This is a genomic window from uncultured Gemella sp., assembly GCF_963525165.1.
In the GTDB taxonomy this organism is placed as follows: domain Bacteria; phylum Bacillota; class Bacilli; order Staphylococcales; family Gemellaceae; genus Gemella.
On the sequence record NZ_CAURJN010000012.1, the window covers coordinates 1 to 54,334 of the forward strand.

The 54,334-nt window shown below is 30.8% G+C and carries 43 protein-coding genes and 2 pseudogenes; 9 read left to right on the forward strand and 36 right to left on the reverse strand.

The features are described from left to right. Positions 1 to 739, reverse strand: a pseudogene (locus RWQ74_RS03650) (choline-binding protein); the annotation flags it as partial. Positions 740 to 894: 155 nt separating this feature from the next. Then, positions 895 to 3,234: an N-acetylmuramoyl-L-alanine amidase gene (locus RWQ74_RS03655; RefSeq protein WP_314396886.1), complete on the reverse strand. Its 2,340-nt coding sequence runs from the start codon at positions 3,232 to 3,234 to the stop codon at positions 895 to 897. Between the two features lie 216 nt (positions 3,235 to 3,450). Between RWQ74_RS03655 and galE the strand changes: the two genes are divergently transcribed. After that, on the forward strand, positions 3,451 to 4,473 hold the full coding sequence (gene galE / locus RWQ74_RS03660; protein WP_314396888.1) for a UDP-glucose 4-epimerase GalE: 1,023 nt from the start codon (positions 3,451 to 3,453) through the stop codon (positions 4,471 to 4,473). An 85-nt stretch (positions 4,474 to 4,558) separates the two neighbouring features. Here galE and RWQ74_RS03665 read toward each other — a convergent pair whose 3' ends face one another. The 7 genes from RWQ74_RS03665 to RWQ74_RS03695 all read right to left on the reverse strand — a co-directional run bounded on the left by RWQ74_RS03665 (position 4,559) and on the right by RWQ74_RS03695 (position 13,413). After that, positions 4,559 to 5,245 (reverse strand): C39 family peptidase, encoded by a 687-nt coding sequence (locus RWQ74_RS03665; RefSeq protein WP_314396890.1) that lies wholly within the window; start codon positions 5,243 to 5,245, stop codon positions 4,559 to 4,561. A gap of 230 nt (positions 5,246 to 5,475) precedes the next feature. Next, positions 5,476 to 7,251 carry a CHAP domain-containing protein gene (locus RWQ74_RS03670; protein ID WP_314396892.1) on the reverse strand — a complete coding sequence of 592 codons (1,776 nt, stop codon included), beginning with the start codon at positions 7,249 to 7,251 and terminating at the stop codon, positions 5,476 to 5,478. Between the two features lie 168 nt (positions 7,252 to 7,419). Continuing rightward, positions 7,420 to 8,421: a glycosyltransferase family 2 protein gene (locus tag RWQ74_RS03675; RefSeq protein ID WP_314396894.1), complete on the reverse strand. Its 1,002-nt coding sequence runs from the start codon at positions 8,419 to 8,421 to the stop codon at positions 7,420 to 7,422. A 58-nt stretch (positions 8,422 to 8,479) separates the two neighbouring features. Next, positions 8,480 to 10,810 carry a glucosaminidase domain-containing protein gene (locus tag RWQ74_RS03680; protein WP_314396896.1) on the reverse strand — a complete coding sequence of 777 codons (2,331 nt, stop codon included), beginning with the start codon at positions 10,808 to 10,810 and terminating at the stop codon, positions 8,480 to 8,482. 159 nt (positions 10,811 to 10,969) lie between these two features. After that, positions 10,970 to 11,665 (reverse strand): sugar phosphate nucleotidyltransferase, encoded by a 696-nt coding sequence (locus RWQ74_RS03685; RefSeq protein ID WP_314396898.1) that lies wholly within the window; start codon positions 11,663 to 11,665, stop codon positions 10,970 to 10,972. 10 nt (positions 11,666 to 11,675) lie between these two features. Continuing rightward, a complete protein-coding gene (locus tag RWQ74_RS03690; RefSeq protein ID WP_314396900.1) occupies positions 11,676 to 12,554 on the reverse strand; it encodes a DMT family transporter in 879 nt (292 codons plus the stop codon). Then, entirely contained in the window at positions 12,544 to 13,413 is an 870-nt protein-coding gene (locus RWQ74_RS03695) for a phosphotransferase family protein (protein ID WP_314396902.1), read from the reverse strand. Before RWQ74_RS03695 ends, RWQ74_RS03690 begins: the two co-directional genes overlap by 11 nt. A gap of 333 nt (positions 13,414 to 13,746) precedes the next feature. Here RWQ74_RS03695 and RWQ74_RS03700 point away from each other — a divergent pair, with 333 nt between their 5' ends. Both RWQ74_RS03700 and RWQ74_RS03705 read left to right on the forward strand, forming a co-directional pair. Continuing rightward, the gene (locus RWQ74_RS03700; RefSeq protein ID WP_314396904.1) at positions 13,747 to 14,793 is read left to right on the forward strand and encodes a hypothetical protein; all 1,047 of its coding nucleotides are present in this window, start codon (positions 13,747 to 13,749) and stop codon (positions 14,791 to 14,793) included. 227 nt (positions 14,794 to 15,020) lie between these two features. Then, on the forward strand, positions 15,021 to 16,502 hold the full coding sequence (locus tag RWQ74_RS03705; protein ID WP_314396906.1) for an oligosaccharide flippase family protein: 1,482 nt from the start codon (positions 15,021 to 15,023) through the stop codon (positions 16,500 to 16,502). A 36-nt stretch (positions 16,503 to 16,538) separates the two neighbouring features. On the opposite strand, the gene RWQ74_RS03710 is transcribed toward RWQ74_RS03705, so the two are convergent. The 14 genes from RWQ74_RS03710 to RWQ74_RS03775 all read right to left on the reverse strand — a co-directional run bounded on the left by RWQ74_RS03710 (position 16,539) and on the right by RWQ74_RS03775 (position 32,900). After that, entirely contained in the window at positions 16,539 to 17,249 is a 711-nt protein-coding gene (locus tag RWQ74_RS03710) for a LicD family protein (protein ID WP_314396907.1), read from the reverse strand. A gap of 1 nt (position 17,250) precedes the next feature. Next, positions 17,251 to 18,321 (reverse strand): O-antigen ligase family protein, encoded by a 1,071-nt coding sequence (locus tag RWQ74_RS03715; RefSeq protein ID WP_314396909.1) that lies wholly within the window; start codon positions 18,319 to 18,321, stop codon positions 17,251 to 17,253. A 436-nt stretch (positions 18,322 to 18,757) separates the two neighbouring features. Next, positions 18,758 to 20,149 carry an alginate O-acetyltransferase AlgX-related protein gene (locus RWQ74_RS03720; RefSeq protein ID WP_314396911.1) on the reverse strand — a complete coding sequence of 464 codons (1,392 nt, stop codon included), beginning with the start codon at positions 20,147 to 20,149 and terminating at the stop codon, positions 18,758 to 18,760. A 12-nt stretch (positions 20,150 to 20,161) separates the two neighbouring features. Then, positions 20,162 to 21,562: an MBOAT family O-acyltransferase gene (locus RWQ74_RS03725; RefSeq protein WP_314396913.1), complete on the reverse strand. Its 1,401-nt coding sequence runs from the start codon at positions 21,560 to 21,562 to the stop codon at positions 20,162 to 20,164. Between the two features lie 188 nt (positions 21,563 to 21,750). Further along, on the reverse strand, positions 21,751 to 22,734 hold the full coding sequence (locus RWQ74_RS03730; protein WP_314396915.1) for a glycosyltransferase: 984 nt from the start codon (positions 22,732 to 22,734) through the stop codon (positions 21,751 to 21,753). A 9-nt stretch (positions 22,735 to 22,743) separates the two neighbouring features. Further along, the gene (locus tag RWQ74_RS03735; protein ID WP_314396917.1) at positions 22,744 to 23,733 is read right to left on the reverse strand and encodes a glycosyltransferase family 2 protein; all 990 of its coding nucleotides are present in this window, start codon (positions 23,731 to 23,733) and stop codon (positions 22,744 to 22,746) included. Then, positions 23,726 to 24,943, reverse strand: coding sequence for a DegT/DnrJ/EryC1/StrS aminotransferase family protein (locus tag RWQ74_RS03740; protein ID WP_314396919.1), 1,218 nt, complete (start codon positions 24,941 to 24,943; stop codon positions 23,726 to 23,728). Before RWQ74_RS03740 ends, RWQ74_RS03735 begins: the two co-directional genes overlap by 8 nt. Positions 24,944 to 24,988: 45 nt before the next feature. Next, positions 24,989 to 25,669: a sugar transferase gene (locus RWQ74_RS03745; protein WP_314396921.1), complete on the reverse strand. Its 681-nt coding sequence runs from the start codon at positions 25,667 to 25,669 to the stop codon at positions 24,989 to 24,991. Positions 25,670 to 25,786: 117 nt separating this feature from the next. After that, on the reverse strand, positions 25,787 to 26,848 hold the full coding sequence (locus tag RWQ74_RS03750; protein WP_314396923.1) for an acyltransferase: 1,062 nt from the start codon (positions 26,846 to 26,848) through the stop codon (positions 25,787 to 25,789). Positions 26,849 to 27,138: 290 nt separating this feature from the next. Beyond that, positions 27,139 to 28,065, reverse strand: coding sequence for a helix-hairpin-helix domain-containing protein (locus RWQ74_RS03755; protein ID WP_314396925.1), 927 nt, complete (start codon positions 28,063 to 28,065; stop codon positions 27,139 to 27,141). Position 28,066: 1 nt separating this feature from the next. After that, positions 28,067 to 29,158, reverse strand: coding sequence for a hypothetical protein (locus RWQ74_RS03760; RefSeq protein ID WP_314396926.1), 1,092 nt, complete (start codon positions 29,156 to 29,158; stop codon positions 28,067 to 28,069). 192 nt (positions 29,159 to 29,350) lie between these two features. Then, complete coding sequence (locus tag RWQ74_RS03765; RefSeq protein WP_314396928.1) at positions 29,351 to 30,280, reverse strand: Rpn family recombination-promoting nuclease/putative transposase; 930 nt, start codon at positions 30,278 to 30,280, stop codon at positions 29,351 to 29,353. A 282-nt stretch (positions 30,281 to 30,562) separates the two neighbouring features. Continuing rightward, complete coding sequence (locus tag RWQ74_RS03770) at positions 30,563 to 32,617, reverse strand: heavy metal translocating P-type ATPase (RefSeq protein WP_314396930.1); 2,055 nt, start codon at positions 32,615 to 32,617, stop codon at positions 30,563 to 30,565. 1 nt (position 32,618) lies between these two features. After that, complete coding sequence (locus RWQ74_RS03775; protein ID WP_274460090.1) at positions 32,619 to 32,900, reverse strand: DUF6110 family protein; 282 nt, start codon at positions 32,898 to 32,900, stop codon at positions 32,619 to 32,621. A gap of 735 nt (positions 32,901 to 33,635) precedes the next feature. On the opposite strand from RWQ74_RS03775, the gene RWQ74_RS03780 reads away from it, so the two are divergent. From RWQ74_RS03780 to RWQ74_RS03790, 3 genes are read left to right on the forward strand one after another with little or no spacing between them, the layout of a single operon-like run. Beyond that, the gene (locus RWQ74_RS03780) at positions 33,636 to 34,565 is read left to right on the forward strand and encodes an SAM-dependent methyltransferase (RefSeq protein ID WP_314396932.1); all 930 of its coding nucleotides are present in this window, start codon (positions 33,636 to 33,638) and stop codon (positions 34,563 to 34,565) included. A gap of 21 nt (positions 34,566 to 34,586) precedes the next feature. Then, a complete protein-coding gene (locus RWQ74_RS03785; protein WP_314396935.1) occupies positions 34,587 to 35,156 on the forward strand; it encodes a class I SAM-dependent methyltransferase in 570 nt (189 codons plus the stop codon). After that, the gene (locus RWQ74_RS03790; protein ID WP_314396937.1) at positions 35,144 to 35,716 is read left to right on the forward strand and encodes a CYTH domain-containing protein; all 573 of its coding nucleotides are present in this window, start codon (positions 35,144 to 35,146) and stop codon (positions 35,714 to 35,716) included. Before RWQ74_RS03785 ends, RWQ74_RS03790 begins: the two co-directional genes overlap by 13 nt. A gap of 683 nt (positions 35,717 to 36,399) precedes the next feature. Here RWQ74_RS03790 and RWQ74_RS03795 read toward each other — a convergent pair. Beyond that, on the reverse strand, positions 36,400 to 37,431 hold the full coding sequence (locus tag RWQ74_RS03795) for a hypothetical protein (RefSeq protein WP_314396939.1): 1,032 nt from the start codon (positions 37,429 to 37,431) through the stop codon (positions 36,400 to 36,402). After that, positions 37,425 to 38,576: a hypothetical protein gene (locus RWQ74_RS03800; RefSeq protein ID WP_314396941.1), complete on the reverse strand. Its 1,152-nt coding sequence runs from the start codon at positions 38,574 to 38,576 to the stop codon at positions 37,425 to 37,427. The genes RWQ74_RS03795 and RWQ74_RS03800 overlap by 7 nt, the downstream gene beginning before the upstream one ends. 529 nt (positions 38,577 to 39,105) lie before the next feature. Between RWQ74_RS03800 and RWQ74_RS03805 the strand changes: the two genes are divergently transcribed. Continuing rightward, complete coding sequence (locus RWQ74_RS03805; RefSeq protein ID WP_314396943.1) at positions 39,106 to 39,345, forward strand: transposase; 240 nt, start codon at positions 39,106 to 39,108, stop codon at positions 39,343 to 39,345. A gap of 119 nt (positions 39,346 to 39,464) precedes the next feature. Here the strand turns inward: RWQ74_RS03805 and tnpA are convergent, their stop codons facing one another. After that, positions 39,465 to 39,932, reverse strand: a complete 468-nt coding sequence (tnpA, locus tag RWQ74_RS03810) for an IS200/IS605 family transposase (RefSeq protein ID WP_314396944.1) — start codon at positions 39,930 to 39,932, stop codon at positions 39,465 to 39,467. 188 nt (positions 39,933 to 40,120) lie between these two features. Between tnpA and RWQ74_RS03815 the strand changes: the two genes are divergently transcribed. Further along, entirely contained in the window at positions 40,121 to 41,074 is a 954-nt protein-coding gene (locus RWQ74_RS03815) for an IS256 family transposase (protein WP_399540733.1), read from the forward strand. A 1,076-nt stretch (positions 41,075 to 42,150) separates the two neighbouring features. On the opposite strand, the gene rfbC is transcribed toward RWQ74_RS03815, so the two are convergent. From rfbC to RWQ74_RS03830, 3 genes are all read right to left on the reverse strand, one after another. After that, positions 42,151 to 42,723 carry a dTDP-4-dehydrorhamnose 3,5-epimerase gene (gene rfbC / locus RWQ74_RS03820; RefSeq protein WP_314396946.1) on the reverse strand — a complete coding sequence of 191 codons (573 nt, stop codon included), beginning with the start codon at positions 42,721 to 42,723 and terminating at the stop codon, positions 42,151 to 42,153. 318 nt (positions 42,724 to 43,041) lie between these two features. Then, on the reverse strand, positions 43,042 to 45,069 hold the full coding sequence (locus RWQ74_RS03825) for an ATP-binding protein (protein ID WP_314396948.1): 2,028 nt from the start codon (positions 45,067 to 45,069) through the stop codon (positions 43,042 to 43,044). 4 nt (positions 45,070 to 45,073) lie between these two features. Continuing rightward, entirely contained in the window at positions 45,074 to 46,117 is a 1,044-nt protein-coding gene (locus tag RWQ74_RS03830; protein ID WP_314396950.1) for a DNA cytosine methyltransferase, read from the reverse strand. 598 nt (positions 46,118 to 46,715) lie between these two features. Between RWQ74_RS03830 and dgt the strand changes: the two genes are divergently transcribed. Next, the gene (dgt, locus tag RWQ74_RS03835) at positions 46,716 to 48,128 is read left to right on the forward strand and encodes a dGTPase (protein ID WP_314396952.1); all 1,413 of its coding nucleotides are present in this window, start codon (positions 46,716 to 46,718) and stop codon (positions 48,126 to 48,128) included. A gap of 234 nt (positions 48,129 to 48,362) precedes the next feature. Here dgt and RWQ74_RS03840 read toward each other — a convergent pair whose 3' ends face one another. The 7 genes and pseudogenes from RWQ74_RS03840 to glf all read right to left on the reverse strand — a co-directional run. Continuing rightward, on the reverse strand, positions 48,363 to 48,599 hold the full coding sequence (locus tag RWQ74_RS03840; protein WP_314396954.1) for a hypothetical protein: 237 nt from the start codon (positions 48,597 to 48,599) through the stop codon (positions 48,363 to 48,365). A gap of 191 nt (positions 48,600 to 48,790) precedes the next feature. After that, positions 48,791 to 49,906, reverse strand: coding sequence for a hypothetical protein (locus RWQ74_RS03845; RefSeq protein WP_314396956.1), 1,116 nt, complete (start codon positions 49,904 to 49,906; stop codon positions 48,791 to 48,793). Positions 49,907 to 49,923: 17 nt separating this feature from the next. Next, on the reverse strand, positions 49,924 to 50,103 hold the full coding sequence (locus RWQ74_RS03850; RefSeq protein WP_314396958.1) for a UDP-galactopyranose mutase: 180 nt from the start codon (positions 50,101 to 50,103) through the stop codon (positions 49,924 to 49,926). Positions 50,104 to 50,110: 7 nt separating this feature from the next. Further along, positions 50,111 to 50,590: pseudogene (locus RWQ74_RS03855) on the reverse strand (sugar phosphate nucleotidyltransferase); the annotation flags it as partial. Between the two features lie 65 nt (positions 50,591 to 50,655). Further along, positions 50,656 to 52,065, reverse strand: coding sequence for an oligosaccharide flippase family protein (locus RWQ74_RS03860; RefSeq protein WP_314396960.1), 1,410 nt, complete (start codon positions 52,063 to 52,065; stop codon positions 50,656 to 50,658). A 147-nt stretch (positions 52,066 to 52,212) separates the two neighbouring features. Next, positions 52,213 to 53,241: an acyltransferase family protein gene (locus RWQ74_RS03865; RefSeq protein WP_314396962.1), complete on the reverse strand. Its 1,029-nt coding sequence runs from the start codon at positions 53,239 to 53,241 to the stop codon at positions 52,213 to 52,215. Next, positions 53,234 to 54,334 (reverse strand): UDP-galactopyranose mutase (gene glf / locus RWQ74_RS03870; protein WP_314396964.1); only part of this gene is annotated, 1,101 nt, incomplete at its 5' end. The genes RWQ74_RS03865 and glf, both read right to left, overlap by 8 nt.

Sequence of the window (54,334 nt, forward strand, 5' to 3'; positions counted from 1 at the left end):
CTTCTTTCATCCAACCTTGTTTCTTAACTTCAGGTTTTGGCGCTTCTTGTTTCTTTGCATTTTTGTCCCATGCTCCGTTCGGTCCTACGTAGTAACGTCCGTTGTCTACCCAAGCACTTGTTGCCATTTTTCCATCGGCTCCAACCCAATATGTACTTCCAATCCATTTGCTACGAGCTAATGTTCCATTTTCATAGTAATACCAAGTGTTCCCTTCTTTCATCCAACCTTGTTTCTTAACTTCAGGTTTTGGCGCTTCTTGTTTCTTAGCATTTTTATCCCATACTCCATTTGCTCCTACGTAGTAGCGACCATTATCCACCCATGCGCTTGTTGCCATTTTTCCATCTGAACCTAGCCAATAGCTTCCTACCCAGGCATTTCTAGTAATTTGACCTTGGTAGTAGAAGTACCAGGCATTTCCTTCTTTTACCCAGCCTTGTTTTTTTACTTCTGGTTTTTTAGCATTTTTTACCCATGCTCCATTACCATCTACATAGTATCGTCCATTATCCACCCATGCGTTTGTCACCATTTTCCCGTCAGAACCTAGCCAATAGTTTCCTGCCCACGCATTTCTGGCTAATGTTCCGTTTTGATTGTAGAAGTACCAAGTATTCCCACTCTTAACCCATCCTTGAGCTGCCAAAGCATCGTTACTTACTACAGCATTAACCGCAATCGGTGTAGTCAATACCGTTAACACTCCTAATCCTAATTTTAATTTATTTTTTGTCATAATATTTTTACCTCTAAAAATCTACATACTTATAAATTGCAATACTTATTTTACACCAATTAACACCTTATTTCAAGAAATTACAGATTATTTTCTTGTTATTCTAAAAGTAAAGAAGTCGCCAATTCATCGACAACTTCTTTATAATTAATTACCTATTTATAATATTCTACAATTCCGTCAACAATACCATTTGCTAAACGTTCTTGATACTCATTTGTTTTGATTTTATTGCGTTCTTCTGGGTTGTCTATAAATCCTAATTCAACTAGAATTGATGGAATAGAAGTTTCACGAAGAACTGTGAATGAAGCACGTTTTACTCCTCTATCGTTTGCTCCAGTTTGATACAGTAGGTTTTGTTGTACTTTATTAGCTAATTTTCTACTTCTTTCTAATCTCTCAGCATTGTTATGATTTTCTTTGTTTATCTTAGGAACTCTATCTTCTTGCGACTGATAGTAGTATGTTTCGATACCACGTGCAATACCGCGTCCACCAGCGTTAAAGTGAATACTTAATAACATATCCGCATTAGCTTTATTAGCTTGATCTGCACGATCTACTAAGTCTACATCTTTATCAACACTTCTACTTGTTAACACTGTATATCCTAAAGATGCAAGTTTGCTACTTACTTTATTATACACACTAAGTGTTAAGTCTTTTTCTCTTACTCCACCGCTTACTGCACCTGAATCACTTCCTCCGTGACCTGGATCCAAGAAGATTGAGCGTTTGGTGTTTTTATCTTTGGATGCATCCTTCACCCACGCACCATTAGCATCTACGTAGTAACGTCCATTATCTACCCAGGCATTTGTCGCCATCTTTCCATCTGATTCTAACCAATAGTTTCCTACCCATTTATTTCGTGCTAATGAACCATTCTCATAGTAATACCATGTTGTTTCTTCTTTTACCCAACCTTTTTTCTCTACTGGTTTTAGAGCTTCTTCTTTCTTAGCATCTTTCATCCATGCTCCGTTTGCTCCTACGTAGTAACGTCCGTTGTCTACCCACGCATTTGTCGCCATCTTTCCATCAGCTCCTACCCAATAGGTACTACTGATCCATTTGCTACGAGCTAATGTTCCATTTTCATAGTAATACCAAGTGTTTCCTTCTTTCACCCACCCTTGTTTTTTTACTTCTGGTTTCGGTGCTTCTTCTTTCTTAGCATTTTTATCCCATACTCCATTTACTCCTACGTAGTAACGCCCATTATCTACCCAGGCATTTGTTGCCATTTTCCCGTCAGAACCTAGCCAGTAGCTTCCTACCCAGGCATTTCTAGTAATTTGACCCTGGTGGTAGAAGTACCATGCATTCCCTTCTTTTATCCAACCTTTTTTCTCTACTGGTTTTGGTGCTTCTTCTTTCTTAGCATCTTTCACCCATGCTCCGTTTGCTCCTACGTAATAACGTCCGTTGTCTACCCACGCATTTGTTTCCATTTTTCCATCGGTTCCTACCCAGTATGTACTACCGATCCATTTGTTGCGAGCTAATGTTCCATTCTCATAGTAATACCATATACTTCCTTCTTTTACCCAACCTTGTTTTTTTACTTCTGGTTTCGGCGCTTCTTGTTTCTTAGCGTTTTTATCCCATGCACCATTTGCTCCTACGTAGTAACGTCCGTTGTCTACCCATGCATTTGTTGCCATTTTTCCATCGGCTCCAACCCAATATGTACTACCAATCCATTTGTTACGAGCTAATGCTCCATTTTCATAGTAGTACCAAGTATTACTTTCTTTTACCCAACCTTGTTTCTTAACTTCAGGTTTTGGTGTTTCTTGTTTCTTAGCATTTTTATCCCATGCTCCGTTTGCTCCTACGTAGTAACGTCCGTTGTCTACCCATGCATTTGTTGCCATCTTACCATCAGTTCCTAGCCAGTAATTTCCTATCCACGCACTTCTTACTAACTGACCTTGATTATAGTAGTACCATGTTCCTGAACTTTGTACCCAACCTTGTTTTTTCACTTCTGGTTTTAGTGTTTCTTGTTTCTTAGCATTTTTATCCCATGCCCCGTTTGCTCCTACATAGTAACGTCCGTTGTCTACCCATGCATTTGTTGCCATCTTACCATCAGTTCCTAGCCAGTAATTTCCTATCCACGCACTTCTTACTAACTGACCTTGATTATAGTAGTACCATGTTCCTGAACTTTGTACCCATCCTTGTTTTTTGACTTCAACTGGTTTTTGAGCTCCTTTCACCCATGCTCCATCTTTTCCTACATAGTAACGTCCATTATCTACCCAGGCATTTGTCACCATTTTTCCATCTGCACCTAACCAATAGTTTCCAGCCCAGGCGTTTCTAGCTAATGTCCCATTTTGATTGTAGAAGTACCAAGTATTTCCACTCTTAACCCATCCTTGAGCTGCCAAAGCATCGTTACTCACTACAGCATTAACCGCAATCGGTGTAGCTAATACCGTCAACATTCCTAATCCTAGTTTTAATTTATTTTTCTTCATAAATAATTCCTCTCAAATTCTTTAAAAATAATTTCTATTTACATAAATACATATTTTACTATTTTATTATAAATTTAATATTATTTCAAAGAATTACCCTATCTGTAATATAAACTTAATATTCCTCACATATTTATTGACACTCTACCTTACTTCCGATAAAATGAATATATAAAATTATAGGAAGGACTCGTTTTAAAACGAGAAAATTACACTATGGCTGAAAAGATACTAGTAACAGGTGGAGCTGGATTTATCGGGTCTCACACTTGTATAGAATTATTAAACAATGGAAATGAAGTAGTTGTTGTTGACAACTTATATAATGCAAACAAAAAAAGTTTAGAAGTAGTAGAAAGAGTTACAGGAAAAAAAGTAACATTCTACGAAGCTGATATTCGTGATGAAGCTAAATTAGACGAAATCTTTGAAAAAGAAGGAAATATTTTTGGAGTTATTCACTTCGCCGGATTAAAAGCTGTAGGTGAATCTTGCCAATTACCTTTAAAATACTACGATAACAACGTAGCAGGAACTACAACACTATGCCGTGTTATGGAAAAACACAACTGCAAGAACATTATCTTCAGTTCTTCAGCTACAGTATACGGAGATCCTCACGCATTACCAATTAAAGAAGATTTCCCATTATCTGTAACTAACCCATACGGACGTACTAAACTGATCTTAGAAGAGATTTTAGGCGATATTTATACTGCTGATAACGAGTGGAATATTGTATTACTACGTTACTTCAATCCAATCGGAGCACACGAATGTGGAGATATCGGAGAAGATCCAACAGGAATTCCAAATAATCTACTTCCATACGTAATGCAAGTAGCTGTTGGTAAATTAGAGAAAGTTAATGTCTTCGGTGATGACTTCGATACACATGATGGTACTGGAGTACGTGACTATATTCACGTAGTAGACCTAGCTCGTGGTCACGTAGCTGCACTTAAAAAACTTGAAAAAGGTAGCGGACTAACTAAATACAACTTAGGAACAGGAGTAGGATACTCTGTACTAGATATTATTAAGAGTGCTTCAGTTGCTGTTGGCCGCGATTTACCTTACGTTATCGCGCCACGTCGTGCAGGAGATATCGCTGCATGTTACGCAGATGCTTCAAAAGCTAAAGAAGAACTTGGTTGGGAAGCACAATACGACGTAAAACGTATGTGTGAAGACTCATGGAGATGGCAAAGTAAACATCCAAACGGGTTCGCTGACTAAGAGCTATTAATAAATATTATAAAAATATTCGGAGTTGGATTTTTTCCAACTCCGAACTTATTATCTAACCTAAGTATATTAAATATTATTTATAAACTACTATAAATGCTCCCCCAGTAACATTATCTTCAGGAGCCATGCTACGTTGATTCCATATATCATTAATACTATACCATTTATTCGTTCTTTCTGGATTATCTGGATCTATCGCATGAGTCTTTCCACCCTCATAACCACTAAGAACAACCGCATGAGTAGAATAACCTTTTACAAAAATCCCGTGACCTACAGCCCCATAAACAATATTTCCTTTTTTTAAAGCCAATTCCAAACTTTCTTTAGAATTAATGGTACGATAATTCAAATTCCAGTAACTTAAAGCTATTTCCGCTCCATAACTTGATGTTCCTGAAAATGTCATGTTCATCTCCATAGAAGTATCATAAATATAGTCTGCTACTTGTACTGGTGTAACATTTTCCTTTAGACCTGATATTATCATCGATAAAGCAGTAGGTACACAACCTGTCTCTTTCATATTTGAAATGCCGTATCTCTTAAATCCCCATCTCGTATCTGCTTGATAATATTGCGGAAGTTTTACAGGTTTTACAAATTCATTTGGTTTTCCAGAATAAAAATTACTTAAACTGTCATCATTAGAAAAATATTCCCATTTACCTTGATAGTCTTTTACCCAATCTGCTTTAGCATTATTAAAACTTGTTAACAATAAACTTCCTACGAGAATCATACTTATTCTTCTTTTCATAAACCTGTCACCTCCTTAATAACTAATTAATTCACCTTAAATTATACTATCTATAAACAATAAAAACAAATAAGAGAGACTTAAAAATCATAATTTCACAAAAATAAATTTTATTAAGTTTCCCTTCATGAACTAAAGATATTCAAATCTATCTGAGAGATATACTTGAATATCTTTAATCTTCTTTATACTTTAACTTCTGAGAACTTTACATTTTTAAATACTAAATTTTAGTACGCTGGTCTTGCATAACCTTTAATGTAGCTAGAATTCCAATTATATGTTTTTCTATTTACTTTTGTTTTAGCAGTACTTCCTGCATATAACGACGAGTTACCTTCAATAGTAGTGATTACACCATTATTTACTGATTCAACGATACCGATGTGGTCTGCCCAACCTCCACCGTCCCAGTCAAATGTAACGATATCTCCTACTTTAGGTTGAGTTCTTCCTTTCCAGATACCTTTTTTCTCCATGATACCGATATGACGTTGAACACCACATTCTCTACCGATAAGATCGCTTAGACCTGCTTGTTGATATACTGTTGTAACAAAGATATCACACCAATCATCTTGATAGTTAGCTGTATATCCAACTGGTTTTGGATCTACAGAGTTATATGCATCGACAATTTTCTTGTGTTCTCTTGAACCAGTTTCAACACCTAAGTAACTACGAGCTATATCAAGAACTCTATTTAAATTAGTATTATTTGTTGGATTTTGAACCCAAGCTCCATCACTTCCAACGAAATAACGATTGTTATCTACCCATGAGTTTGTAGCCATTTTACCATCAGAGCCTAACCAATAATTACCTGCCCAAGCATTTTTCACCATCTGTCCTTGCGCATTAAAGTAGTACCATGTACTTCCACTCTTAACCCAACCAGTGTGTTTACCTGTTGGAATTGGATCTTCTTTTTTCTTATCTTTTTCCCATGCACCATTGCTTCCTACATAGTAGCGGTTATTATCTACCCAGGCATTTGTAACCATCTTACCATCAGAGCCTAGCCAGTAGTTCCCTGTCCATTTATTACGAGCTAATGTACCGTCTTCATTGTAGTAATACCAAACGTTGTTTTCTTTTTTCCAACCACGTTTTTTCTCTTCTTTTTTCTTATCTTTCTCCCAAACTCCATTAGCTCCTACGTAATAACGATCATTATCTACCCATGAGTTTGTAACCATTTTACCATCAGTGCCCAACCAGTAACTTCCTACCCAAGCATTTTTTACCATTTGTCCTTGGTGATAATAGTACCATGAGTTACCTTCTTTTTTCCAACCCTGTTTTTTCTCTTCTTGTTTCTTAGCATTCTTATCCCAAGAACCATCAGCACCTACATAGTAACGATCATTATCTACCCATGTATTTGTAGCCATCTTACCATCAGAGCCTAACCAGTAGTTTCCTTGCCAAGCATTTCTCACCATAATTCCTTGGTTATAGTAATACCAAGTATTACCTTCTTTTACCCAACCATTTTTCTTCTCAACTGGTTTTGGAGCTTCTTGTTTCTTAGCATTTTTATCCCAAACTCCATTAGCACCCACATAGTAACGTCCTCCGTCTACCCATGTGTTTGTTGCCATTTTACCATCAGAGCCTAGCCAGTAACTTCCAATCCAAGCGTTTCTAACTATATTCCCTTGGTAATAATAGTACCATACTGAACCATTTTGCACCCATCCTTGCTTCTTAACTTCAGCAGGTTTTTGAGCTCCTTTCACCCAAGCACCATTACTTCCTACATAATAGCGGCCATTGTCTACCCAAGCATCTGTCACCATCTTACCGTCAGCACCTAGCCAATAATTTCCTTCCCAGGCGTTTCTTACTAATTGCCCTTGATTATTGAAAAAGAACCATGATGAACCACTTTGCACCCATCCTTGAGCTGCGTGCACTTCAGTACCAGCTACCGTATTTACTGCGATTGGCGTAGCTAATACAGTTAGCACTCCTAATCCGAATTTTAATCTATTTTTTTTCATAATAAATTCCTGCTCCTTACTCCTATTCTTATACACTCATGCATTTTCTATTATACCACTAAGCTAACCTATACGATATTACAAGTTAGTTACAAATATAGGAGTGACTCAAAAATCGTTATTTCTCAGAAAGAAATTTCGTCAAGTCACCTCATTAAATTCCATATTCTATTTCTTATAATATTCCTTCTTCCACTTAAATCCTTTAACTAATCCTACTAAAGTCCCCACTCCGTAGCTGAAGTGTACTAAGAATAGTAAGATTGGAATTAACAACATTGTTACGTTGAACTTATTATTAATAATAGTCATCAATGTAACAAGAATTGTAAATAAGCCATAAGCAATCACAAGAAGTACTGCGAATAACTTCGTCAACGACAACATCAACAAACTAAAGATTATTCCTAAGACAAATACAAAAGGAACAAAATGGAAGATAGAAAGACATCCCGCTTCCACATGAGAAGTTAATCCAATCCAATATCCATTGCCATACTTTTGTTTTATCATTTTTTTCAACGTTGGACGTATATACTGATACGATAAGATATCTGGATTATATTTAATTTTATATCCATTTTTTCTAATTCTATAATGAATCTCGTTGTCTTCTGTTCTTATTAATTTTTCATTTAATAAACCAACTTTTTCAAATACTTCTTTTCTATACATTCCATGAAAAATAGAATTTACATATCTCTCACCATCTGCTTTTCGATAGTCTGCTATACTACTTCCAAACATATTTTCTTCGACTAAATTAAGAGTTTTTGAAAAGTTATCTGTAGTTTCTACAATAGTGGGTCTCTTCCCACCACAAATATTTTCTCCACTTTGAATAGTCGCTACACTTTTCTCTATAAAATCTGGTGTTATTTTAGAATGTGCATCTACTTTAACGACAACATCTCCTGATGAAATACTATATCCTAAGTTAAAACCACTTGGTTGAACTTTCTTAGGATTATCTGATACTTTTACTCTAAAGAAATCAGTATCACTTCTTTGAAAATCTTCCATAATTTCTTTAGTCTTATCTGTAGACATCGCATTTATAAAGACTATTTCTAATAAATTATGAGAATAAGTCTGAGCTTTTATATCTTCTATCAATCCCGGTAAGTACTTTTCTTCGTTAAAAGCACTAATAATTATCGAAACTAACATAATTATCTCCTCTATCAAAAAGGAAGCTAGATTACATACTAACCTAGCTACACCTTTCTTATCTATCTTTTCTTCCTAATTTTTCATTAGCACTGAACATTATACTCGCGATAGACTCACCCCAATATGGTGCAGTCGCGTAGTTAACATTCATACCACCTGCTTTATTTCCTAGATATGCTCCATTCGCAGGATATCCAGAGTTGTGTAAATATCTTTCATTAATCCAACGAGCTGCTCCCATTATACCACTATCTACATTATCGTACTTAGTCGCAGAAGTATATGGGCTATCATCATACGCTGATATACCGAAGAAGTTATTCTTATCTTTAGCGATTTTACTTCTTCCCCAAGCACTTTCTAAAGCACTATGTGCTACTAGGTATAAAGCATTAACTCCGTATCTTTGTTCAGCAGCTTTAAATGTAGCTCCTTTACCTGCTAACCTACTATCGCTAGCTCCCATTATATTATACAATCTATTAATATCAGTCGCTGTATAGTTAGTTCTAGATTTTAAATTAGAAAATTGGAATGGATGATCTAGTTTGAATGTTCCAAAGTTAATTCCATCTGCAGAGTAATAAGATTTACCAACTTGCATATTAGCATTATGATGAGCAACCATTACTTTAGTATACGGTGAATATCTGTGATACACATACGTTCCATCACTTACATAATCCGGAATAAAAGTATTACTAGAATCAACCGCAGTTACTTGGCTAGCATTAACATAACCTGTAAGTCCCGCGACTTGAACAGGAATTCTCCCGTTCGCAGTCGATCTATTATCTCTAAATAATACTGTATCTTTAGAAACATGAGATAAAATACGACCATTCGCATCATATACAGGAATGTATAATGATACTACTTTATAGTAGCCAGAATAATTTACACCCTGTCCTGCATTTCTTACCCAAGCTCCATTGCCATCTACGTAATAACGACCATTATCTACCCATGCATTTGTTGCCATCTTACCATCGGCTCCTAACCAGTAATTCCCTGCCCATTTATTACGAGCTAATGCTCCGTTCTCATAATAGTACCATGTATTTCCTTCTTTTACCCAACCTTGTCTTTGCGCTACTGATTTTGCTACTTCTTGTTTCTGAGCGTCTTTCACCCATGCTCCGTTTGCATCTACATAGTAACGACCATTATCTACCCATGAACTTGTCGCCATCTTACCATCGGCTCCTAGCCAATATTTTCCGCTGATCCATTTGTTTCTAGCTAATGCCCCATTTTCGTAGTAATACCATGCGTTCCCTTCTTTTATCCAGCCGTGTTTCTTCTCTACTGGTTTTTGCGCATTTCTTACCCAGACTCCATTGCCATCTACGTAATAACGACCATTATCTACCCATGAACTTGTCGCCATCTTACCATCGGCTCCTAGCCAATATTTTCCGCTGATCCATTTGTTTCTAGCTAATGCCCCATTTTCGTAGTAATACCATGCGTTCCCTTCTTTTATCCAGCCGTGTTTCTTCTCTACTGGTTTTTGCGCATTTCTTACCCAGACTCCATTGCCATCTACGTAATAACGACCATTATCTACCCATGAACTTGTCGCCATTCTTCCATCGGCTCCTAGCCAATATTTTCCGCTGATCCATTTATTTCTAGCTAATGCTCCATTTTCGTAGTAATACCATGCGTCCCCTTCTTTTACCCAGCCGTGTTTCTTCTCTACTGGTTTCTTTGCATCTTTTACCCATGCACCATTAGAGTCTACATAGTAACGACCATTATCTACCCATGAACTTGTCGCCATCTTACCATCTGCACCTAGCCAATATTTTCCGCTGATCCATTTGTTTCTAGCTAATGCCCCATTTTCGTAGTAATACCATGCGTTCCCTTCTTTTATCCAGCCGTGTTTCTTCTCTACTGGTTTTTGCGCATTTCTTACCCAGACTCCATTGCCATCTACGTAATAACGACCATTATCTACCCATGAACTTGTCGCCATTCTTCCATCGGCTCCTAGCCAGTAGCTTCCTATCCAAGCATTCCTAACTATATTGCCCTGGTGATAATAGTTCCATGCTGAGCCATTTTGCACCCAGCCTTGCTTCTTAACTTCAGCTTGTCTATGGGCACCTTTCACCCATGCACCATTACCATCTACATAATATCGACCATTATCTACCCATGAATTAGTAGCCATCTTACCATCGGCTCCTAGCCAATAGTTTCCTGCCCAAGTATTTCTAGCTAATGTTCCATTTTGATTGTAAAAGTACCAAGTATTTCCACTTTTAACCCAGCCTTGTGCTGCTAAAGCGTCGCTACTAGCTACTGCATTCACAGCGATTGGAGTAGCCAATACTGTTAACACTCCTAATCCTAATTTTAATTTATTTCTTCCCATTTTTCATTATCCTCTTTACTCATTATTTTGCACTGATAATTATACCATATTTAAGCTATTTTTAAGGTTACAATTAGATTATTTTTTATTACATCTATATTACAAAAAAGCAAGAAATATTATTACTTAATACCTTACCAAAAGAAAAAAGAATGGAGATTATCTCTCGCATTCTTCTTTCAGTATTTCTTCTAATTTGTTATAGTCTTTAACACTATCAATTTCATAGATACTATTAGGTTCTAATTCTTCTACATAAACATCTAGTTTCTTGATATTATCTTTGACCATATTATCCCAGTACAAGTTCATGAACTCATTGCTTTCATACGCTTTATCGATAAAACTTACGATTTTCTCTGCAGTTTTCTTATCCCAGAAAGATACCCCGCTAAGGATTCTTCCTGCTTTACTGTCCACAATAATATCTTGTACTTTATAATCATCACCGTAGATTAAGAACCATTCATTCTCACAATCTTCGTGGTAAACACTGAAATATGTCGAACGATCAATATCAGTTCTAAACATATTTTTGAATAAATAGTTATCTGCATCGATTACGTAGCTATCCGCCAATTTTTCCTTAACTAAGTATAATGAGTAAAAATTGTTATACTCAGCGTATTTATCGTTAAACACTAACTCTACATTATACTTTTCTTTTAAATAATCGAATTGTTCATGTAAATATCCAACAACAACGATTATTTCATCTATTCCTTTTTCTTTTAAAAATTCAATTTGATATTCCACAAGCGGCTTATCTTTAACCTTTATTAAAGCCTTGGGAGTATTATCTGTCATCGGTCTAAGACGCGTTCCTAAACCCGCAGCTAATATAATTGCTTTCATTATCTATTTGTTACTCCTCTCTAACAATAACATAAACACCTAGTATGATAATAATAGATGTAACTACTAATTGTAAATTCACCTCTAATGCGACAAAAATCATCGAGAATAATATCGTCCAAACAACATAACTAACATTTAGTCCTGTTGCCTTAGCTGGTTCTAATTTATTAATCGCCATATAATATAAAATATACGATACCATATTACTAACTACGAAGAAGACGATAAGTCCGCTGAATTTCACATCAAGACTCGTCTCAATTCCTAGACCATTGAATAAAATTATTACTAAATACGCTAAAAATGATGTTACCTGACGAATTAATAAAGTCTCTAGCTCATTAAGATTATTTTTCATAGCATATGAACTTAGAACACTCTCACTACCCCATGCAACTGCACAAATCAATGCAAACATAAATCCAAGATAAAATGATTCAACCTGTTCACTCTTATAACTTTGGATGAAAATACCAACAATAATAAGCGCAATCCCTAAAATTGTTTTTGATGAAACTTTATTTTTTAAAAATATTACAGCTAATATTACTGACACAGCAGGATAAATCGCTGTAATCGAAGATGTCAAACCACTTCCTATATACTTCACCGCATATAGATTACATTGCATTCCAATAGGTCCCGCAAGCAGTGCACCTACAATAACACTAACACTTTTTATATTCGTAAAAATCTTGAAATTAATTCTTTTATACTTAACTAAAATAATCGCCAGTAGGACAAAAATACTAATAAAATCATGGATTACAGCAACCGCAAAAGGCGAGATATTATACAGTGAAAATATATACGCACTTATCGCAAGCCCTAAACCCCAAAACATACCAGACAAAAGTCCAGCTGATACACCTATTTTATTTTTCATAGCTTTCTACATACTCCTTCAAATTCTTAACTGCTCTTAAGTATCTATCTTTACCATAAGATCCAAAGTCTGCACCTTGTTCTTCTTTATAAATCGTCCATAAACTCCACAAGAAGTCCTGCAATATTTTATAAATCATAATCTTAGCTACGCTAACTGGAGTATCTTCACTAAAATACGCTTTAAAGAATTCCCCTTCCTCAGCTTTTCTAAAATTAGACTCTAAGAAAAGCGCCGCTAAATCCCACATTGGATCATTCATCCCAGAATATTCCCAGTCAATAAGATAAACGCGACCAGTCTCATCTTCGATAAAATTCTCAGGTACAAGATCGATATGACAAGATTTTTTATCGACACCAATCTCTTCTAGGTGTTTTTGCAGAGAAAATACCTTCTCCCTTATCTTCTCATAATAAGGATAATTGATATTGCCTTCAATCAGACTTTCATATTTTCTTATCTCATCGAAGACTCTGAATTCACCCTCAAGGACCTTCCCTGAGCTATGTACTCTTTTAAGTATATTCGCAACTTTTTCTTTCTTCGCTTTTATGTAATACGCATCAAAAGTCGTTGCATTCTCAATATATTCATTTACCTTTATTCCAGATTCAATATCAAAGATATAGTTTTTTACATCTAAACCTAAATCAGCAAGATTCGCAAGATTATTTTTCTCCGCAACCCTATTGATTAGCTTATCAGTTCCTTTACCAAAGAACTTAACTATATACTTGTTACTCGTAGTTTCCACTAGATAGTTACTATTCGTCATACCACCTAGCTTTTCAACTTTTACTATTTCCTCTGAATCAGTAAGTAGTTTTTCTATTTTAGTTTTTATTAGTTGTTTCAATGTAAAGCCTCTTTTCTACATTACAATATTACTTACCATTATAACATAAAATGAGATAACTCACAGTCTTTATATTATAATTTTTCTATTAAATTTAATGTTATTTTACGGAGATACTTTATCTCTCTATAACTAGCCCTATTGATATTTAGTGATACCTATAGTAAAATTATGACTATAACATTTTTAACATAGAAAGGATTCTTTATGCTGAAAATCGAGAAAAAAATTATTAATCATATAGAACGATATATTATTATATATTTTTTAGTATTCATAAGTATTGTATCTTTTATAATTCGATATCTGGGGCGTAGTTTCATAAGCGTCGATATGCAACGTTTTTTATTACCTTGGTGGGCTGCTATACCAGATTTTAACTCATTATCAAAACCTGTGGGAGATTATAACCTTATTTATCAGAGTATAATTGCTTTTTTACATTATCTTCCATTTAATCCTGTCTCTGCTTATAAAGTAGTATCATGTATCTTTGATTATATACTTGCTATCAGTTGTGGTCTACTCGTAATTGAGTTTAAAAATAAGAATAGATTATTTATCTTTTCACTAGTGTATGCTAGCGTACTTTTCCTACCTACAGTATTTTTAAATTCCGCCTTTTGGGGACAAGCTGATTCTATATATGGTTCATTTGTAATACTATCACTACTATTCCTTATAAGAGGCAGATATAACATAGCTTTTATTTGTCTTGGCTTTGGATTCGCATTTAAGTTACAAACGGTTTTTATCTTGCCTGTTTTTTGCTTTTACTATTTTATTAATAAGAAATTTAGTTTAATAAAAATGTTTCTTATAATAATTAGTAGTATGTATGCTTTATGTATCCCGGGATTTTTATTCGGGAGAAGTCTCTTAGAACCACTTGAAATATACTTATATCAGACAACATATGAAAATCTATATAGAGATTTCCCCAGCTTCTGGGCTTTAATAGCACCAGCTAATTCATATACATATAGTCTATTTAAAACAATAGGTATACTAACTACTATTACCATTCTAGCTAGCGGACTTGTTTATATATACTATAAGAAATTAGACATTTCTAAAATCAACTTAATCTACTTAAGTATCTGGATTTGTTATACTTGCGTTATCTTCTTACCAGGAATGCACGAAAGGTATGCATATGTAATTGACTTATTATTATTGTCAGCATGTTTCTGTAATAAAAATCTTAAGTTTTTTGCACTTATATCTATTCTATCCTCGCTTTCTAGATATTCAATATACTTGTTCACACTTGATTTTAAAACTCCTTTCACTATTTTTGCTTTAGTATATATTATTAACTACTTATCATTTTCATATATGTACTTCAATAATAAATTCAATATAAATAATTTAAATTAACATTTTATAAGAATATGATTTTCATTATTTATGACTATATTAGCTATAAAAATATTCTTCCTCATTATATAAATTAATTATCCGAGGAAGAATATTTTTGTAATTATGAGATAAATTACCAAAGTTTTATACCCTATAAGATTACTTTGTTTTGCTTATATTTTCACTCTAGAATATGTTATAATATATTTATCTCAAAATACTATTATTTTGAAAGGATTAAAAAATTGAAGAATATAAAAATCAATGCTCTAGCTAGCATAACAGTTAATATATTAAATATTATATTTCCACTAATCACCAATCCATATCTTACTAGAATTCTAAGTAAAGATAATTATGGTCATTTTAACAATGCTAATACTTGGGCTAGTTTCATTGTACCTATCGCAGCATTTGGAATATATAATTACGGTATTCGGTCTATCAGTAAAGTTAAAGATAGTAAAGAACAGATAAATCATGTGTTTTCTAAATTATTTTATTTATCCATATTTACATCACTATCAGTCACTACAGTATATTTTCTAATTATTGGCTTAGGTAGCGATATACACACCCTTAAGATTTTGTACTATATCCTTGGTTTTCAAGCTTTAATTCAATTCCTTAATATAGAGTGGATGAATGAAGCATATGAAAACTATACATTTATTCTATATAAAACATTATTTATCAGAATATTAATGTTAGTGTCTATCTTTGCCTTTGTTAAAAACGAAGATGATATCATACCCTATGCTTTAATAATGACGGCTGTCACATTTATAAATTACTTAATAAGTTTTGTATGGATAAAAAAAGAAGTATCTTTTGTAAAAATACCCATAAGAGAAATTATAGATTCATCTAAAAGTATGTTTATTATGTTATTATTAGCTAATGCTAATATGCTATATACTCTCTTAGATCGACTATTCATTACCAAAAGCCCTAATCTTGAATATATATCTTACTATACTATATCTATGAATATAGTAATGCTTATAACTGTTGTTTTAACTGGAACAATAAATGTTACTATTCCTAGATTAAGTTACTATCTAGGAAAAAAGGATCAAGAATCTTATGAATACCTTATAAACAAATCTAGTTCGCTATTCTTATTTTTTATAATACCCATAGGAATTGGATTAACCTTACTAGGAACATTCGCTACTGTAATCTACGCATCAGATAAATATACTGCTGCTGGAATAGTGACTAGCCTTTTTGCCATAAGAACACTGGTTTGGTCTTTAGAATATATTTTAGGAAATCAGATAATCTTTGTAAATGATAGAGAAAAAACATTAACTTTATATTATTTTATAGGCGGTATTATAAATCTTATATTAAACACTATTCTATTCTTAAACAATATATTCGAGCCTGAATACTATATAATAACTACTCTTGTTGCAGAAACTATTGTCGTAATATTTGAAATAATATTTATTAGAAAATACAACTTAATCTCGCTAACAGATATTTTTCAAAAAAGTACTAAGTATATAATTGTATCGTTAGGATTTATTCCAATATATTATATTTTTAGAAAAATATTTCAAATTGAATCTTACACTATAGATTTCAATTCATTACTAATGATTTTTTGTACTATTTTTTGTTCTGCTTGTTATTATATTTTAACTCTTTTTATAACAAAAGATATTACCCTAATATACGTATTAAATATAGTACTTACGAAGTTCAAAAAAATAATATAAAATAAAGGTGTCTCGAATTGAGGCACCTTTATTTTATTATTTTAATAATTTAACTTTTGCGAGATTTCTATCTATTTCTTTATATATCGGATTTTTACGCCAGTTATAAGCTTCATTAGGAACTAGGAAATCTTTTTCATATAAGGATTCCAAATATTCATGAGTATTAACTGGCATCCTAACTTTAATCCCTTTAAAATCATCATCTTTCAATCCATCGAATTTAACTTTATACTCTCTAGCTTCACACCTACATGGCCTATTAAATGCGTCTAACAAATATGCTACAACTACAGACTTAACATATCCTTCTTCTCTATCATAAAGAATAAAATCAACATTTAATCCGTTATAATCATAAGAAATCTCCATAAGTTTATTATCATAATACAATTCTCTTGTTCTTTTGAAACCATTAGCTAATAATTCTTTCTCTTTTTCTTGAAAATCACTGTAATCTTCAATAATTATACCAAAATCCATATCTATATCATGTTTAATTAAACCTTTATCTCTATACATTCCTAGTAATGTTCCAAAGTCTAACCATATATCATAATCAGAAAATATCGGACCATATACAATACTTAAAATACCCTGAAAATTGTCCTTGAGTAATTCGCTACATTTACCATTTAATTCTACATTAGCTTTATCATTTAATTGCTTTATGATTTTCCAATTCTTAACTATATCCTTCTTATCACCTAATGCTGTCGCTAAACTTTTCTTCAACCATTGTAACATACTAATTCTCTCCTTTAACTTTAAAACCGTTCATCGTTCCTAATAAAAACATTAAATATATTTGTTCAAAATCAATATTAATAAAAATAGCCTCTAAAAAGAATGATGCAGTTAAAGCAAATAGTATTCCATAGAATAATACTGATTTAGAAGAGCTACCATTTCTAATTTCATTGATAAATACCGGGAGTAAAATCCTAAAAATCACTATACCTAAAACTACGAATCCTAAAATACCATAATATAATAGTACTGCTACATAACTATTATGAGTAGATCTTCCTTCTTTCATTGCTGGGATATCAAGATTGCTATATTTTTTTTCTGAAATATCTTTTTGCATTTTTGGAGAAATTCCAAAAATTGGTTTCTCAGAAAATAATTTTAACGCATCTTTCCATATAGCCACTCTTCCATTACCCAACTCTTCACCAGAATCTTCTTTAGTTATACTAAATCTTTTATCTTTATAACTACTCTCAGTTTCATTATCACCCTCATATTCTAAAATCCAATTTTTATGTTTAGAAAATTCCTCCTGTTCTAAATCTCTAGGAGATATTTTAACATAACTGTTATTTTTTTCTGCATAAATATATCTATCAAATTGGTTATTTTGAGATAACAGGGAACCAATTTTTTCAACACCTATATATGATACAACTATTAGTATCATTACACTAATAACAATTCCAATTTTCTTTAGGGTGTTCTTAACAAACAAGCTATTAAAACTATAATTTCTAATTATAAATATTATTAAATAAATAATAATTACAACTAACAATGAATATAATGTTCCTCTTGAATTTGAAAAAGCCACAATTAAAAATTCAATACTTACACTAGAATATATAAACAACTTTTCTATCACAGTAAGATTAGTTTTATTACTAGTATAAATATATATAGCAACAAAGATTAATAATAGCCCCGTCATTGCCGTAAAATTCGGATCTGTGTATAATCCATATAATAACGGTGTGTATCTATCATCAGCTATTCCCACATATCTAACACCTAAAAAATTCAATAAATCATCTCTTATGACAAATATACTAATGTTAGCCATATATAAATAGATAGACCCAATATTTATTAACAATCTAAAAATTAAAGTCGGATAAAAAATATATTTAAAAATTTGCCTATCACTATATTTTTCTTGTAGCAGTGGATACCCTACAAAGAAAAACACTATAGATAACATTGTTAAAATTAAAGACTTTATAGAAGAACTTGTTACATATGATATATTACTTATAATAGTAAATAAAGATACTACTAGCCAAAGTAAAATAAATCTACTATTCCCTTTAAAAAATATATTTCTTCTAAAAAATAGATTATATCCAACTATCACTATTCCCCATAAAATAAGTATATAATGAACAATCTCTTCATATTTTCCCATCGAAAATTCCATTAATTTGAACGGAGGTCTTATTTTATAAAAAAAGTATAACGCGTAAAATAAAATAGGATATTTTACTAAGTTTTCAATAATTTTATTTTTCATTTTCTATCTTCTCCTCTTTAGCTTTATTCCCATAATATTTTTCATCATTTTTCTTTTTAAAAATAACATCCTCATCTCCAGTAATAACTATATCCCCAGATTTCACACTGAAAAAATATCTTCCGTCTTCATAGTGTACATCATAGACTTTATTATCTTTTCTAAAATATACATACTCTGTATCTTCTGGTAATCCTGAAATTACTATTGTATCAGTGGAATTCCCTTTTTCAAAGAAATATTTAATACTATCAGTAGTCTGAACATAAATAGAATCATTCTGAAAAACTGGATTCAACTTCATATTTTCCATCTTTTCCAGAGTAAAGTACGTATTATTTATAGTATATTCAGCAACTTCAAATATGACAACATCTGGTTGAAATATATTATAATAATAATCAATATCAAAAATATTCTGATAATTATGAATAGAAATATATTCACTAAATCTATCCGCTAAGTATTTTTCTCTTCCATTTAAGTAACTACCTTGAAAAACCAACGCTTTAGGGAGTTCACTATCCCTACCTTTAATATAACTAAAATGATTTTGCTGTTTATCTCTTTTTATCTCTGCATCGTATTTCCCAGTTAAATCTTCATACGAATTCTTTAAACTAAAATCTGGAACAGCTTCATTAACCTCAAACTTAGACGTAGGCAAATATTTTTTTGTTTCTGTGGTTATCTCAAAATCTTCTTTTATATGTGGTTTAACTTTAGGAAACTCTTTCCCTATTAAATTTAGAACACTATTAACTCCATAAAAAGCACCTAGATCATTCCAATGCCCTGCATCATACTGCCTATTATAGACTTGTTCTGATTTACTTCGCATCTTTAATTCCTCAGTATTATCTATAAAATTAATACCATATTCTGATAAATCTTTTTCTACTTGATTCATCCAGTTTCTATTATAATGTACTCCCTTAGGTAAATGTTCTGTATAGACAGATGTCTTTTCGGGATTTATCAAAACATAAAACTTTCCACCTCTGCTCTCTACATAATCTTTTACATTTTTCAAAGACTGTGTAAATTTCTTAGTATGATCATCATATGTCTTCTGATGCATTCCAAAGTAGACATATCCATCTTGTCCATAAATATAAGCTGGATGAACTAAAATATTAAATAACTCATTATTCAAAACCCCATAACTCTGAATAATTTCTTCTCTAAATCCTATTCTATCATTAAAGTAATTAAATATTTCTTTTGCTTTATCTCCACTTAGTTTATCCAATTTAGGAAATTCTGCTAATTTTCTATTATCAATCTCAGATATATAATTAGATTTCCAATTGAAAAACAGAAATGGTAAAAGCATTAAACTTGAAAACATAATTATACTAAGTATTTTTAAACGTTTCACTCAACTACCTCCTTAAAATTGGAAATATAAAAATGGACTATAAGAAGAATTCATCATAAACCAAACTGCTAAGATAAATAATCCTATATAAATTATCTGACTAAAAATTAGTCCCCACTTCGTATTTTGAGTCCACTGTCTTATTATTTCTACAATTTTCCATTTTCCTACAAATGCACCAACTAATGCTGCACAGACTATTATTAATACTTTCTCATCAACAAAATACTCAAACGTAAAATATATATCACCCACGTAAACACCAAACATAGATTTGTAGTATATTATAGCTTGTTTTAGTGATGGGAGCATAAATATTATCCATGTAAGATATACAAATACCATAGTGAATATCCATTTAATGCCACTTGGAATTTTTTTATACCATTTATTATTTCTTGATGCTCTCTCTAACATAATTAATATACCATGAGATATTCCCCAAATAACAAAATTAAAGGTTGAACCATGCCAAATCCCAGTTATTAAAAATACAATAAATAAATTTAGATAAACATGTTTTCTATTACCACCTAATGGAATATAAATATACTCTCTAAACCATGTTCCTAATGAAATATGCCATCTTCTCCAAAATTCTCCTATAGAAGTAGATGTATATGGGGAATTAAAATTCTCTTTAAATTCAAATCCAAATATCCTACTCACTCCAATTGCTATATCAGAATATCCAGAAAAATCATAATAAATCTGTAAGAAATAACATAATGCTCCAAAGAATGCCGTTGGAGAATCTATCCCTAATGTAACATTTTCATTAATATTTTGTACTACCACTCCTAATGAATCCGCAATAATTGATTTCTTTGCGAGACCTATCATAATTCTATTCATTCCACTAAAGAATAAATCTACAGATACTTTTCTTTTATAAATTTGAGGATAAAAATCTCTCCAAAGTACTATAGGTCCTGAAGCAATTTTTGGGAAGAATGTAAAAAACAGCATTACATCTACTAAGCTTCCGCTCTTAACTCCATTTTTATAACTGTCAACTAAATATGATATTCCCTCAAACATAATAAAAGATAATCCAAGTGGAATAACAATACTAAATTCCTTTATATCTTTACTAAATAATTCTAGAATAAATGTTATATATTTATAATAACACAAAACAAGAGTTATAAATGTAAGAAATATTATAAGAATACCTTTCTTAGTTTTATCATCTCTAAAAGTAGACAATATCTTACCTGATAAATACATAATAAAAATAAATACCAATAGATATGCCAGTGTTCTTAACCCTGATACCGCATAAAATACCAAACTAAATAATATTAATAATAGATTATTTAACTTGATTTTACCAATAAAATTAAACACATAATACAGTATTATAGTTAATGGTAAAAAAACAAACAAAAAAGTTGCACTTGTAAACGGCATAGTAATTTTCCTTTCTTTAAATTAAATTTCTAACTCTACATTTTAATTTTCGATCATATTTTACACGCGTAATGCTCGCATCACTAACTATCTCCCATTTTATTATCTTCAAAAATCTTCTTTCACAATTTTTTAAATAAAACAATATTACTATTAATATCTTTTTCAATTATATCCCCATCTACAATCTAATCATTTTGTTCATATTTTTTATACTTAGATAATATAGATTTATAAACTTGTTCGTTCATATTTAATAATATGACAGCTATTTTTAAATTATTAGGGGCTTTTCTACTTTTAATAATTTTAAAACAAATATTTTTTAGTTTATTTTTCAAAATTTTATATTCTTTCTTTGTTTTGTAACCATCTACCTCTAACAATTGATTAAATATAGAAATATAAGCAAAAGCTAGTCTAACTAATAATTGCTCTTTAAATATAGGAAAATTAGATAAAGTATAATCTTCTATTTGATTCATTATTTCTATATAATCCATATCCTTTGAACTAAATGGTCTTGTAGTTATACTATTCTCTCTTATGTAGTAATAATAATAATTTCCACTTATAAGAGTATATTTATCCACAGTTTTCAAAAGTTCCAGAGTATAAAAAGCATCCTCGTAGATCTTTCCTGCTGGAAATTTTATTTTTTTTGCCAAATCTTTCTGAATTAATTTACACCATGCTGAGCCATACAGCCTCTTATTTTCTAAGTATTCTTTTAAATACCCTTCTCTATCTAAAACTAGAAAATAATCTTCACCTTCATAATGAGGTCTTAATGTATTTTTATAAACCCTAGTTACTCCACACTCTGCAATTAATGTACCTGATTTCTTTATCGCTTTATATAACTCCTCGTACATACATTCATGAATATAATCATCACTATCCACAAAGCCAATGTACTCACCATTTGCTCTCTCTACTCCATAATTTCGAGCATCTGACAAACCACCATTTTCTTTATGGAAAACTTTTATTCTATCATCGATTTTAGCAAGTTCATCACATAATTGTCCACATTTATCAGGAGAGCCATCATCTACTAAAATTATTTCTAAATTTGTATAAGTTTGTTTTAAAATAGATTTCACACACTTTTCTAAGTACTTTTCTACCTTATATACTGGAACAATTATACTTATTAACTCATTATCCATAAGTTCCTCCTAATTCCCTGCTATTTTCTTCTTATATTTCATTAATACTTTTCTATATAAATCTATATTTAATTTAATTAGTATTACACTTAGTTTTCTGTTGCGATTTATATATTTATTTTTTAGTAAGCTAATATAATTTCTTTTAAAATAACTTAATATCTCCGAATAATACTCATTATCTCTATAGTTTTCTTCTAACAATATACTATTCAAAACAGAAAAGTAAGCATACATCTTACGACAATCTGCCGCTTCTTTTAAACCAGGATAATTCTCATAAGTCGTTTTATGAAACTTCTCAACTATCTCTATAAGATCAAATATTCTGGGATTAAACTTTGTATTTGTTATACTATTTTCTCTCATAAGATAGTTATAATATGGATTATTCATTATAACATACCTGTCAACTTTTTCTATTAAATCATATGCATAATAAGTATCCTCATACAACTTACCAACTGGAAATTTCAGTTTCTTAGTAATATCTGATTTAATTAATCTTACACAAGCCGAGCCAAAAATCTTCTCAATTTTTAAATATTCTTCTAAATACTCTTGCTTTGTACATACGTTGTAATAATTTTGTTCAGTAAATAATTCTTCTCTATCTGGGTATATTATTTTTAGATTACATTCGGCTACATCAACATTCTCTTTTTTTATAGCTTCATATAATTTTTCATACATTTCCGCATCTATATAGTCATCACTATCAACAAATCCAATATATTCTCCTGTAGATTTCTCTACTCCATAATTTCTTGCATCTGATAACCCACGATTTTCTTTATGATACACCTTTATCCTATTGTCTATCTTGGCTAATTCATCACATAACTTACCACTACTATCAGTAGCTCCATCATCTACCAAAATTATTTCTAGATTTTTATATGTTTGATTTATTATTGAATCTACACATTTTTCTAAATATTGTTCAACATTATACACAGGTACAATTATACTGATTAATTCATTTCCGTAGCTACTCACCTACTACCTCCTCAACTATTTCCTTGAAGTTAGAGATAATTACAGCTACATCTTCATCACTAAGTCTTGTATGTAAAGGTAATGTTATTTCTTTAACATAGTAATTATAAGCATTAGGATAATTTTCAATATCAAATCCTAAGTTTTTGTACGCAGTTAATAACGGCAGTGGTTTATAGTGCACATTACAGCTAATTCCACGTTCTGCCATTTTAACGATTATCTCACCACGTTCTTCAAATGTAGCACCTTCAATATGCGTTATATATAGGTGCCCACAAGATTTATAATCTTCTGAACTGTGACTTAGTGGTTTAATTCTTGTTCCTTCGAATCCTTTATTATACTGACGAATAATATTATCACGACGTTCTAAAAGTTTTGGATAACGATCTAGTTGAACTAATCCAATAGAGGCTGCAATATCAGTTAAATTACATTTATATCCAGGAATAACAATATCATACTCCCAAGATCCTGCTTTTGTTTTTGCTAATGCATCTTTTGTTTGACCATGAAGTGAATATATTTGGTATTCTCTGTATAACTCTTCGTTATCAAAGTTTTCATTTTCTTTCCAAGTTACACTTCCACCTTCAGCAGTAGTGAAGTTCTTCACAGCGTGGAATGAGAATGTCGTAAAATCAGCCACTGAACCAATTTCCTTACCTTTATAAGTACTTCCTAAAGCATGTGCTCCGTCAGCTACAACAGCCACTCTACCAAGCTTTTCTTGATATTCACTATTGGCTTTGAATAAGTGTTTCTTACTCTCCACTACCTCAAAAATTTTATCATAATCACATGGAATCCCTGCTAAATCAACAGGAACAACAGCCTTAGTGTTCTCAGTAATAGCGTCAGCCAAAGCGTCGTAGTCCATCTCATGGCTATCTTCAGCAATATCAACAATAATAGCCTTCGCTCCAACATGGTAAATCACACTACAAGAAGCTGTGTAAGTCATCGCAGGAACGATTACCTCATCACCTTCACCAATACCTAGAACACGTAACGTTAATTCTAACGCTGCAGTTGCAGAATTAAGACAAACAGTTTTAGGTGTGTTAGTAAATTCAGATAATCTTCTTTCTAATTCTTTTGTCTTCGGTCCTGTTGTAATCCAACCTGATTTCAAAGTATCTATTACTTCATTAATTTCTCCATCACTAATATCTGGTGGAGAAAATGGTATATTATATTTTTTCATCTCAAACTCCTAATTATTAAAATTCTACTTAAAAGTATCCTATCTCTATTTAACAACCGCTATAGCAGTTCTTATCATTATTTTAATATCATTTATAACACTGAATTCTTCAATGTACTTTAAGTTATATTTCATCTTATCTGGAAGAATTTCCTCCACATAGATTTCATCTACACTTCTTCCACTACCTTTGAATTTCTCAATAACTTCGTCTTCATCTTTGTACTCGATACTCGCTGGAGAAGTTATCCCAGCAGGAAGAAGTAATGTTGCATTCATTTCATCAGTATATTTATCTACATACTTTGCTACTTCAGGTCTTACTCCAACAAAACTCATATCACCTAGTAGGACATTAATAAGCTGCGGAAGTTCATCAAGACGTAATTTACGAAGCTTATGTCCTACTTTACTAATACGAGGATCATTTTGCTGAGTAACAGCTGTTCCAAGTTTATCTGCATCTTTAACCATAGTTCTAAACTTAAAGATTCTGAAAGTTCGACCATAAGTTGTAATACGCTCTTGCCTGTAAAATACAGGTCCTTCACTATCAAGTTTTATCCAAATAGCTATCCCTAAAATTATCGGCGATAAAGGAATAAGCAAAATCAATGCCAACACCTTATCAAAAAGTAATTTCAGAAATAACGATATCTTCTTCTTTTCAATCGAAGCTCTATATTTTTTTACCGCTTCTGTTTCAAATCTATTATCAATGTTCATCTTTCACCTTAATAGCTAATCAGCTTCTTCGATTAGCTCTACTAATTTATTTCATCTCTTTATTATACCATATTTTATAATAGAACAGAAGAAATGGAAGTAAAAAAGACAACCAAATTAGGTTGTCTTAATACTAGTTTTCTTAATTATTAGATTGATTAACCACGCTAATATTATACTAACAGATAAAACTAGTATAGTAAATATAATATCATTTAATCTAGATGTTACAAAATACTTTCCAAAAATTGAAATTACTAAACCATGAATCATATACAATTCAAACGATATCTTTCCTAAAAATAGTAGATACTTGTTTGAAAAATCTATTTTCCTAACTATCAAAATAAAAAATACAGTAAAGATAATATTATCTATATTTGCTGCAAATCCATAGCTATAATCATCTACTAAGTTCAATTTTTTTAGAATAAAACTATATTGATGTGAAATAAATAATAAACAAGTGATTAAAATTATACATATAAAATAATAATCGCTTAACACTTTATCAATTTCCTTATTGTATTTCGCCCATATCAATCCTAGTGCAAAAGGAAGGCTACTATTGTACCACCAAAAATCATAACCTAATTTAGTCGCTAAGATAATGTACCCTACTATTAAAATCGTATTCACTAATATCGCTATAGTTTTATTACTAAATATTTTAAATGATACATAGAAGCACACATACAGCAAAATAATTACATCAACAAACCAACCGTTCGCTATTATAGTACTGCCTTTTGTAAATAGATTAATAAAATAATTAATTGTTATGACATACTTATTAGATATAAAATAAACAATATATATTCCTGATACAAATATAACCGGAACAATAACTCTAGATAATCTTTTCACTAAAAAATTGTCTAAATACCCTTCCTTTCTTTCATTTTGGATATATAAACCATATCCAGATAAAAAGAAAAATGCTGATACTGTATATGTTCCCATATAATTGAAATTAGAAAACTCTACTCCTGTAGTAACCCATTGTGACAAATGATGAAACACTATTTCTAAAGCTAGAAAACCTTTTAGTCCCTTTGTTGATTTTACATTTAAATAATTATTATTCACAGGTAGTAACGATATTAATACTACAATTAATAACAATATAAAAATACAGATTTCCGAGACGGTTCCATTATATTCATAGCCTACTCTCATATTTTTTCGACTTCAGTATTAACAAATCTTCGAATCCAATTTTTCCGAATCCGAGTTTCTTCTCAACATATACCTTTAATCAATTCATAAAAATTGGGTCTATAATAAATAGGATTGAGTCAAAAGTCCAAAATTTTTAAATTAGTGTATATGAAAACTCATAGACGCAGTGGTTTATTGATATCTAAATTCGCTTTTAAAAGCTTTTTAGATATCTAATAAACTGTGCGGGGGTGACTCAACAAAATCGATTTCTCCGAAATCACGATTTTTGAGTCACTCCCTATTTCTTACACTTCCTTAAACTCTATACCCGCTTCTTCTAACTTCGCAATAGTTTTCGGACCGATACCATCTATGCTTAAAACCTCTTTTTTAGTATAGTTCTTGAAATCATCTTTAGTTCCAATTCCAAAATTTACAAGATTCCACGCATAATCACTACGATTTATACCTAGACTTTGTAAAAATCTGTACATTTCCATTTTTTGTCTTTGAATTTTTTCTTTCTCCTCTTTGATTTTTCGTATATTCACTGGATTTTTCGCGAAATATCTAAGTACAGAATAAAAATGTTCACTCTGAAAATATTCTTTATATCTCATCAACATATTAAAAAATTCATCATTATTTTTTAATGTTTTCGGAATAGTTCTTTTTATATTATTGGTAAGGTGAAAATCTTTTTTGAAGAATAGTGCAACATCACGGTGTTCTTCTCGCAATCTCTCGAAATAAACCCTCGCTTCTTCTTCATCTCCTTCCATAATAGCTGACAATGTTCCTGCCATAAGCAACTCTAAATCTGTAGTATCATGAAAATATTCCTCAAAAATAAAATGCCTACCTAACTCTACACACATTTCTGCTATATCATATTTTATGGCCGTCTTATTACTTGGATTAGCCAAATAAATCAACAATAATAACTCCAAACTATCTGTATATTTATGAGCTTCTTTAAACTTTTTTGCAGATATTGAAAAAATATCTAGTACGGCTTTACCCCAGTCAGTTTCCTCTAAATCAACGTTTATATCAGAAGCCATGTTGAAAATAAATTTAAGATTATTTATAACCTTATCTAAATAAATTACTTGCGGTAGTGTAGGCTGTTTATCTAATTCATTAATTATTTCTTTATGATATTTTAATATTATTTCTGTAGCCTTCTCCCAATCTGGACCTAATATCTCAATTACCTGTTCATTTTTCATATTAGCTTCTTACCTCCTTTTTAAACACTACACCATTTTCTTTCAATTGTTCTATAGATTTCTTCCCTACGTTATCAACTTCCTTTAATAAATATTTTTCTGTGACATTTAAGAAATCCTCTTTTGCTAACAATCCTTCTTTTTTCAGAGCTTTTAGCGCCTGAGTATTAAGGTTTTCAAAAATCGAATCGTTTCTCATTGTTTCTACAGACATGCTTCTTGCTTTAATTTTTTCATTTAATTGTTTTCCAGTTCTTATACGAGAATTAACCCACGTTAAATACTCCATCACATATTCAATCATAATAAATTCAATTAATTGTTCTACCTTTGTCTCTTTGTGCATCAACCTAGTAAATTCACTTTCACTAAATAATTTTTCATTTGATGCAAGATCTAGTAATCTCTCAATTTTCGGATTAATGTATTTTAGAGTCGCCATAGTTTCTACAACTGCGTCATCATCCAACCTTCTAATATCAAATATTATCTTAGCTAATTGAACAAATTCATCTAATTTCGAGGCAGGTGATAATTTATTATACAATCTATAAAACCTATCTGCTGAATCAATTTTTAAATAAGCTATAATAATATCCATTAAAATACTATCAAGTTTAAGCTCTCCTTTTTCAAGATTTATCCAAATAAGACTAGCGTTAGGAATTGCACTATACATTTGATTATCAAGACAAATTGAAATCAAATGCTGAATGACAACCTTATTAAAATCATTCTTGAAATTAGGATTACCTACAATAGGATATTTCACAGTTTTAAATTTCAAATCGCTAATATCCTCTATTACTTCAAGGGGAGATTTTTGTTGTTCAGATAGCATATACATATTAGCAAAAATATTATAAGGTGATTTTAGATAAGCTTCTTCAATAAATTTCTTATCTCCTGTCACCATAAAATTAGCAAAAAGTTTTAACGATTCATTAAAATCCAGTTGATCTTCTCTATTAATGAATTTTATATTCTTAAAAGTATTTTCTTGTAATTCTGTATATACCGGCTCTATTTCTCTTATTAAGGCGAAATTATTATTCTTTTTTATCGATGGAAATTTTCTTATTTTTTTACCCATAGTATATCCTCTTAATTTTTTATTTCTTAATTTAGTTCTATTGTACCATAAGTTATTATTTTTTCGTAATCTTAACGAAAGATTGGAACTAACCCAAAAGTCTTAATTTTTTTAAAAGTTTATATAAAATCATACAAAAAACTCGAACCTAAGATTCCTCCTAGATTCGAGTTGCTCCTCTGTACTTTTCGCCTACTGCAAATATTTTTCAAATTCTCGTTCACTTATATTTAACTTTTTAGCGCCAACTTCTTTTGAAATAAGTCCCTCTTTTACTAGGCTAACCAATTCTCTTAGTCTTCCTTGCTCGATTCCTTGCTCGATTCCTTGCTCGATTCCTCTTGCAACTCCGCGTTCCACTGCTTCTTCTTCTTTTTCCTCTAAGTACGCTAGATGTGCAAGCCATCCATCCCACGCTCTCGTGTATTCATCATACATAGCTTTTTCCTCCTTATTCCACTCTTTTACATCTAGTACTCTGTCAGCCTTAGTTATTATACTCTCTGGTTTATGTGTAAATGGTTTGTTCCCAAATAGTTCCATCCAACGCACCTTGTTATAACTATCCTTCATTTCTGGTTTATATTTCTTCAACTCTAGAAATGCTATTTGTACTAGATTTCTTTTTTCTTCTATTCCTTTAACTTTTACTCTTAACTCTTCTTTTGTTTCTGCATCTCGTAAACTAAATACATGAATCGCTCTGTTATCTTCAAAATAATTTTCTTCTGTTATTGCTACAGCATATACTGGTATTAGCTCTCTTGCTAGATGATGAGTCAATACATCATCTCTTTTATAGCTATCCAAGTTTTTTGACACTTGCTCACAGATATACAACCATAATCTTTTCATAAAATCTGCCTGCAATGTTACTTGAATCTCTATGATAACCTGGGTTTGATCATTCAGTTCCGCAAGTACATCTACATGTGTAATATACAATGGTATATCTTTATTTTCTATTCCATGTATCTGTGTACCATCTAGAATCTTAACACTTTTTACAGGTAATTCGAGAATATCTCTTATAAACTCTGCAGTTATTTCTGGATCATTAAATATTTTTTTCGCAACTAAATCCATTGTTGGTCTTGCGTCTTTATGTCGTACTTGTTCCATTTTATAATCCCCCTATCATTTTAACATGAAACTTTACACTAAACCTTTTAATTATTTATCTTTCTTACCTTCATTATACTCTAAAATATCTTTATTTTCTAATGAAAATACATCTAAATCAAACAAAATATTTGACCTATACAAAAAACTCGAACCTAAGATTCCTCCTAGATTCGAGTTCTATTGTTGTCAGTTTACATAACCCGGCAATTAATAATACTAATTTAGTTTACATATTCAAAAGAGGAAATACCTTCCTCCAAACATTATTAACTTGACACCTTACTTAATATTAAAATTCTTAAGTACAATACTAAATGTAGTTAGATTATGTAATAATGCTAATAAATTCGATGGTAATACATTTATTAACCCTAAGAATATCAGCGAACTATTAATCGATACTGTACTCTTAACATTGTTGCTCATTTGAGCTCGTAGTGTTTTTGAAACATCTGACAGTAATAATAGCGAGTTTAGTGAATCTGATTTTAGAACGACATCACTGATTTGTTTTGAAAGATCAGCACTTTCGCTCATAACAATACTTACGTCACTTTCTGATAGTGCCGCTGAGTCATTTAGACCGTCACCTATCATCAGGACATGTCTTCCTCGTTCTTTTTCACCCTTAATATACTCAAACTTCGTAACTGGCGTCATACTTGTATGTACTTCATCAAAAGTTACGTCTTTTAAAATTTTCTTAGTTCTAATTTCGTTATCACCTGTTAAGAGAACTACCTTTTTACCTTTATTTCTAAGCTCAGCTAATACTGTACTTGCCTCATCTCTTAATGGAATATCCACACAGAAAATTGAGATTAATTTTTCTTTATATCCTAAGAATAGTAGATTATATTGTTCTTGTTTTTCAGCTATGATTTGTTCTTGTTCGGCAGTAACAACTATATCTTCATCTTTTAATAATTGTCTACTTCCAATAACGACTTTTTCTCCTTCAATATGAGAAACAATTCCCTTAGAAGCAATATGATATAATTCCGTGTGCATCTCTTCATGCTCAATTCCATCTTCTTCCGCCTTGCTTACAACGGCGCTGGCAATTGGATGATAGATATGTTCCTCTAAACACGCTCCAATTCTAAGAACTTCTTCATAAGAATATTCATAAAATGGTAGTACTTCTTGAATGTATGGCTTAGATACTGTAATTGTTCCTGTTTTGTCAAAAACAAATGTATCTATATCCTCATATTTATCAAGAGTTACTGAATTTTTCACCACAATTTTTTGATCAATTAGATTTTTTATAGTAGTTAGGTAGGCTACTGGTGTTGATAATTTCAATGCACATGAGTAATCTACTAGTAGGAACGACATCGCCTTCACGAATGACCTTGTAAATAAATACGTTAGTCCCATCGCTAGGAAGTTATATTTTACAATACTGTCGGCTAACTTAATATATTTGTAATGATATGCATCTTCTCTACTTTCAGAATCTTTCATCAGTTGAATTAAATGATGAATGCGACCATTAACCTGTGGATTTTCAACTTTCAGCTTAATCTCACCATTAACAACTATCGTATTAGAATAAACATTATCTCCGATATTCTTCACAACAGGGAAACTTTCACCTGTCAATGAACTTTCATCAACACTAGCTCCCTCACTCATCACAATTCCATCGAATAGAATTTCATTACCTTCTGAAACTAAGATTATATCGTCTTTTTTCACCTCTGCACAAGTTACTTTTCTATTACCTTCTTCTTCAACAAGCCAAATTTCTTTATCCATAGAAGTTAGACTTTGTTCTAGTACTTTTACAGATTTTTTCTCAGACCAGTTGTTTAGAGCTTCTCCTAATTCCAGGATGAACATAATAGAACTTGCCGTTTCACGAGCTCCCGTCGCCAATGACACAAGAATCGCTGCAGAATCTAGTGTTTCCATAGTAAGTTGCTTACGTGATAGTAATTTCAGCGTATCTTTTAAATACCCTGATGCTTTCCACCATGTGTGAATAGCTCTAAATGGAAGTGGCACGAACAGCTTAGACATCGCACGCCAAAACACGGCATTCATAATAATTGAATAAGGACTTTCTTCAGCTACTACAACCGGATTTTCATAACAGTCCTTAACTCTTTCTTTATCTACTAATTTAAAAAATTCTCGCAAACAACTGTTGCAACCATCTTTAAATATAACAACAAAAGTGTACTCATCTTGATAAAAGTCCACTTTTTGTATATTTTCGATTTTTGATGCCTGTTCTTTAAAATATACTTTTACATCTGGTGTTAAGCAAAAATTAACTCTAACCCTCGCTCTTGTACTCGAAAGATGTAGTATTTTAAAATCCATCTTATTTTTCCTCTAATTCTTGAAGATTGCTTTCTCTTTTTTCTTTTTCGTATAAGTCTTTAGCATCCGCTACAACATCGTCAGCATGTTGCTTGATATTTGATACTGTTCCTTCTACTCCATCTTTTGCTTTGTATAGTTTTGATAAAACAACTGAGTAACCTTTCTTCGCATCTTTACTTGATAAAAGTTTAAGACCGAAAGTCCCGAATGCTACTCCTCCTGCAAATACTCCTGGTGTTTTAAGTGCTGCTTTAGCAACTTTTAATACTTTAATTGACATATTTATTTCCTCCTTATAATACTTTATTATAATCATATTATATCATTTTATAATATATATGTAAATCCTAATATATCAAGCATAAGACTAACTTAATTAAGTTTTATAAAACTTTTCATTTTAAAAAATATTCTTACTTTTTGCGGACTTGTATAGACATAAATTTAATGCTATATTTGAATTTTATTTTTTATTAAAACTTTATTATGTCAAAGTTTAATAGTAAATATCATCTATACTTTTCTATAATTTAACTCTAAAACCACCATATCTCATAAATCTTCACAAGGGAAACTTAAATTTCCAAGGAAATATTTCTTCTCTTTACTGTAGTGAACAATCTTGTTTATTAATATAAGATTTATCATTATTATTTATAATTCACTCCATTTCCAGTCGTACCATACTGCATATTTGAATAATGAATCGATAATATGTAGATAAATATTTTTATCAACTCAAACCTTAATTTATGTTATAATAACAATGTTGAAGAAAGTGAGGCACTTGAGACAATCAAGACACTTTTGTATTAAAGAAAACATACAAAAATGAAAAAAAGTGATTTGTACTAGATGAAGTTATTAATTTTTAAAAAAATTATTTGTACTGGGTTTACATATTGCTTTTGAATCGAAACATATTATTAAGAATTCGAAACAGTGATCCGTACTAGGTTTACGCACTACTTTTGAATAAAAAAACTCAATTAAATCGATAAATAAGGAGCACATTATGATTTATATTATTGGACTTGGACCTAATGATAGTTCAAACATTAAGGAAAATATCAAACAACTATTACTAGATAACACTAATGCAAAGGTTATCGCTCGTACTAAAGAGCACCCTGCGATTTCTTTCTTGGAGGAAAATAATATCGTATTTGAAACTTGTGACAGGTTTTATACAGAAAGTGAAAATTTCGAAAATACATATAACGGTATTGCGAATTATATTCTTGAAGTTGCTGAGGCTAACGATGTAATGTATCTCGTTCCTGGGCATCCTATGGTTGCTGAACTAACTACTCAACTTCTAATAAACAGTGGTAAAGATGTGAAAATCGTTGGTGGTGAGAGCTTTTTAGATTCTTGTTTTAACGCAGCGAAGTTCGATCCTGTAGAGGGATTCTCTCTTGTTGATGCCACTGCGCTTGAGACGTTAAGACAGGTTAGTCCACTACAACACCTACTTATCACTCAATGCTATGATGATTTAACTGCGGCTAATGTCTCTGACGAACTTATGTCCTTCTATCCTTATAATCATGAAGTTACAGTTATTGAGCAAGCCGGTGCAGAAGATGAGAAAATTTACACTGCTCCTCTACATGAACTTTCAGCTGCAGTTGGTGAGGACGTAAATAACCTACGAGCTTTGTATATCGCACCATTAAAAGATGGACTTAGCTTTAATATCAAAGATTACACTAAAGAATTTGATGAAAATGATGAAACTACAGAAGCTGATTTAGTAGAAAAATTAGAAAAACTTGTCGCAGATTTTAAAGAAAACCTAAATAGAGAAGAAGACTATACAAGTGATAATTCAAAACTATTAGCTGAGATTATTAATACATCACTTGACTTTACAATAGCTAGCGATAATTACTACGAACTTAGCGATATTCTTTCTGAAATGAAAGCAGATAGACAAAAATAATTTTATAATAAGGATAATAATATGGACAAGGTATTAGCTTTTAGCAAAAAATTATTAAAAGAAGTTATTGATAAAAATTCAGTCGTTGTTGATGCTACAGCTGGAAATGGAAATGATACATTGTTTCTAGCGAAGACTTCAGCTAAAAAAGTCTATGCATTTGATATCCAAGAATTAGCAATAGAAAACACTACGAGGCTAATTGAAGAAGCTGAGCTAGCGGACAAATGCGAGATTGTTTTAGATTCACACTTTGAATTTAATAAGTATATAGATGAAAAAATCCGTGCAGTTGTCTTTAATCTAGGATACCTGCCAAATGCAGATCATGAGATTACTACACTAGCCGAGACAACACTTGCAACGATTAAAAAATTCTTATTACACCTAGAAATCGGTGGACGAATCGTTATTATTGTCTATTGGGGACATGAGAATGGTAAAGTGGAAAAAGAAGCATTGTTAAATGAACTTCAAAATCTCGACCAAAAACAAGCTGAAGTATTGGTTTATCAATTTATAAATCAGAAAAACAACGCACCATTTATTATTGCGATTGAAAAGAGAAAGGAAATTTTATGCGAGAAATAGAAATAGAATTTAAAAACTTACTGACAAAAGATCAATATGCGTCACTATTTGAAAAATATGACTTAAAAAATTCTGAAGAAATAATAAACAAAAATTTCTACTATGATGATGCAGATGAAAGTTTCAAAAAAATCGGAGCAGCACTAAGAATTCGTTATACAAATAAAAAAACAGAGATGACTCTAAAGGTAAAAGGTGAAACTCAAAATGTTGAGATAAACGTACCCCTTAATGAAAGATATCCAAAAGAGCCGACAGTACTGCCGATTTTACCGAACGAAATTATCGCTGAGCTAGAGCGAATGAACGTGAAGATTAAAACTCCAATGCTGATTCAAAAAATCGAGACATTAAGACATGAAATTACTTTAGAAGAAGGCTTATTGGTACTTGATGAGACAACATTTATCAATGATATCGTCGATTACGAATTAGAATTCGAGACAAAAGATCACGAAACAGGCTTAGTCGCATTTGAAAAACTATTAGAAGAAAACAATATCGACAAAAATCCTGCTAAACCAAAAATAGCAAGAGCTGTTGAGTATTCAAAACGATAAAATTAAATAGAAATTTAAAAATCTCCCTTACACAGGTTGGACATGATTCGACAAAATCTTGTTTCTCTGAAATCACGATTCTCGAATCACTTCCAGCAATATGGGAGGGTTTTTATTGTAACTTATTATACTCGTTACGGGGCACTTACCCCCTAATTCCAAAATGGAAATTTTACCTGTATTTTCCAGTTTGAACTATTTTCCCTATCCCAAATTGGAAATTTTAACTGTTTTTTCCATTTTGAATTCTCTTTTCCTTTCCAAATTGGAAATTTTGACCCTTTTTTCCATTTTACTTAATAAAAAAATCTGGGAAACCATGAGTCGACTCGATAAAATCGATTTTTAAGACACTCATTCTTCCCAGATTTCTGGTTATATAATAAATTCGGGGCATGGAAAAAATTCCAGCCCGGATTTATTATTTTTATATATACAACTTTTAGAAGATCAAACTCTCTTCTCTATTTACTTTCAAACCAAAATGATTTTAGCTATTTGTATATATATGTGACTGATCAAAAAGTCCTAAAATTTAACAAAGTTCATATGATAACTCATAGACGCAGTGGTTTATTGACATCTAAATTCGCTTTATAAAAACTTTTTAAATATCTAATAAACTTTGCGGCGGTGATCCAACAAAATCTTGTTTCTTCGAAATCACAATTTTTGAGTCACTCCTATTCTTCTTTGAACTTCACACCATTATCTTTCAGTTTTTTGATAATACCTACTCCGATACCATCTAGTTTTTTCAGTTCCTTTTCTGTATAACATTCGATAATTTCTTTATTATACAATTCTACATTGATAAACTTGTTCAATTGTTTTTCCATTCCTTTGAAGACAGGATCTTCTTTCATAACTTCTTTAGATGCAGACTTACGTCCTTCAACAATCAGGATTTGTTTTTTCTCCATATCCTCTCTATAGAATTTCTCCAACAATTCATAATGATATTTGTTAGTAAGATATTCTTTAACGACACCAGCGGCAAAGTGCATTTCAAAAGATTTTTCCTTATTAGCACCTTTCTCAAAATCCGGTGTTCCCTCTATATAATCAAGAACCTTGTTAAACCCACCTTTAAAAATATTACCCGTGCACTCATTAAGTTTTTTAAGCTTCATCATGTAATATTGTGCTTCATCAAATTTTTCTTGATTTATACCAAAGATACTTAACAATAACAATGCAGCTTCTGATTCTTCATAATCAAAGCAATCGATATGATTCATTAATGAACTCTCTCTATCTAGGCGAACATACATAAGCGTCAAGAGATCTATAACCTCATGAAAATCACTTGGATTCGCCATCAGCATAAGTTCAAATAGTTTTGCAGCTTGTTCATTCATACCAGCCTCACTATAATAACCAGCAAGAGCATCTGCTAATAGCATCTGTTCAGTGTCTTCATCATTATCTGAATATAAAATATCCTCTTCCAACTCTACAGCCCTATCTAGAGCATCTCTGTTTTCCTCATGAAGCTCACGTAAAGCATTTATCTTATCAACAGCGCTCATATCCCCTTCATCAATCGCATCAACAAAATCACTAAGAGGAGCGTCTATCTTATAACCTTCGTCGACTAAATTGTAAATACGTTCAAATACCTCGGTAGCCTCTTCCCTACTAGAAAAATGCTTCCCTTCGGTTTCTAAAAACTCTTTAAGCAATATTTCGAATTCTCTATCATGTTTTACCATAAGTCATCCTCCATAAGTTCCATCTGGATATCAAACTCACTATCATCAGCGAACATTACACCATTTAAATGTAAATTTCTAATAGTTCCCTTACCTAAACCTTTTATCTTCAGAAATTCAGACTTCGTAATTTTCAAGAAATCCTCTTTTGTTAATAAAAAGTTCTCATGCATAATTTTTAATTCCGTATCTCTAATCGCCATAAATGATCTATCTCGTTTCATATCAGCAACTGTTATTTCCTTGCGGTTTGCATACTTATCCAGCTCGTCTCCAATTACATATTCACTTTCTCTCACATGCATAAGGAAATCGAAGTAATACTCTTTATTTATGAAATAATCGAATTTTATAACTGTATTAAGCGCATCTAGATATTTACAATCATCATCCGTACTGAACTCTATCAGTTTAGGATTAGCAATTCTATCTAACACATCCGAAATGTATTTATTATTTTTTATCAACTTGTTGTAAAACGCGACAGCCTCTTTCTCCTCACCTTGCATCAAATGATAGAAAACTTTTGATAATAAAATAACATCATCATTTTTCCCGCGTTTGTTCATAAGTTTATAGTAATGGTTAAGCATTGTAAAATCGTTTAATATCAGGCTAGCTACGATAAAATTGTGATACATCGGCACTAAAACTTCATCAGCCATGTCTAAAGCCATATAAAAAGGTTTATATGCATCCCAAACTTTGCTATACAGCTTATTACCTAAATAAAATTCCGCAAGATGGTGGCAAACTATTAAATGAAGATAGTTAATCGGAAATAGTTTACCCTCGACATAACCTTCTTCGAAGGTATATACTTCATCTTTTAGGCGTAGTAATGCTAATTCTATTTCATATTCTGTACAATCTTTACTAACAATTTTCCAGACTCTAGCATCCACATTATACTTAGATAAAGCTATTGCATCTTCAATATAAATCGCGTATTCAGGATTATCTATATTCTCAATAAACTCCGCAAAAAGCCTCATCGATTCCTTAAAATCAGATTCAAGCTCTTCAGATGAGAATTTAATCCTACTATAGCCATGATTAAGCTCGAAGTCTCTATACGTTTTATTCCTAATTCCTGTATATCCTTTTTTACTGACAGGAAATTTTATAATTTTTTTATTATTCATGTCTGCCCCCTCCTTTTTTTTCTTGAGTAAATCTATAAAAATTACAGAGATTTTAACAATCAACTTTTGTATGAAAATTTTTATAAAATTCACCCTTCCTTCAACTTTATTCTACACTATATTTTAATATAATACAAACTTAACAACTAGTAAAGCATCAAATATGAAGAATATAAAATAATTTATGGTTGTTAACAGAAATAAAAAAAGGGCTAACCAGAAAGTCCTAAAATTTAACAAAGTTCATATGAAAACTCATAGACGCAGTGATTTATTGATAGCTAAATTCGCTTTATAGAAGCTTTTTAGATATATAATAAACTGTGCGGGGGGCAACTCGACAAAATTTTGTTTCTACGAAATCACGATTTTTGAGTTGCTCTCAAGAAAAAGTAGCCCTATTTAGGATAGTGTATAATATTTTGTGTAAACAGAAAAGTCAAGAGAAGTTGGAAAAAAAGACATAGAAAAAAGAGACTCCTAGGTGTAAAATAAAGTTAACGACAACTCATTACGAAAGGAATCTCTCATGAATAATAATAACACAAAATTAGTAAATGCACTACTAAAAGGAGAAGATATTTCAGAAATATTTAGAGCTGAAGTAGAAAAAGCTATAAACACAGTATTAGAAGCTGAACTTACAGGATTTTTAAATTATGAAAAACATTCTGTAGAAGGATATAATACAGGAAATTCAAGAAATGGAAGTTATTCAAAAACAATATACAGTGAGTATGGGAAACTATCAAATAATGACCACCCCTGAAAAGGGGTGGTTTTCTCTGTGGGTATAACCCTTTGTTACTAACACGCACCTCAAGGCGCTGGCTTTCACATTCGTTCAAGCCCTATTGTATTTTAACGCCCGCCACCCGTTAAACGGGTTTATCTATTTTTTTTATTTCCAAATGGATTTGTGTATTCTTTTGTTGTCAGTTTATCTATTGCAATGTCATGCGATTCTTGTTCTCTGATATATTTTCTTATTGTGCTTTCATTCAAACCTACTGTACTTACATAGTATCCTTCTGCCCAAAACTTTCTATTTCCGTACTTGTATTTCAAATTTGAATGCATATCAAATATCATCAGTGAACTTTTCCCTTTCAAATATCCCATAAAACTTGAAACACTGTATTTTGGCGGTATTGATAGTAGCAAATGTATATGATCTGGCATTATATATCCCTCTATTATTTCCACTCCTTTATACTTACATAACCTTTTTATTATACCTACTATATCTCGTTTATATTGATTAAATTCTATTTTTCGTCTATACTTAGGTGTAAATACAATATGGTATTTACACAACCACTTTGTATGCGATAAACTATTATGTTTATTTGCCATAATTAAAATCATCCTTTCTTTATTTTAGAGCTTGAACTACTCTTATTTTATCAAGAAAGGATGATTTTTCAATTGTTTAACTTTTATCTCGCACCCGCATAGCGGGTGGTTTTTTGTTTCGGAGACTTCGCCTCCTCAACTGACTAAAGTCATTAATAAAAGTTCCAAGAGATCGAAATAGTGAATTTATACCTCAAACACTAGTACCATATAAAAGAAACACACAAAATTTAGAAGAAACAATAATATTACTGTATAAAAGAGGTATGACCACAAGAGAAATAGGTAAAATTGTAGAACAATTGTATGGATATTACTACTCACCACAAACAATAAGTGTTATAACTAAACAATTAGATGAGAAAGTTAAAGAATATCATTCAAGAAAAATAACAAAAGAATATGCAGTGATATATGCAGACTCAACATATATTAGCGTAAAAAGAGGAACAGTGGGAAAAGAAGCACTACATATATTAATAGGAATAACAATAAGTGGAGAAAAAGAAATCCTATCATATGAATTATTTCCAACAGAATCACCAGAAAACTACAAAGATATGTTAGAAGATCTTAAGAAAAGAGGTTTAAATAGAGTATTATTGTTTGTCACAGATGGATTAAAAGGAATAAAAGAAAAGCTTGAAGAAGCCTTTCCTAAAGCAAAGTATCAAACATGCTGGACGCATGTAATAAAAAATATTTTACTAAAAGTAAGATCAAAAGATAAAGTGGAAATATCAGAAGATTTAAAAGCAGTGTATCAAGCATCGACAAAAGATGAGGCAGAAACAAATCTAGCATTATTTATAGATAAATATAAAGAAAAATATCCTAAAGTAACAAATAGTCTATTAGATGTTAGAGATTGTCTGTTTACATATTATTTATTTCCAAAATCAATAAGAAGAAGTATTTATACAACAAATATAATAGAAAATTATAATAAACATTTAAAAAAAGGGATAAAGAAAAAAGAACAATTCCCTAATGAACAATCTCTAAACAGATATGTTTGTGTATCAGCATGTGAATATAACGTAAAATATGTAGGTATATCGCACTATGGCTTTAGTATGGCGAAAGAAGAATTAGAGAATATGATAGAAGAAATATATATACTAGCTTTTATTCCCTTCTAGAGTTTAGATTTTTCTATGATTTTGTCAAGAACAAGGGCAAGCCTTCTTTGAATTCTTGACAAAATCTCTCGAAAAATCTTATTAAACTCTAAGAAATAAAAGCCATAAGAACTAATAAAATTATAAATAGTTAACTTTATTTAAAACATCAGATTGTGTTTACACAAAAATCTTGACACTGCCCTATTTAGGCACGACGTACATGTTATTCACTCATGTATGAATATCTATTCTCATACTAAGTAATATGTTAATACATATAAAAAAGCAACTGAATGGCGTTTCAGTTGCTTTTCGTGGTCTCATGTGAATATAATCGTCCAATTCACTTATATATATTCTACCACATACCTTTTCTTGTTGTCAATTAATTCGAAGGCATATCCTCTATCCCTTCTCCTATTTACATAATCTTAAAAATCTAACTTTAGTCTTAACATTAATAAGAAAACCTTTTCTAAAATGATTTCTAGTGCTATAATAAAGGTAGGCTACTGCCCCGGAAGGGAGGTGTTGGTATGAATACTAGCATTTCGCAAATTCTTGTGAATCTATTATCCGGAGTAATTCTTTTGATAATAGAATATTATTTCCTAAAAGATAACAACGAGAAAAAGTAGCCATTTTAGGACACGACGCATACTCGTCACTTTGTATGTGAATATTAAATATTAATATAAAAAGCCAATTGAAACAGCACTTCAATTGGCTTTCGTGTTGGAATGTACTAGCATTTCACATTCACTTTCTTATATTTTACCATATACTTTTCCTTGTTGTCAATTAATTCGGAGAGTTCCTTTTAAAGTAGTATAATTATTATAGAAAGTATAAAATCCTTTAAACCATAAATTGCGACACTCATAGAAAGGAATATATTCATATGAACATCACAACATAGGTTTTCACTAAAATGAAAATTACTTAAAAATCACGATTTTAATTAGCTAGCCACCGCAACAGAATTCATTAGACTTCTTAAAAACTCTTATAAAAAAATTCAGATATCAATAAACTTCTGCGTCTTTGAGTTCTCGTTTAAATCTAGGACTTTTTCCCCCTAAAAAATATTATAATTACACTTCCCCATACACAAAATCATTGTTCTTTTCAAATTCCTTGAATGTAGGAAGTTTTTTATCTTTCTCTGAAATAATCGCTTTTGATAAATCAATCTGCCAGTCAATTTCAAGCTCTTTATCATCGAATGCAATTCCTGCATCTGCTTCTACATTATAATAATTATCACACTTATACATGAAGTTAACATTAGGTGTTAATGTTGCAAAACCATGAGCAAATCCTCTAGGAACTAAAAGTTGTCTTCTGTTATGTTCTGAAAGGATAAAGCTCTCCCACTGTCCATAGGTTGGGCTACCTTTTCTCATGTCAACAATAACATCAAGCACTGCTACAGTTACCACACGAATAAGTTTTGTTTGCGCAGCACTTCCTCTTTGAAAATGTAACCCACGAACGACACCAGCTTCAACTGATAATGAATGATTGTCTTGAACAAAGTTAAAATCTATACCTAGTTTTTTATACTTCTCTTCAGAATAACTCTCCGTGAAAAATCCGCGGTGATCACCAAAAACATCCGACTCTATTATTTTTACATCTTTTAATTTTGCATCAAAAACTTTCATCCCAAACTACTCCTATCTCATAATTAGACAAATTCTTTTCATTCTTAATTATACTGTATTTAGTGTTTTTTTCTAATCTAGACACCTAACAACCAAATTTGACAAAAAATAAGAATTAGAATTATAGACCCCCCTTTATACTGAAAACATCAATAAAAGGGAGAATACAACAAATAAAACCTTTTCCCTAAATTTTCCTTAATATTTTTTATTTCAACATCAAATACTATAAAAAGACTCTAAAATAAACATCTCATAACGAAAAAAATTTCATGATTAAAATATCAGTACCCGGTACTTTCTCTATTTAAAGAAAAATTACTTGTTTTCTTCATTATGTAATAACGGATACAATTTAGCTCCCTGCTGATATCTTAAATGCTCTCTATACATTTTTTTTGCTTCAGAAAGTATTTTATTATATTTTAAAATTTCTATATTAGAAATTTCAAGCATTTGTAATTCTCTTTCCGTAAACTCTATTTTTTGGTTTGTTCCACTCATTCCAGTGTTTTCAGAAAGAATAAAAATGACTTTTATCTCTGTTTCCTTAACACTTTTAAGTTCAGGAATGTTTTGAATCATTGCTTGTCTATAATTGGTAATTTGCTCATTTATCATGTTAAAATTAACCTTGGCATAACCATCTGCGGTATTTTTCTTTAATTCTATAATTATAGGATATTTTTCTTCTGCAACTCTAATAGAAATATCTAAAAAATTTCTCTTAAACTCATCATTTCCTTTGTCTAATTTAAAAAATTCTTGATTTTTTAAATAGTCTGTCTCCGTTGGATTATTTCTATCTATATTCCAATATGGATTAATAAGCCAAGGATTATCTGATAAATGTTCTTCAAATATCTTTTCTTTTGAATCTGTTTCTTGCATTAATTGTTCAAGTTTGGTTATTGCTGCTAAACGTTTTTTTATAAGATTTGCATGATTAAGGTCTTCAGTTTTTGCAATATTAGCCATTAATTTTAATAATAACTTTATTTGTATATTATTATTTTCTTCTTTTTCAAAACTAGAAATTAAATCTTCGGTTTCTATATTATTTATAACACCTGCAATAGAGGTGATCATAGAATCTACAACTTGATTATCAATAGGTACCTCGTCATCTAATCTACTAGATAGTAAATTAAGTAGCTTATTATTTATTCTTTTTTGGTCAGAATTAAGTGTATTCAACCACTCTTTATATGAAATATTATTCTTTATTCTCTCAGGTAAATTATCAACAGCATTATTTTGTCTAATATCATCCCAACGTTCTATCACATGTGTTCGAATTTTATCAATATTAGTTATAAGTTCTTCTACTTCTATAATAGAATCATCTAAGCCTTGTCTACTAGAAGTAATTGGATCTTCTAAATTTGAAATTAATTCATCTGCAAAAATTTCACCTACAATATAATTATTTGCAATTCTTGCGGTAGATTTTGTTTTTAAAATATCTTCATCTGCAATTTTTCCATTGGCTAACAGTATAATATTAGCAAAACTAGCTCCGTACTCAGTTTTCAAATCTTTAGGTTTAATAGTTGTTCCTATCCACCCTTTTATTTTCTTATCTTTAAAATAGTTTTTTATATTATCATCTTTAGTATAAGGTTCAATTATTTTACTATTAGAAAATTGTTTTTTTAAATCTTCCTCTGAGCTATATCCAAAATATATTAAATATTCAATTTTGTCGTAATATAAATTTGAATCTAGATTAACTTTCTTATTGTCAATCGTTAAGCTAAAGTTATCCTTTACTTGATTTATATAAAATCTTCTAGAAAGTTGCACCAATATATTTTTTTTGGTATTAGCCGTAATATTTCTCCTTACATTTGTTATTTTAACAATAAATCCTGATTTATAAGCATTGTACTTTGAGAATTCTTCAGGTAAATCGACTTCTTCCACATCTACCGAACACTTGTCTCCATTGATCATATCAGTATAATTAAGTGTAAAAGAAATCCATTTATCAGAAGTAACTGTTTTTGAATATACAGTATAGGTATTACCGAGACTAAAGGCGGCCAACTTACCAATTCCCTTTTTTCCCATAGGATTACGTTCTTGTAGCCCATTGAATGGGGATTCCTTTTGTTTTGCTGAACCAATTATCGCATATTTATTTCTAAATTCATCAAAGTCTAATCCTTTTCCATTATCAATTATTGAGATAGAGGTACTTGATAATAAAATATTTACATTCGTAGCGTAAGCATCATAGGAATTAGCTATCAACTCAGCTAGTGCAGGGGGCGTTGTAGAATATAAATTTCTCCCTAGATGTGTTACAGTGTTATTTGATATAGAAAATTCTAAAGTATTCATTATGTTATACCTCCTCTAAATGCTTTTTTATACTTAATCCAATGATTTCTCCCAATTTTGGAGGAACCGCATTCCCTATTTGTGTTGCTATTTTAGAAAAAGTTAAGTCTTTTCTTTCCTTTATAAATTGATAATCATTGGGAAATGTTTGAATTATAGCACCTTCTCTTAATGATAATGCTCTATCTTGCTCTGGATGACCAAAACGACCATTTCCATAACCTGGAAATTGGGTTGTTATTGTAGATGCTGGCTTATCCCACTCTAATCTACCATATACCGCTCTAAAACTTTCTCCACTTTTACGTTTATAGCAATCAGGCAATAGACTTTCGTCCCAATCTTTCCAAGTTCCACCAGGCTTTGAACTTTTTATCCTTTGTAAGTTAAGTTCAGAAAGTCTCCTTGATGTATGAAGAAAATCAATTTCATTTACTTCCCCCGCTTTTAGTTCAGGTAAATGAGATATAACATCTCGGACTGTAACATAAGTATTTTTATCATAAAGACTATCAATAAGTTTTATATTTCCTAATTTAGAAGCAAGAAGTAATAACCTTTTTCTATTTTGAGGAACCCCATAATCAGGAGCATACACAACTTTCCAGGTTATGTAATAATTATTTTTTTCTAATATTTCCAAAAAATTAAAGAAAACATCTTCGTTAATTAATTGTGGGACATTCTCCATTGAAACTATTTCTGGTTGAACATTTTCTATCTGTTTTCCAAAATAATCTAAAAGATTCATTTTTTGTTTTCTATTATCATTTTCTTTATAACGATGGCTATATGATGAAAACGGTTGACAGGGGGCACATCCCATTAATATCCTTATATCAGTATCTTTAGGATATAAATTGTCAATTTCTCCATCTGAAATATCTCTAATATCTTTCAAAATAAATTTTGCATTATTATTATATTCATACGCGTATTTACAACTTGCTTCTATGTCATATCCAGCAATAACATTTATCCCTGTCTTCTGTATACCACATGTCAAGCCACCAATCCCACAAAACAAATCAATCGCATTAATATTCATTTTTGCTTCCCTCCTTTCAGCTATTTATTTTATAAATTTTAAAAGGCACTTAAATATAGACTGTTAACAATTATTTTATTATATTACTGAAAATAAATCAATTGATATAATCAATTTTCACTTTCAAAATAATGATTGGAAATGGCATTGTCACACTAGTATACAACTCAATATATAATATTTCTGATTCAAATTAATTTTATAAAGCATATAAATATAAATTAATAGATACTTTTTTGAAATATTATACTTATAATCTAACTTTTCATTAGTATATTAATATAAGTTTTACTTCTATAATCGATATCCCATTAGTATTATACGTACAATTTAAAGTGTTTTCATTTATAATATACATAGAATATATTATTCTTTCTAAATTATAAATTTAAATTTGAAATATAAAATATGTGTTGTAATCATGTATAACCACAGAAACAAACTTAAAATATTTTTCTAAAAATATTTGCTGAGGTTTTATATAAAAATCGAGCTAATTCAAATCATTAACTTTTACCAATAAAACAACTCCTATAAATCATGCGCAAACACTATATTAGACTATAAAAAATAAAATTAAGAAAGTGAGTACAAAAATATGGACAATAACTATAATAAATTTATAAATACAAATAGATTAGGAAAATCAACAGATAATAGAAGAAAAAGAAACGTAGAACATTTCTATAGTGACAAATCTAAAATTATATATTCTTCATCCTTTAGACGTTTACAACAAAAAGCCCAAGTTTTTTCCTTAGAGTCAAATGCAAGCGTACGAACACGATTAACACATTCTTTAGAAGTATCAAATATAGGAAGAAAACTAGCTGATAAAATTTCACGACGATTAAAAAAGGAAAATAAATTGGCTCCAAGAAACATCCTCCCTCTAGCATCAATCGTTGAAAATGCTTGTCTTCTACACGATATTGGAAATCCTCCTTTTGGTCATTTTGGAGAAGCAGCTATCAGAGAGTGGGCAAAATATTTAAAAAAACATCTCCCAGAAAACATTGATAATAATAATTCTTTACTTAACATATTAATTACTGATTTTGAAGAATTTGATGGAAATCCACAAGGTTTTAGAATTGTCACTAGACTTCATACCGATTTAGATGTCCATAGTTTAAATTTAACTTACTCCACACTACTATGTATGCTAAAATATCCTAGAACACCTGGATACGATAAAAATACAAAACTGTATAAAAAAGCTGGATATTTTCATACTGAAGAAAATATTGTAAAGAAAATATATGAAGAACTTAACATGACTCCAGGTTTCAGATACCCTTTTGTATATATAATGGAAGCTGCTGATGATATTGCATATTGCATGAGTGATATAGCTGATGGTATTGAAAAGGGTATAATAACTGAAATCGAATTCGTAGAAGAATTCGAAAAAGAATGGCACAGTCTTTATGGAGAAATAGATTCTACGATTACAATTCCTAAACAATCTAATTTGAAAGGATTTACTTACGACTTTTCAATACCATGGTCAAGGCAAGCCATAGAAGAAGCCGCAAATAGATTCATCGATCTTGCTGATGGTATTTATTTAGGAAAAGCAGAAAGTTTAATTTCTAAAGAAAATACTATGGGGAAAGTACTAGAAATTATGAAAAAGGTATCAAGAAGAATATTATATAAATCATTTGAAGCCGAAAGTATTGAAATCTCAGGATATGCAGTAATAACAGGCATCCTTAATGTATATACAAAAATATTAGAAATGAACTACGATGACTTTAGTAAAATACTAGAAGATAAGGATATAAATGGATATGATTTTGAAAAAAGGTTAATCCACTTTATAGGAAATCGATATATTATAGCATATCATAATGCTCTTGGCGAATTCGATAAAAATAAAGAAGACTATTATATTAGAGAATGGTGGCTAAGAGTGCATCTAATCATTGATCATATTAGTGGAATGACAGATCAATATGCTCTACAAACATATCAAATGTTAAAAGGAATTAGTATAATGAGATAAGCAAATTATTTAAATTCTAAGAACACCTTCCTTTACACTGGATTAACAAATAAAAGAGGCTCTATTAAATCCGGGGCATGGAAAGAATTCCAACTCCGGATTTCAGTTCTTTTTCAAATTTTGCTGATTTTGAAAAAGAGGAGAAAAACTATGCCATATTAAGCGTCCTAGCTTTCCCCCTGTTTTTCCCGACTTTGACAGTTTCGAGAGAAAAATATCGTTAGATAAAGAAAGTTACTCCTTATTTACCGCCGTTCCTCCTGAGAATTTATATTTATTCTTACACTTTTCACAATCACAAAATACATCTACAAAAGTTGCTTGATAATAATAACCGTTAGGTCTTTCTTTTGAAAATATTACATAGTTTTCTCCACAAGGGCATTTATATTTTCTCTCCCTTATTATATAATTATAAGTCTCTTCTATTTTTTCTGATACTAATTCTAAATTAATAACTTTTCCACTCATAATACCACTCCTTTTTTCTAAACTACAATTCTAATTACTATTTATTATCTATCATAAATAGTACACTTAGAAACCACCACTCCTATTACTTTTCTCTCTTATATCTAAAGCTCTTTAATATTATACACTCTCAATAAATTCAAAAAACAGAAATAAAAGTGATAATATACAAAGTAAATTAGTTTATAGAATTATATATAATATTCAACCATTAAATATTCATTAGCAAAACAGACTATTCTTCCATTATTTTGTAACTCTTTGATAACCATTGATCCTGGATGTTTAAATCTATTGTTTATCCCCGAAGAATTTAAGAAAATAGGTGTTCTCATAAAATCCTCCAATATTAAACTATTCCAATTATTATTTGCTCCATGGTGAGGCAATAAAAATATACCCGTATTATATGCTTCCTTTTCATAGCGTTTTATAAAATCGTAATAGTTTTCTGTTTTTTTCTTTGTCTTCAACGAAATATCTCCCGTTAGCATTGTTCCAAATCGATAAATTTCAAAATAACACCCAAACCTCACTCCATTATCTAACATTAAATGAATCCCAGACGTTTCTTTTTTTATAGGAGCATGGTATAAACACAAACTAGACTGATTCTGTTTAGAATTGTTATACTTGCTTGAGCAATAATTAGAATAAATCGTTCTCAAACCTACTTTAGCAGCGTTCAGGTTTCGTTTTAATAACTCCTCTAAATCTTTACAATTATTATTGCTTATAAGATTATCTATATCCAAAATTATAGTATTAATATCAGTGCTTATTCTTGCATTGTAAAACTTAAATATCCATTTCCCCTCTACAGAAAGAACCGTATTTCCAATTTTCTTTATCTTAGTATTTGGTAATCTATAGCCATCAATATCATGAAAATCTTTTATTTCAATTTCATTAAAGTCTTTTAACTCATCTCTTTCATCTTCGATTTTTTCACTAATACTCACAAGAACTATTTCATCAACCTTATCAAAAGTTGCACCATTTCCATAAACATATGCCATCAGCAATAAATAGTCCTCTTTCCCCCTATAATATGGTATAAAAATTCTTTTTATTTTGGATACTTTATTAAATAAATTTGGTAATCCATTTATATGATCATCATCAAAATGAGAAATAACCAACATATCTATTACATCACCTTGTGTAATATGTTGATTTATAGCTCCAGAAATGTTATTACCTCCACAATCATAAATGAACTTAAATGTTTCTCTATTGCTTAGATTAATTTCCCCTGTATAAAATAATCCTTGACCAGCATTACATAATTTAAATTTAGAACTCATTATCTTCTCTCCTTTAATTATCTATTCAATTCCTCTCTTACTACATTAAGAGCTCTCTCGATTACTACATGCATATCGTAATATTTATAGTCTGCAAGACGACCACAGAAGATAACATCTTTACCTTTTGCTTCTTCTAAATATTTTTGATACATTTCATTATTTTTAGCGTCATTAATTTGGATAGTATGGTTCATCTCCACGTTTCCAATCTATAGACACAGCCTTCATTTCCTTGTCAAGTTCAACAGCCCCAAATCTCTCTGGATCATGAACACGGTATCCAAATACTGTAGCACCACTTGTACGACTAGCAGCACGTTGAAGCATCTTACTAAGTTCACCACCATAGTATATATTATCCCCAAGTATTAAGCACACAGAATCATCACCGATAAATTCTTCTCCAATAATAAACGCTTGAGCTAATCTATCCGGACTTTCTTGAACTTTGTATTCAATGTTTAAACCTAATTCATTACCATTTCCAAATAACTCTTCAAAACGTGGAGTATCTGTTAGTGTAGATATTATCAAGATATCTTTAATTCCCGCAAGCATTAAGATAGACATCAGATAATAAATCATCGGTTTATCGTATATTGGCATCAATTGTTTTGACTCCGCCTTTGTAAGAAGATATAAACGCGTTCCGCTTCCTCCTGCTAAAATTATTCCTTTCATAAAAATCACATTCTTATTTTAGAATAGTTTATTTTTCTTAATTATATCTTTCTTATCTTTATATATTATTTCAAAAGCATCCTAATTTCTTTAATTTTTATGGTTCTTAATACAACATTCATTATAACATACGTAATACCGCCGACTCCAATATAAATTAACAGTCCAACTACTCCTTCTAATCCTAACATATATTTACATAGCATAATAGCTATGAACATTAGAGAAGATACACTAATAATTTTTATTAAATCAATATTAAATAATAGATTCTTATTAATAATATTACGACTATAATACCATTGAATAGCAAACACAAGAATTTCTACTACTACAGATGTTAGACTCGTTCCAATATATCCAAAAAGTGGAATAACTGCAATATTAACGATTACACTGACAAAGGCAGGTATCGTTGTTGACAACATAAATTCTTTATTTTTATTTCTAGCCACTAATACTTGATATCCAAGAATATTTGTCCAACCAATAAACATAAGGTTAAATACGATAATATACAAGACATACTTAACATCTTGGAAATCCTCTCCTAAAAATAGTTTAACAAACACTTCGTTGACCGCAATTAATCCAAAAATCATTGGAAAAATTATCAGATTATACAAAATGAACGAAAATCTTATCATATTCTGTGCTTCCTTTTCTTTTTTTTCAGAAAGAAGACTCGCTACTCTAGGCAACATAACAGCACCTAACGAACTAACCACAGTAATAAGTATGCTCGTTAACCTCTGCCCTTGTTCATAAATCCCAACATCAGAATACGATCCTAAAATACCTAATAACGTTTTATCTAATACTGCATAAAGTGATATTGCTACCTGTGGTAAAAACAGAAGTACAATAGGATGTAGGTTTTTCTTTATAACTTTTTTATTAAAAGTAGGTCGTTTTATAAATTTCTTCGCTGGTACCCACATTACAAATTGTCCTAGGAAATCGAATATGACAATTAAAAATACATAAAGATATACATCTTCGCTGCTTTTAATAAAGGTAAAAATACTAATTACTCCAGATAATTTTACAACAGTATTTCTAAGTGTTATTTTCTTAAAATCTTCTTTTCCTGTGAATAGCCATGAGATATCAATCATCTTTGAAAATAAAACAACACCTAATATTATCGGTATTATTCCACCCATATTTGGAACACTAATGACCGCTATCACATACGCAATAATTGCGAACAAACTCGCAATAAGTTGAATTGCATAAATATTCCAAAATGTGCTACTAACATCACTTGCAGCAGCTATTTGCTTCGTACCATATACCCCAACTCCTAACATCGCAAATAAAGAGAAGTAATTTGCAATAGAGTTATAAAATACATAATTACCTAAGTCTTCACTGGTAAAAATCCTTGTAACATATGGAACTGTTATTATTGGAAGAATTATCGTTAATATTTGATACGAAAGATTATATAAATAATTTTTTATTACTTTCATTATATTTCCTCATCAATTATAAAATCTCAAAATAAAAGATTTCTAATCTTTTTGATATTAATATTAGTATGGATTCAAAAATTCTATTCCTATCTAATATTATCAGTATACAACTATATCTTAATCATATTAGATTCTAAATTTTCATTATCTAAAATTAATATATTTTTGTGGCATCAATGCAATATTGATATACGGAATTTTTTTAAGAACATTAGTAGCTATTATCGATAAGAACCAACCTAATACTAAACCACAGATTATATGTATATATACTGATGTGATTCCTACTTTTAACATAATTATTCTTAACATACTACAAATCGGGGCATGTAATATATATATTCCTAAACTATCTTTACCGTATTTAGAAAAATAGTTAAAAAACTTTGGAAATATCTTCTCTACTCTAGGATATATTATAAATGCCACTCCTACACTCACTATAAATGCAATAGCCCAAAACTGTGGTGTATCGTAAGTTACATACATTTTCTTCACATTTGGTCTGTAATAAATTGACCAACAAATCATATAAATTATATCGAAAATTACAGTTGTACCAATCACTAACTTAATATTTAATTTGCTTAAATCTACTGAACGTAGTACTGCTCCTAACATGAAGAACATTCCCCATACTAATGTTTTTTGAACTATGTAGATATCTAAATTCATTAATAGCTCAATTACAAAACCTACTCCACTAATTATAAATAATGTTTCTTTTCTTTTTATATAAACAGACAATAATCCATATACCATTGATATAATCCATAAAGTATATAAATACCACGATACTCCAAGAGGAGTCTTATATATAGCAATTAAATTATGTAATGTTGTTGGAACTCTTACTGATGATCCAGCTGCTTTTTGCAAAATGAAATGAATTATAGAGTAGAAGATATAAGGTAGCCCTAATATTACAGTTCTCTTTAATGCATAATTCTTAAAACTTTTTAAGTTTTCTACAGGTTTGAAGAAAAAACCTGATAAAGCAAAGAATACTGGTATATGGAATATATAAACCTGAGCTGTTATTGTTATTAACATCTTATCATAGCTTGGAAATTTTCCTGATTCATATAACCCTAAGAATACATGACCTAATAGAACTAAAAAAATTGTGAAACCTTTCCCAAAATCTATCCAATTTATTCTATTTTTAGTCATTATTACCTAATTCCTCTCTTACTACATTAAGAGCTCTTTCGATTACTACGTGCATATCATAATATTTATAGTCTGCAAGACGACCACAGAAGATAACATCTTTACCTTTTGCTTCTTCTAAATATTTTTGATACATTTCATTATTTTTAGCATCGTTAATTGGGTAGTATGGTTCATCCCCACGTTTCCAATCTACTGAGTACTCACGTGTAATAACTGTTTTTTCTTGAGTACCTTTTTCGAAGTGTTTGTGCTCGATAATACGAGTGTAAGGAACTTCACGCTCTGTATAGTTCACTACAGCGTTCCCTTGGTAGTTTTCTTCATCTAATACTTCATGTTCAAAACGAAGACTTCTATATTCTAATTCTCCGTGTTTATAATCGAAGTATTGATCGATCATTCCTGTGAATACTACTTTTTTCGCACTTGCTTCTAACTCTTCGCGATTCTCAAAGAAGTCTACATTTAATTCTACTTCGATACCTTTTAGCATGTTTTCGATAATAACATTGTATCCACCGATTGGAATACCTTGGTATCTATCGTTGAAGTAGTTGTTATCGAATGTGAAACGTACAGGAAGACGCTTAATAATAAATGGCGGTAGTTCTGTAGCACTACGTCCCCATTGTTTTTCTGTATAACCTTTAATTAAAGTTTCGTATACGTCAGTACCAATAAGCTTAATAGCTTGTTCTTCTAAGTTTTTAGGTTCACTATCTTGCAGATGAGCTGTTTGTTCAGCGATTTTCGATTTTACTTCTCCAGGAGTCTTAGTTCCCCATAAACCGTAGAAAGTATTCATGTTAAAAGGCAGATTATATAATTTACCTTTATAGTTTGCTACTGGTGAGTTAATATAATTGTTAAACTCAGCAAACTGATTCACATAATCCCAAACTTCCTTGTTAGAAGTATGGAAGATATGTGCACCATATTTGTGAACGTTGATTCCCTCAACGTTCTCACAATAAATATTCCCACCAATATGGTCACGTTTATCTATTACTTTTACTTTTTTTCCTTGTTTTGTTGCTTCATGAGCAAAGATTGCACCTGACAATCCAGCTCCTACTATTAAATAATCGTA

Coding starts and splice junctions, on each gene's coding strand:
- RWQ74_RS03680 (WP_314396896.1), bottom strand. CDS start 10,810: ATGGGAAGAAATAAATTAAAATTAGGATTAGGAGTGTTAACAGTATTG.
- RWQ74_RS03840 (WP_314396954.1), bottom strand. CDS start 48,599: ATGAGTGGAAAAGTTATTAATTTAGAATTAGTATCAGAAAAAATAGAA.
- RWQ74_RS03795 (WP_314396939.1), bottom strand. CDS start 37,431: ATGGTAAAACATGATAGAGAATTCGAAATATTGCTTAAAGAGTTTTTA.
- RWQ74_RS03710 (WP_314396907.1), bottom strand. CDS start 17,249: ATGTTACAATGGTTGAAGAAAAGTTTAGCGACAGCATTAGGTGATAAG.
- rfbC (WP_314396946.1), bottom strand. CDS start 42,723: ATGAAAGTTTTTGATGCAAAATTAAAAGATGTAAAAATAATAGAGTCG.
- RWQ74_RS03685 (WP_314396898.1), bottom strand. CDS start 11,665: ATGAAAGCAATTATATTAGCTGCGGGTTTAGGAACGCGTCTTAGACCG.
- RWQ74_RS03760 (WP_314396926.1), bottom strand. CDS start 29,158: ATGGGTAAAAAAATAAGAAAATTTCCATCGATAAAAAAGAATAATAAT.
- RWQ74_RS03850 (WP_314396958.1), bottom strand. CDS start 50,103: ATGAACCATACTATCCAAATTAATGACGCTAAAAATAATGAAATGTAT.
- RWQ74_RS03675 (WP_314396894.1), bottom strand. CDS start 8,421: ATGTTAGTTTCGATAATTATTAGTGCTTTTAACGAAGAAAAGTACTTA.
- RWQ74_RS03830 (WP_314396950.1), bottom strand. CDS start 46,117: ATGAATATTAATGCGATTGATTTGTTTTGTGGGATTGGTGGCTTGACA.
- RWQ74_RS03745 (WP_314396921.1), bottom strand. CDS start 25,669: ATGAACATTGATAATAGATTTGAAACAGAAGCGGTAAAAAAATATAGA.
- RWQ74_RS03690 (WP_314396900.1), bottom strand. CDS start 12,554: ATGAAAAATAAAATAGGTGTATCAGCTGGACTTTTGTCTGGTATGTTT.
- tnpA (WP_314396944.1), bottom strand. CDS start 39,932: ATGGCAAATAAACATAATAGTTTATCGCATACAAAGTGGTTGTGTAAA.
- RWQ74_RS03740 (WP_314396919.1), bottom strand. CDS start 24,943: ATGAAAAAATATAATATACCATTTTCTCCACCAGATATTAGTGATGGA.
- RWQ74_RS03770 (WP_314396930.1), bottom strand. CDS start 32,617: ATGGATTTTAAAATACTACATCTTTCGAGTACAAGAGCGAGGGTTAGA.
- RWQ74_RS03790 (WP_314396937.1), top strand. CDS start 35,144: ATGCGAGAAATAGAAATAGAATTTAAAAACTTACTGACAAAAGATCAA.
- RWQ74_RS03800 (WP_314396941.1), bottom strand. CDS start 38,576: ATGAATAATAAAAAAATTATAAAATTTCCTGTCAGTAAAAAAGGATAT.
- RWQ74_RS03825 (WP_314396948.1), bottom strand. CDS start 45,069: ATGAATACTTTAGAATTTTCTATATCAAATAACACTGTAACACATCTA.
- RWQ74_RS03750 (WP_314396923.1), bottom strand. CDS start 26,848: ATGAGAGTAGGCTATGAATATAATGGAACCGTCTCGGAAATCTGTATT.
- RWQ74_RS03700 (WP_314396904.1), top strand. CDS start 13,747: ATGCAACGTTTTTTATTACCTTGGTGGGCTGCTATACCAGATTTTAAC.
- RWQ74_RS03755 (WP_314396925.1), bottom strand. CDS start 28,065: ATGAAAAATGAACAGGTAATTGAGATATTAGGTCCAGATTGGGAGAAG.
- RWQ74_RS03860 (WP_314396960.1), bottom strand. CDS start 52,065: ATGAAAGTAATAAAAAATTATTTATATAATCTTTCGTATCAAATATTA.
- RWQ74_RS03780 (WP_314396932.1), top strand. CDS start 33,636: ATGATTTATATTATTGGACTTGGACCTAATGATAGTTCAAACATTAAG.
- RWQ74_RS03715 (WP_314396909.1), bottom strand. CDS start 18,321: ATGGCTAACATTAGTATATTTGTCATAAGAGATGATTTATTGAATTTT.
- RWQ74_RS03785 (WP_314396935.1), top strand. CDS start 34,587: ATGGACAAGGTATTAGCTTTTAGCAAAAAATTATTAAAAGAAGTTATT.
- RWQ74_RS03765 (WP_314396928.1), bottom strand. CDS start 30,280: ATGGAACAAGTACGACATAAAGACGCAAGACCAACAATGGATTTAGTT.
- RWQ74_RS03725 (WP_314396913.1), bottom strand. CDS start 21,562: ATGCCGTTTACAAGTGCAACTTTTTTGTTTGTTTTTTTACCATTAACT.
- RWQ74_RS03865 (WP_314396962.1), bottom strand. CDS start 53,241: ATGACTAAAAATAGAATAAATTGGATAGATTTTGGGAAAGGTTTCACA.
- RWQ74_RS03665 (WP_314396890.1), bottom strand. CDS start 5,245: ATGAAAAGAAGAATAAGTATGATTCTCGTAGGAAGTTTATTGTTAACA.
- RWQ74_RS03775 (WP_274460090.1), bottom strand. CDS start 32,900: ATGTCAATTAAAGTATTAAAAGTTGCTAAAGCAGCACTTAAAACACCA.
- RWQ74_RS03845 (WP_314396956.1), bottom strand. CDS start 49,906: ATGAGTTCTAAATTTAAATTATGTAATGCTGGTCAAGGATTATTTTAT.
- RWQ74_RS03655 (WP_314396886.1), bottom strand. CDS start 3,234: ATGAAGAAAAATAAATTAAAACTAGGATTAGGAATGTTGACGGTATTA.
- galE (WP_314396888.1), top strand. CDS start 3,451: ATGGCTGAAAAGATACTAGTAACAGGTGGAGCTGGATTTATCGGGTCT.
- RWQ74_RS03805 (WP_314396943.1), top strand. CDS start 39,106: ATGAATAATAATAACACAAAATTAGTAAATGCACTACTAAAAGGAGAA.
- RWQ74_RS03730 (WP_314396915.1), bottom strand. CDS start 22,734: ATGGATAATGAGTTAATAAGTATAATTGTTCCAGTATATAAGGTAGAA.
- RWQ74_RS03670 (WP_314396892.1), bottom strand. CDS start 7,251: ATGAAAAAAAATAGATTAAAATTCGGATTAGGAGTGCTAACTGTATTA.
- dgt (WP_314396952.1), top strand. CDS start 46,716: ATGGACAATAACTATAATAAATTTATAAATACAAATAGATTAGGAAAA.